Genomic DNA, 54229 nt, shown 5'->3' on the forward strand with positions numbered 1-54229 from the left:
CGACCGCTGCGCCGCCGGCCATCGCGGCCGCGCCGCCGGCCGCGGCACCGCCGGCGCCGGAGGCCGCCGTCGAGCCGGCCGCGGCACCGCCGCCGCCGAAGCCGAGCAGCTTCGCCAGCAGCGCCATCGGGCCGAGCGCGGGCGTCAGCGCGGCGAACCGCTCGCGCATCGACTTCAGCTCTCTCTTGTACGCGCGGCAGCCGGCGCAGTCGTGCAGGTGCCGGCGGGCGAGGCCGCTGGCGCGGACGCCGCGGTCATGCGCCTCCATCAGCTCCTCGCGGATCTCGACGCAGGCGGTGTCGCGCGCCTCGGCCGCCTGCGCGAGGCCCATGCGGGCGCGCACGAGCAGCGACTTGACGGCGGGCACGGTCACGTCGAGCGCGGCGGCGAGGTCGGCGTAGGACATGCCCACGATCTCGCGCATCAGCAGCGCCGAGCGCTGCTGCTCGGGCAGCCGTCTGACGTCCTCGACCAGCCGCCGCAGCGACTCGCGCTGCTCGGTCTCCGCGATCGGGTCGACCGACGGCGGCGACAGCCGCTCGAGCACCTCCGGCGGCGGCGGCGCGGGCCGGCGCAGCTCGTCGATGCAGCGGTTGTGCGCGACGCGGTAGAGCCAGGCGCGCAGCGAGACCTCGCGGTCGTTGGCGCGCAGCGCGGCGTAGGCGCGCACGAAGACGTCCTGCAGCGCGTCCTCGGCATCCTGTCTGGAGCCGTGGAGCATCTGCCGGGTGTACGCGAAGAGACGAGCCCGGTAGCGGTCGTGGATCACGCGGAAGGCGTCCTCGTTGCCCTGCCGGAAAAGCTTCACCAGCTGCTCGTCCGACCGCAGCCGCAGGAGTGGGCCGACGGAGGGACGCGCCTTGCCGCTGCGCGTCACACCTGCCGTGGCTGGGATCGAAGAGGCTTCCATGTTCGCTCCTACCCACCAACGGGGCCTGTGGCGCAAAGTTGCTCACAAGCCCCGCCGGATCGGGTTGGTAGGTGGGAAACGTACTCGATCTCGAAGACGCTTCCCGTCGCTCCCATCGGTTTTTAACTAGCCGCAGGCGCGAACTTGTGACAGCAAGACAAGTTTTCTCTGACATTCCCGGAAACAGCCGGTCTGGCGGGGCGACGGCCGGTCGCGGCCGGGGCGCGCGCCCGCAGGTACTCTTGGACGCGATGGTTGATCCCGCCTCCGGAGTCGGCATTCCCCTCGCGGTGGCGGCCGGCCTCGTCTCGTTCCTGTCGCCGTGCGTGCTGCCGCTCGTGCCCGGCTACATCTCCGCGGTCGCCGGCGTCACGCCCGACCAGGCGCGCGAGCAGAGAGGCGGGACGCTGCGCGTGCTCGGCCCGAGCCTGCTGTTCGTGCTGAGCTTCTCGACGATCTTCATCCTGCTCGGCCTCGGCGCGACCGCCGTCGGCGCGACGCTGCAGGACCACCGCGAGCTGCTGGAGAAGATCTCCGCCGCGACGATCATCGTGATGGGCGTCTTCTTCCTGGCGGCGCCGTTCGTGACCCAGCTCAACCGCGAGTTCCACGTCGGCGGGCTGATGGCGCGCGCCGGCCGCGGCGGACCGGTGATCGCCGGCGCCGCCTTCGCGATCGCCTGGACGCCCTGCATCGGCCCGACGCTCGGCGCGATCCTGTCGGCGGCGGCGCTGTCGGACTCGGCCGGCCGCGGCGCGCTGCTGCTCGCGTTCTACTCGGCCGGGCTGGCGATCCCGTTCCTGCTGACCTCGATCGCCTTCGGCCGCATGACGACCGCGTTCGCCTTCGTCAAGCGCCACTACGGCGCGGTCATCGGGATCGGCGGTGTCGTGCTGATCGCGATGGGGATCCTGATCTGGACCGGCGAGTTCTTCCGCCTCAACGCCGAGGCGCAGAACCTGCTGAACAACCTCGGCCTCGACTTCTGGAACAGCGTATGAGCGAAACGCAGGACGGCGCGGGCACGCGCCCGCGCACCACGCGCGCGAGTACTGGTGGACAGAGCACGCCGCGCAGGAGGCCGCGTGCGAACGCGAGGAGAGAACGGGGCCACGAGCCGGCCAGCTCGCCGTTCCCGCCGATCGGCTACTACGCCTTCCTGTCGGACTGCCACACCGGCGCGCTGGTCGCGCCCGACGGCACGATCGAGTGGCTGTGCGCGCCGCGCTTCGACTCGCCGAGCGTCTTCGGCTCGCTGCTGGACCGCGGCGCCGGCGCCTTCCGGCTCGGCCCCTACGGCACGACCGTCCCGGGCGCGCGCCGCTACGAGCCCGGCACCAACATCGTCGAGACGACCTGGATGACGCAGTCGGGCTGGGTCGTCGTGCGCGACGCGCTCGCGATCGGCCCGTGGGGGCCGCACAACGGCGTCGACGGCACGCGCACGCGCCCGCCGACCGACGACGACGCCGAGCACCTGATCGTCCGCACGATCGAGTGCATCCAGGGCAGCGTCCAGATCGAGATGGTCTGCGAGCCGATGTTCGACTACGCGCGCGAGCCGGCCTCGTGGACGACCGTCGGCTCCGGCTACGACGCCGTCGACGCGCACCACCACACCGGCTCGCTGCGGCTGATGAGCGACCTGCGGATCGGGATCGAGGGCAACCGCGCCCGTGCCCGCCACACGCTCAAGGAGGGCGAGAAGAGGTACGTCGCGCTGTCGTGGGCGAACGACCTGCACGGCCCGCAGACGGCCGACGAGGCGACCGCGATGCTCGACTACACGTCGCACTTCTGGCGCGACTGGCTCGACGACGGCCGCTTCCCCGACCATCCCTGGCGGATCTACCTGCAGCGCTCGGCGCTCGTGCTGAAGGGCCTGACGTACGCGCCGACCGGCGCGATGGTCGCGGCGCTGACGACCTCGCTGCCGGAGACCCCGGGCGGCGAGCGCAACTGGGACTACCGCTACACGTGGATGCGCGACGCGACCTTCACGCTCTGGGGCCTGCACGCGCTCGGCCTCGACTGGGAGGCCGACGACTTCATGCAGTTCGTCGCCGACGTGCCGCGCAACGAGGACGGCTCGCTGCAGATCATGTACGGCGTCGGCGGCGAGAAGCAGCTGACCGAGTCCGAGCTGGACCACCTCACCGGCTACGAGGGCGCCAAGCCGGTGCGGATCGGCAACGGCGCCTTCGACCAGCGGCAGAACGACGTCTACGGCGCGGTGCTCGACTCCGTCTACCTGCACACGAAGGTCGGCGGTCACCTGCCGCAGCGGCTGTGGCCGGTGCTGGAGGCGCAGGTGCGCTGCGCGATCGAGGTCTGGGAGCAGCCCGACCAGGGGATCTGGGAGGCGCGCGGGGCGCCGCAGCACTACGTCTCCTCGAAGCTGATGTGCTGGGTCGCGCTCGACCGCGGCGCGCGGCTGGCGGAGATCCACGGCGAGCGCGAGCTGGCGGCGCAGTGGCAGCAGGTCGCCGAGCAGATCCGCGAGGACATCCTCACGCGCGGCGTGCGCGACGGCGTCTTCCGCCAGCACTACGACACCGACGCGCTCGACGCCTCGGTGCTGCTGATCCCGCTCGTGCGCTTCCTGCCGCCGGACGACGAGCGCGTCTGCGCGACCGTGAAGGCGATCTCGCGCGACCTGACCGACCACGGCTTCGTGCTGCGGTACAAGGTCGAGGAGACCGACGACGGCCTCAGCGGGGAGGAGGGGACCTTCCTGATCTGCTCCTTCTGGCTCGTCGCCGCGCTGGAGGAGATCGGCGAGCACAGAAAGGCGAAGGCGCTGCTGGAGCGGCTGCTGGGCCACTCCTCGCCGCTCTACCTCTACGCCGAGGAGCTGGACCCGAAGTCAGGCCGCCAGCTCGGCAACTACCCGCAGGCGTTCACCCATCTCGCGCTGATCAACGCGGTCATGCACGTGATCGAGGGCGAGGAAGGCGGCAGGTACTGAGCTGAGGCTCACTGCACGACGGTGCTGAGCGCGGCTCCTCAGGGGGTGCGCTTGCGCAGCGGGACGGCGATGTCTCGCGGCGGGAGCCACCTGCGCAAGACCGTGCTCACTCGCGCCACGATCGCCGTCGCGTGATGCGAGAGCGGGTTCTGAGCAGGGTGCGCGGCTGCGATCCTTGCCAGCTCATCGTCAGAGAGGCGACGCGGACTTCCGTCGTCGCCTCTATCGATCACGACAGGACTGTGATCGATATCGACACGCCCGGCGTACCACGTCGGAGACGGCGCATCGCCGGCCTTGCCGGCGCGGGCGCGCACCTCGGCGGGGATCGTGCCGCGCTTGGAAGAGTGGCGCTTGAGTGAAGTGCTCATGAGGTCAACGAGAAAGAAGATCTACAAACTGGGATATCTTGCCTGAGTGAATGCGCGCACGTCAACCGTGGCAGCATCATGTGCAGCATCGACGCCAAGATGAAGGTCCCGGACATCATCCTGGCTACCGATGGACGCGTATCTGAGTAGGTCAGCGGGGGACAACGTCGGCTATCAGGGTAGCGCTCTCGTCGTTGCGGCCTGTCCGCTCCGGCTTGTCCCGAGTGCCTCGGCGAGCAGAGAGTGAAGTCATGTTCGCCTGTCGATGGCGGAGGCACGATGATCGTGATCTCTTTCGCAGCGCGCAAGACGACAAGAAGTAGATCATCAGGGGAGGACGGAACGGCCGGGCTCGGACCTACGAATCAACCGGACCTCTGTCTACGACTTCGCTTCTTGCGAACCCGTCTGCGAGATCACAGAGCAGGTCGGCGACCGTGCCCTTCGTTCGGCGGACGATCAACCAACGGAACGGTGTCATCCACCGGCGCGTCTTCAGGAGAGCGGTCACCGAGGCCTGGCTGCCACCAGAGGCGGCGTCTGCGGCGAGGACGAACAGCCAGTTGCCGTACCAGCGCCAGCGTGTTACGTAGCGTTGCATTCTGAACGGCACGCTGTCGATCACAGTGTCTCGCGGCCGCTCGGGGACGGGTGTGCCGGGCGCATCCCCGTACAGCGCCTTGAGCGTGTCGCTCGGGGTCGCACGCAGCGTCTCCACGAGGTCGAAGCGGTGCTGTCCGACCAACGTCCCCAGGTGTCGCCAGGCGGCTCTCGTGAAGACACGACGAAGGAACCGGTGGCTTCGCAGCAACGCGACCCCGAGCAGACCCCAGACGACGACTGACATCAGGAACAGCGGCCAGAGGATCGTGGACAACGCCGCTGTGCGTTCGTCAACGACGGCAGCGACCTTGGTGTCGCCGCCACCGGTGAAGACGACGCCACCCGCCGCCGCATACGCGAGCAGTGCCAGGACGACGAGCAGCACGCGCGTGAGTGACAGCAGTCGTGAAGTCAGCGCATGCTGGTCGGGCCGCCCGACGTACGACGCCAACAAGCCCGGGAGCAGAAGCAGCAGTGCCGGTGCGCTGGTGGGATTGACGGCGATCTTGTGCGCCCAGATCGCACACGCGGCCAGCGCGGCGACGACGAACGAGGCGACGGCGAACGCCCCGGTCGGAAAGCTGCTCCCGCCGGTGCGCAGTTCCAGTGTTCCCGCCCCGGCGCCTGCAGCGACAGCGTCGGGTCGATACAGATGGACACGCCGGGTCAGGTCGCCTGCGCGCACCGCGTCGGGGTGCTCGTCGTCGGCGAGCCACGCCCGTTCGATCCGCAGCCCCTTCGGGGCAGCCGCCTCGAAATGGTAAGTGCGGGCCTCGATCCACGGCGCGTCGATCAGGATCGAGTACGGCACCCATCCGAGTCGGAGCGTGAAGTTGGTGTCCGCGACGATGATGCCTGCCTCGTACGACAACTTGATGCGCTTGCGAGCACCGGGCACGGCGCGGTACAGCACGACGACGATCGACGCCTCGGCTGCGGTCCGAAACCACCAAGCGAACCGAGGGTGCTTTGCCAGCCTTGACCACGTCGCACTGTGTGAGTCGCCATCGAGCGGCTGCAGACACCGTCGTGCCAGCAGCTTGCTGGTGACGGCATCCGCTTCGGCCACCATGCGAATCGTTCTTTCGATCTCCGGATCGAGGGCGCCGGCGACCTGACGGGCCATCACGACCAGCGTCTCGCCGGTGATGCGAGCGTTGTCGGTGCGGCCGATCAGCGAGAGCGCGCGGCCGCTTTCGTCAACGAGATCGAACGCCATGTAGTTCGAGGGCGCCTTCGGCAGGACGAACAATGGCGCTCCGAAAAGGCGCTCTCTGCCGATGTCGTGAGGGACGGTGTCGTCGAGCGGTCCCTCCGCGGCGTCCGGATACTCGAAGTCGACGCTCGTCTGCCAGCGCAGCGCGGTGTCGTCGATTACTTCGACGCTGTCCTTGCGGCGGTCGATCCACTGCACCGGCTTGATCAGCAGCCTGGCGCAGCGCCGCCCGATCTTCTCAACGAGCTCGGGTGAGCACCAGGCTTCCGGAGCCTGAGCGGGGGCGGGCGATGTGAACGGATCTTCAGACGCCATCGGCTTGACTGGTCGATCGATTTCACGGCCATGAGATCCGGAACGAGAGCTGCCCAGTCCCTGCCAACAGCGATCGGCTTACTAAGGGTAGATCGTAAGGCGGACGTACGGTACATCACGCGCAGAGGTCGATAGCGCGTCGACTCCCCGGACGCGTGGGATCTAAGCCGAGCGTCTAGCTGTAAGTCCTCAGCAGGCTGTTCAGGTGTTTGGCTGGGGTTTGTCGGCCGATGGCTTGGTGGGATGAAGCGGTGGCGGATCCCGAGCGTGCGGCAGGCGATCGCGTGCGGCGAAGAGCGGTAGGGCGAGCCGTTGTCGGTGATGAGCCGCTCGACGGTGATGCCATGGCTGCGGTAGAACGCGACAGCCCGTTGCAGGAGCGACCGCAACAGCTCCTCAGTTCCGGGATCGGTGCGGTGCGAACCCGCCTGCAGCTAGCGCACCCGCGCGCTCAGCACGTCGCCACTGCGGACGTCAGCGCGCTGGCGCGAGGTCAGCCTGAACAAGAGTGTCCGTCGCTCGCCAGGCGCCAGGTGCGCGAAGGAGCGCGCCGCCAGTAGGCGCGGCGTGCTGCCGCTGGTGCCCGTGCCACCGCCACGCGAGGTGAGGTGCACGAGCATGCGGCCGCCGCAGGCGCGCGCGGCGCGCTCCGGGCAGGCGAGCCGCACGCGCACCGTGCCGCCGACGCGACGCGGTCTGGCGGCGAGCCGGGCTCTGCCGGCCGCGTGCGCCGGCGCAGAGTGGGCGATCACGCCCTGGACCATGATCTCGCCGCCGTGCTCGCGCGTGATCGCGACGCGGTCGCCGGCGGGGGCGAGGAAGGCGCGCAGGGCGCGCTCGTCGGCGGCGGTCGTCGGGTCGTAGATCGTCACCAGCAGCCGCATCGCGCCGTCGGGCGCGCAGCCGATCCCGTAGGCGCCGAAGTACGGCGAGCCGGGCGCGTTCATGAACGCGGCGAGGCCGGCCTCGGCCGTCGCCAGCTCCTCGTAGGGGTACGGCTGCTGCGCGCAGCTGACGGTCGTCGCCGGCGCGGCGGCCTCGTCAGCGACGGCGGCGGCCGGCAGCAGGAGGGCGCCGGCGAGCGCGGCGACGGTGGCGGCGAGGGCGGAGCGGCGCATGCGCGCCAGTCTCACCCCCTCCCGAGCGCCCGCACAAGCGCTCGCCACCGGCCGTTCACGACAATCGCCGCACGTTGCGGGATATCGTGAATGCGCCTGGACGCAGGGATTTTTGAAGGTCCTGCGTCCAGTGCCGATCACTGGACGCAGCCGCCGTCAGGGGCGCTGCGTCCAGGGCTGCTCAGGCGTGCTTGACGAGGTCGCGCGCGGGGTCGATCGACCAGCGCGCGGCAAGTGCGGCGAGCGACTCACCGAGCGGCCAGGCGTCGGCCCGCTCCGGGCCCTCGTGCGTGACGGCGGCGCCCTTCAGCGCCATCGAGCCGGTGTTGTCGCCGATCGCGCGGATCTCCTGCACCTCGGCGGCGGTCAGGCGGATGTCGGCCGGCAGCGCGGCCAGCTCGGCGCGCTTGTCCTCGACCGGCTTGGCGTCCGCGCCGGCCTCCTGCACGAGCGTCGGCGCGACGCACGCGACCGGCTCGTGCGCCAGGTTCCACTGGCAGGCGAGCTGCAGCGGCGTGAGCGCGTGGCGGGCGGCGATCGCCTCCATCCGCGCGATCCGCTCCAGCCCGCGCTGGACCCAGCCGTCGGGGCGGAACTTGCGGTGGTCGCGCTCGCCGAGCGTGCCGGGGTCGCGCAGGTCGCCGCCGAACAGGCCGCCGTAGTCGACGACGCGCGTGATCAGCTTGACGTCGTGCCTGACGGCGGCCGGCAGCACCAGCTCGCCGGGCCACGGCTCGAGCGGGTTGAGGATCACCATCGCCCAGTCGATCCGCTCGCCGAAGCGCTCGAAGCAGTCGATCAGGTCGAGCGTGAAGCCGTTGGCGGGGCCGGGCGCGACGCCGATCAGATCGGTCAGGCCGGCGTCGCGCAGCGCCGCCATCCCGTTCCAGACGGCCTCGCTCGTGTAGCCGATGCGGTCGGGGTTGTGCAGCAGCAGCAGGTCGAAGCGGTCGACCCCGCAGCGCTCCAGCGACGCCTCGGTCGCGCGGCGCAGGTAGGAGGCGTAGTCCCCGGCGCCGCGCAGGCGCGGGTCGGTGAAGCGCGGGAAGCCCTTCGCGCCCTCGCGCTCGCCCTCGTAGAAGTCGTGGCCGACGGCGCCGACGAGCACGTAGTCGTCGCGCTCCAGCCCGCGCAGCGCGCGGCCGAGCAGGCGGTCGGCGTCGCCGGCGCCGTAGGCGTCGGCGGTCAGGACGGTGCGGATCGCGGCGTCGGGCCGCAGCAGCGCCAGCAGCCGCTCGTCGTCGAGCGGCTCGCCGAAGTGCATGAAGCGCCCGCCGCTCCAGGTGCCGACGGCGGTGCGGGTCGGTTCAGCCATGCCTCAGACGCTAGCGCAGCAGCTGCGAAGCCCGAGCTTCGGCGATCGTGCTCGGCAATTGCCGCCTCAGCGCAAGAGCTGCGAAGCCCGAGCCTCGGCAATTGTCGCTCGCAGCGTCTCGCGCACGCCGTATCTCGGCTTCCATCTCAGCTCGCGCTCGGCCTTCGCGACGTCCATCAGCATCGGCACGCGCAGCGCGTTGAGCCACTGCGCGTCCTCGGGCACGAACGGCAGCCGCGTCGCCGCCTCGGCGGCCAGGTCGACCGCCAGCTCCGGCACCGGGATCGTGTACCAGCCGAGGTCGTCGGCGAGGTCGCGCATCGTCAGCGTGCCGTGCGCGGCGAGGTTGTAGACGCCCGGCTTGCCTCTGCCGAGCGTCGCGGCGCGCAACGCCGCGGCGACGTCGTCGTGGTGCACGAGCTGGAACGAGATGCCGTTGTCCGGGATCACCGGCTTCAGCACCGGCACCGCGTCGAGCAGCTTCCAGATCGCCGCCGGCATCTTGTCGCCGAGCTGGACGTAGGGGATGTTGCCGATGAACATCAGCGCGTCCGGGCCGGCGACGATGCAGGGACGGAAGACGTAGACCTCGGTGCCGCTGCCGACGGTCGCCTCCGACAGCGCCCGCTCGACCGCCGCCTTCGCCTTCGAGTAGGCGTGCGCGTCGGTGCCGCGCGGCGGCTGCTCCTCTCTCAGCAGCGGCGGGTTGTCGTCGTGGAAGCCGTAGGCGGCGACCGAGGAGGTGTAGACGAGCCGTCTGACGCCGGCGCGGACGGCGGCGCCGAAGACGTTGCGCGAGCCGGTCAGGTTGACCTCGCGGCCGCTCTCGCCCGGCGCGCCCATGATCGCGAAGGCGAGGTGGACGACGACGTCGGCGCCCTCGACCAGCGCGGTGACCGCGTCGCGGTCGAGCACGTCGCCGCGCGTGTAGTCGGTCTTCTTCCAGCCCTCGGCGGCGGGATCGACGTCGCGGCGGCCGAACGCCCGGATCCGCCCGACCTCTCTGCTGCGCTCCAGCGACCGCACGAAGGCGCGCCCGACGTCCCCGGTCGGACCGGTCACGGCGACGGTGAGACCCGCGGCGGCAGCGGCCATCGTGCGCTCCCTACCTCCGGCCGACCTGCTCGTAGCCGGGATCGCCCGGCAGCAGCACGCGCAGCTCGTCTCTGACCGTGACGATGCGCGGCTCGACCGCCTCGATCACCAGCTCGTAGCTGTACTCCAGCAGCTGGTTGGCGCTGCTGAAGGCGCGCAGCTGCTCGAGGTGCTTGATCGTCGGGAAGACGAGCGGCAGCTGCCCGGCCTGGTGGGCGGCGAGCGCCTCGGTCGGCGTCAGCCACTTGAAGTCGACGCACTCCTCGCCGTCGACCCTCGGCTCGGCGTCGCGCGGCGCGGCCGCGACGAAGAACCAGGTGTCGAAGCGGGTCTTCAGATGGGCCGGCGTGATCCAGCGCGAGAAGGGCGTCAGCAGGTCGTTGTCGAGCCGCACCCCGGCCTCCTCGGCGACCTCGCGCAGCGCGGCGACGCGGAGCGCGTACTGGAGGTCCTCCGGGTGGTCGATCGGGCCGTCCTCGGGATCGACGGAGCCGCCGGGGAAGACCCACACGCCGCCCATGAATCTGGCGTTGGGGGTGCGCTGGACGAGCAGCAGCTCGAGCGCTGCGGTGCCGCCGCGCACGACGATCACGCTGGCTGCGGTGCGGGGCGGGGTGACCGGACCGGCGTTGACCTCCTCGCCGGGTCCGAGACCGGGGTGCGGCTCCATGGGTCGCACCCTACCGAAGGCGCGGTACCGTGTGAGCCCATGAGCACGACCCAGACCGAGCAGAAGTGGATCTGCGAGTCCTGCGGGTTCATCTACGACCCCCAGGACGGCGACCCCGACGGCGGCATCCCGCCCGGAACGGCCTTCGAGGACATCCCGGAGACGTGGTTCTGTCCCGTCTGCGGCGCACGCAAGCGCGACTTCGTCCCGTACGAGGACTGACAGGCCGCCGTCGTCGCGCCGCCGGGCGCTCAAGCTCCGGCGGCGTGCGGCCGACTCCCAGGGCATGTGCACGCGCGTCTTCTGGAACGACAACGGCGTCGCCATGGTCACCGGGCGCACGCTCGACTGGGAGGTCAGCGACCGCCCGCGACTGTGGGTCACGCCGCGCGGGACCGCGCGCCACGGCGACGCCGGCGAGGGTTCGCTGGAGTGGGTCTCCCGCTACGGCGCGGTCGCGCTGCAGGGATGGGGGGTGGTGACGCCGGAGGCGCTCAACGAGCGCGGCCTGGCGGTCCACACGCTCTACCTCGGCGCCGCCGGCTGGGAGCGGCGCGACGATCGCCCCGCCGTCTCCAACCGCCTCTGGTCGCAGTACGTCGCCGACAACTTCGCGACCGTCTCCGAGGCGCTCGACGGGCTCGAGCGGGTGCGGATCGTCTCGGTGCCGCTCAACGGCCAGCACGTCGGCGCCCATCTCGCGATCGAGGACCCGTCGGGGGACGCCGCGATCGTCGAGATCGTCGACGGCCGCGTGACGGTGCGCCGCGGCGCGGAGTACAGAGTGATGACCAACGACCCGCCGTACGAGCAGCAGGTCGAGAACCTCGGCCGCTACCGCCCGTGGGGCGGCGAGCTGCCGCTGCCGGGTGACATCGTCTCCGAGGAGCGGTTCGTGCGCGCCACGTACTTCCTCTCGCATCTGCCGAGACCGGCCGACCACGGCGAGGCGGTCGCGGGCGTGCTTGGCGTCGTGCGCAACTGCTCGGTGCCGTTCGGCGCCCCCGACAGCCGCTTCGACACCTTCCCGACGTGGTGGTGCTGCGCCCAGGACCTGAGCGAGCGCGTGCTCTACTTCGCCGCCACGCGCGCGCCGAACGTCGTCTGGCTGTCGCTCGACGGGCTCGACCTCTCCGCCGGCAGCGGCACGCGCACGCTCGACCCGTCCGATCCGACGCTCGCCGGCGAGCTGGCCGGCGCGCTCGTCGCCGCGCCGCTCGACTACGGCGTCGCCGCGAGCGCGGAGCCTGCCGGCGCGAACCGCTGAGCGGGACCCGCGCCGCGGCAGCGGGCGATCGGGCCGGCCGCCCGCGGCAGCGCTCCACTACGCTGTGGGCGGGATGCCCCTCCGACGGATCTACGCGCTCACCTTCGTCGGCGGAGCGGCCTCCCTCGGCGGCGAGATCGCCGCCGCGCGCCTGATGGCGCCGTGGTTCGGCGACTCGACGCTGATCTGGGCCAACACGATCGGGGTCGTGCTCGTCGCGCTCTCGATCGGCTACTGGCTCGGCGGCAGATTCGCCGACCGCGACCCGTCGATCCGGCCGCTGGCGCTGATCATCCTCGCCGCCGCTGCCGTCTTCGCCGCGCTGCCGTTCTTCGCGCGGCCGTTCCTGCGCGTCTCGGTCGACGCGCTCAGCTCCGTCTCGGCCGGCGCCTTCGTCGGCTCGCTGATCGCCGTGCTGGTGCTGCTGGCGGTGCCGATGGTGCTGCTCGGGATGATCTCGCCGTTCGTCGTCAAGCTGGCGATCAAGTCGGTCGACGAGGCCGGCAGAATCACCGGCCGCCTCTACGCCGTCTCGACGCTCGGCTCGCTCGCCGGCACCTTCCTCAGCTCGCTGCTGCTGATCCCCTTCCTCGGCACGCGCCGCACCTTCCTGATCTACGCGCTCGCGCTCGCGCTGGTCGCGACCGCCGCGCTCGGACGCCGCTTCGCGCCCGCGCCGATCGTGATCGCGATCCTGCTGGCGCTGCCGGTCGGGACCGTCAAGGCGGTCGGCGACGGCAAGGTGATCTGGGAGAAGGAGACGCTCTACCAGTACGCCGTCGTCATAGAGAAGAGAGACGGCGAGCGGCGGCTGGAGCTGAACGAGGGCCAGGCGGTCCACTCGATCTACGAGCCGGGCCGCTGGCTGACGGGCAACTACTGGGACGAGTTCCTGACGCTGCCGTTCGCGGCCCGCACGGACGGCAGCCCGCCGAGATCGGTCGCGATCCTCGGCAACGCCGCCGGCACGGTCGCGCGCCAGTACGGCCACTACTTCCCCGACACGCGCGTCGACGGCGTCGAGATCGACGGCGAGCTGAACAAGCTGGCGCGCTCGCTCTTCGACCTGAACGAGCGCGACGCGCCCAACGTCCACCTCCACACCGCCGACGGGCGGCCGTGGCTGCGGGCGCAGAGACGCAGATTCGACGCGATCTTCGTCGACGCCTACCGCCAGCCGTACGTGCCGTTCCACCTCGCGACGAAGGAGTTCTTCGAGGAGGTCCAGGACCACCTCAACCCGGGCGGCGTCGTGCTCGTCAACATCGGCCACCCGGAGCGGTCGCACGCGCTGGAGGAGGTGCTGACGGCGACGATGGCCGACGTCTTCACGACCGTCGTGCGCGACCCCAGCCAGCGCGTCAACACGATCGCGATCGCCGGCGACGGGACGATCTCGGCCGACGTGCTGCGCCAGGCGGCGCCGGGTCTGCCGGTCGACCTGCGCCCGGTCGCGGAGGCGACCGCGGCGCGGCTGGAGCCGCGGCTGCAGGGCGGCAGGGTCTACACCGACGACGTCGCGCCGGTCGAGTGGCTGATCGATTCCTCGATCGTGCAGGTCGCCGCCTCCGGCGAGCGCTGAGCGCTCAGCCGTCGCCGTCGAGCGCCGCCAGCGCGGCCGCGACGGCGTGCTCGTGGCCGTCGACCAGCTCCAGCACCTCGTCGCGCCGGCCGACGCCGATCGCCGCCAGCTGACCCAGCAGCCGCGAGCGGCGGACGGTCTCGTCGAGCTGCTCGGAGACCTCGTCGCGGAAGAGCGCGGCGCCCGCGGCGGTCGGGCGGTAGCGGACCTTCGGCTGGCGCCCGGAGTCGTCGGCCGGGAGCGGCTCGATCAGCCCGTCGCGCTGGAGGCTGTTGAGCGCGCTGTAGACGTGCGAGCGGCTGACTCTCGCGAGCTGGTCGAAGCGGCGCTCGTAGCGCTTGCACAGCTCGTATCCGTAGCTCGGGTGCTCGAGCAGCAGCCCGAGCACCACGAGATCGACCGTCGACCGCACGCGTTCCCTGCCCCGATGACGCTGCGGCGTGCCTCCGCGACACGCCTGGAAGTCCGTCCAGGGAACGCTAGTGCACGGACCTGACAGAGCGCAAGCGCGCCCGCTTGCGCGCTCCTACCGCGCCGCCACGGTGAACGTGGTCGTCACGTCCGCGTCGCCGTCGGTCGGCGATGCGGTCAGCTTGTAGCTGCCGGGCTTGAGGCTGCGGGACTTCCACTGCGCGACGGTGAAGGCGTTGGCGCCGCTGTCGCCGTCGACGAAGGCGGTGCCGCCTATCGGCGCGGTGCGCGAGCAGCGCTTGCCCTTCTTGCCGCCCTTGGCCTTCGCCTTGCCCTTTGCGGCCTGCTTGCCCTTGGCGCCCTTCTTGGTCTTGGTCGCGGCGGCGGTGACGCAGCGCTTGCCGCTGGTCGTGCCGGCCTCGGTGCGCGCGAGCGACAGCGCGACCTCGCCGGGCTGGTCGAGCGTGAAGGTCACGCGGACCTTCGCGGCGCGGCCTCTGCCGGCGACCTTGCCGGTCAGCTTCGTCAGCAGCGGCGCGGCGACCGTGTCGTCGCAGTCGTCGGCGGTGGCGATCGCGGCGTCGTCGCCGGAGTCGTCGCTCCAGTCGTCGGAGCTGTCGTCGCCGGTGTCGTCGTCGCAGAGCGCGGAGACGTCGCCGTCGGAGCCGTCGTCGACGACCACGTCGGAGGTGCACTCGATCGTGCCGTCGTCGCTTTCGACGGCCAGCTCGCCGTCGCCGCAGATCGAGTCGTCGTCAGCAGCGGCGTGAGCGGTGGGGGAGGCCGCGGGGGCGGCGAAGGTGGCGGGCGCCGCGACCAGCAGCAGCGCGAGCGCGGAGAGGAGAGGAAGCAGCAGGCGTCGGGACATGCCCCTCAGATCGACGTGCCAGAACCGCCGCTTGAGTGCACTGGACCATCCTCCTAGACGGCGGTGCGCCGACTAAAGGCTCGCCTTCTCAGCTTTCTCCCAGGTCGCTCTTAGGGGTTGTTCAGCTTGCGCAGGGATGGTGGCCCGATGCGCATCCTCGTGGTGGACGACGAGCCGGCGGTGCGCAGCTCGCTCGAACGCGCGCTGCGGATCGACGGCTACGAGGTCGCGCTCGCGGCCGACGGCCAGGAGGCGCTCGACGCGCTCAGCGGCGTCGCGCCCGACGCGGTCGTGCTCGACCTCGCGATGCCGGAGGTCGGCGGGCTGGAGGTCTGCCGCCGCCTGCGCGCCGCGGGCGACCGCACGCCGGTCCTGATGCTGACCGCGCGCGACACCGTCGCCGACCGCGTCAGCGGGCTCGACGCCGGCGCCGACGACTACCTCGTCAAGCCGTTCGCGCTGGAGGAGCTGAGCGCGCGCCTGCGGGCGCTGCTGCGGCGGACCGGCGCCGACGGGCGCGAGCTGCTGCGCTTCGGCGACCTGCAGCTGGACCCGAGCGCCCACGAGGTCCGTCGCGGCGAGCGCGAGATCGAGCTGACGCGGACCGAGTTCCTGCTGCTGGAGCTGCTGCTGCGCCACCCGCGCCAGGTGCTCCCGCGCAGCGTCATCTTCGAGCACGTGTGGGGCTACGACTTCGGCTCGACGTCGAACTCGCTGGAGGTCTACGTCGGCTACCTGCGGCGCAAGACCGAGGCCGACGGCGAGTCGCGCGTGATCCACACGGTCCGCGGCGTCGGCTACGTGCTGCGCGAGAGATGACGCTGCGGCGCCGGCTGGCGCTGGTCGCCGCGGCGGCCGTCGCGGTCTCGATCGCGCTCGCCTCGGGGATCGTCTACGTCGTCGTGCGCGGCGAGCTGCGCGGCCAGCTCGACAGCGAGCTGCGGCAGGTCGCCGAGCGGCGCAACCTCGACTTCGTGCTGCGGCCGCCGCCCGGTCTGCCCGGGGCCGGCCAGATGGCGCCGCTGAGAGCGCCGGGCGCGCCGAGAGACGCGCTCGGGCTGCAGACGACCTACGTCGGCGCGGTGCTGGAGGACGGCACGCGGCTGCGGCCGCCGGGCGCCGCCGGGCAGCCGAGGCTGCCGGTCGACGCCGACACGAAGGCGGTCGCGGCCGGCACTCACGGCGCGTTCCTCAGCGACGCCGACGTCGACGGCACCGCGGTGCGGATCCTGACCGTCCCGGCGCGGACGGGGATCGCGATCCAGATCGCGCGGCCGCTGACCGACGTCAACCGCACGCTCGACCGGCTCGCGCTCGTGCTGCTGCTCGTCAGCGCCGGCGGGATCGCGCTGGCGGCGGGGCTCGGGCGGCTCGTCGCGCGAACCGCGCTGCGGCCGGTCGGCCAGCTGACGGCGGCGGTCGAGCACGTCGGCGAGACCGGTGACCTGACGCGGCGGATCGACGTGCCCGAGCCCGCGAGCGGCGCCGTCAGCGGCGGTGTGCGGCGGCTGCTCGACGCCGACGCCAGTCCCGACGGCGACGAGATCGCGCGGCTGGCGCGCTCCTTCAACGCGATGCTGGGAGCGTTGGAGGCGTCGGTCGGGCGCCAGCGCCAGCTCGTCGCCGACGCCTCGCACGAGCTGCGCACGCCGCTGACGAGCCTGCGCACGAACATCGAGGTGCTGGCGCTGCCGGCCGGGCTGCCCGAGGACGAGCGGCGGCGGCTGCTCGGCGACGTCGTCGAGCAGCTGGAGGAGCTGAGCGGGCTCGTCGGCGACCTGGTCGAGCTGGCGCGCGAGCAGGAGCCCTCCGACGCCGTCGAGGACGTGCGGCTCGACCTGTTGGTGGAGGAGGCGGTGACGCGCGCGCGGCGGCGGCCGGGCGCGCCGGTGTTCGCCGTCAGACTGGCGCCGACGCTCGTGCGCGGGGTGCCGGCGCGGCTGGAGCGGGCGGTCACGAACCTGCTCGACAACGCCGCCAAGTGGAGTCCGCTCGATGCCGAGGTGACGGTCGCGCTGAGCGACGCCGGCGAGCTGACGGTGCGCGACCGCGGGCCGGGGATCGCGCCGAGCGACCTGCCGCACGTGTTCGAGCGCTTCTACCGCGCGCCGAGCGCGCGCGGGATGCCGGGCTCGGGCCTCGGGCTGGCGATCGTGCGGCAGGTGGCCGAGCTGCACGGCGGCCGCGCGAGCGCCGAGGCGGCGGCGGGCGGCGGCGCGCTGATGCGGCTGACGCTGCCGGGCGAGCCGCTGGAGCCCGGCGAGCTCGCTACGCCGAGACCGACCGCAGCGCCCGCCGCGTCACCGCCGCGGCCGCCCGCTCCGGCGGCCAGTGGTGGCCGAGACGGAGATGGCGGTACGTCCACGAGAGCAGGTTGAAGAGGACGGTCGCGGCCTCGGCGACGGTCTCGTCCGGGTCGAGCCTGAGCGAGCCGTCGGCGATCCCGTCCTGGAGCAGCTGCTGGAGCGGGGCGGTGAAGGCGGGCTGGGTCAGGACGCCGTCGCCGCTGGCCGCGGCCGCGCCGCGCTCGGGCTCGGCGGCGGCGTCCGCTGCCGGGGCGTGGAAGATCTCGTCGCGCTCGGCGGCGTCGAGCGCGGCCAGCAGCGCGAGGTTCTGCTCGGTCACGCCGCAGAGCGCGGTCAGCGCCAGCGCGAGCCGCGCGCGGCCGTCGCCGGAGGCCGTCAGCGGCGGCTCCAGCGCACGCCGGTAGTCGCCCTCCAGCAGCGTCCCGAGGGCGCCCAGCACGTGCTCGCGGCGGACGCCGCGGCGGTGCAGCGTCATCCGCGAGACGCCGAGCGCGCCGGCGAGCCGCTCCATCGTCGCCGCCTCCCAGCCGTCGCGCTCGATCGCGTCGCGGGCGCGCCGCAGCGCCTCCTCGTCGCCGATCACCAATGCGCCTCGGCGCGCGCCAGCCAGCGGCCGCCGACGCGGTCGACGCGGACCGGCGTGTCGAACGTCGCGGTCAGGTTCGCGCCGCTGATCGTCTGCTCGGCGGCCCCGGCCGCGACGACCGCGCCGTCGCGCAGCAGCAGCGCGTGGGTCGTCGACGGCGCCAGCTCCTCGACGTGGTGGGTGACGGTGACGGTCGCCGTCTCCGGCTCCTCGCGGGCGATCGTCGCGACCGCCTGCAGCAGCGCCTCGCGGCCGGGCAGGTCGAGGCCGGTGGCGGGCTCGTCGAGCAGCAGCAGCGCGGGGCGGCGCATCAGCGCCCGCGCCAGCAGCACGCGCTGGCGCTCGCCCTGGCTGCAGGCGTCGTAGGGGCGGTCGGCCAGCTCGCCGCAGCCGAACCGCGCCAGCAGCCCGCTCGCGCGCTCGCGCTCGTCGTCGCCGAGCGCGCCGGGCCGCAGCGCGATCGTCGCGGTCGCGCCGGTCAGCACGACCTGTTCGGCGGTCAGCCGCTGGCGGAAGGAGCGGCTCGTTCTCGCCTCGACGAGCCCGATCCGCCCGCGCAGCGCGCGCAGGTCGACGCGGCCGAGCCGCTCGCCGAGCACGTCGGCGGTGCCGTCGCTGGGGTGGTGGACGGCGGCGGCGACGTTCATCAGCGTCGTCTTGCCGGCGCCGTTGGCGCCCAGCAGCGCCCAGTGCTCGCCGGGGTTGACGGTCCAGTGGACGTCGCGCAGCAGGTGGCGCTCACGCTGCTGCTCCGCGTCCCAGCGCCACAGCGAGACGCCGGTGAGGTCGAGAGCTCGTGTCATACGAGCAACGATGTTACATGGGTGTAACAGCAGTTGGCGGCATGCCGCGTCCTTAGCCAGCGCTTATGCAGCGCTGAGCTTTCACTGATGGCCGGATGAGTGGATGCAGGGCACGGGGTGGGCTAAGCCGCACGGCCGAACCCGCTCCGTCCAACTTCCCCCAGGAGCCTTCGAACGCCCGGTCAACGCCGGGCGTTCGTGCGTCAGGCGGCGTGCTCGACGAGCGAGCCGGATGCTTCCGCGTCGAAGACGCCCGGCTGCTGCGCCTGCGAGCGGGCGGCGGCGCGCGGTGCGGGCGGGCCGTCCAGCTCGGCGTCGAAGGGGCGGCCGGCGGCGCTGCGGGCGTCGGCGTCGAACGGGCGCCCGCCGCCGGTCGCGCTGCGGGCGGGGCGGCGGCTCTGCTCGACCCAGCCGTCGCCGTCGTCCCACAGCTCGGCGCGGCGCTCGCGGCCGCGCAGGCCGGGCGTCGGCTCGGCGAGGCGCGCGCCCGCGCGGACGCTCGGCGTCGCGATCTGGTCGCCGCCGAGCGGCAGGCCGCCGTTGGCGGTGACCGGCAGCTCGCGCTCGTCGCTGTCGAACGGCTCCGGCTCGGCGGGCAGCCGGGCCGGGCGCGCGGCCGGGTCGGCGCCCGCGGCCTTCGCCGCCTGCGCGAGCGCGCGGGCGGCGTCTCTCAGCTCGCTCTTGGAGTGCGACGCCATCACCGCCAGGCGCAGGCCGGTCTCCGCGGCCGGCACGGCCGGCGGCAGCAGCGGCTGCGCGAAGACGCCGCGGTCGAGCGCCTTCTCGATCGTCCGCAGCGTCGCGGCGGCGTCGCCGAGCGGCAGCGTGACGATCGGCGTGTGCGGGCTGTGGGCGACGGCGAAGCCGGCCGCGAGCAGCTCGTCGCGCAGCAGCGCGGCGTTCGCCTGCAGCTTCTCGACCCGTCGCGGCTGCTGCTCCAGCAGCGACAGCGCGGCGAGCGCGCCGGCGACCGCCGGCGGGCCGGGCGCGGTCGAGTGCAGCAGCGTGCGGGCCGCGCAGGCGAGGTACTTCGCCATCTGCTGGTCGCAGGCGACGTAGGCGCCGTAGGAGCCGAGCGCCTTGCCGAGCGAGCCGACGATCGCATCGACGCCGTCCTCGACGCCGGCTTCGGCGACGGCGCCGCGGCCGCCCGGGCCGAGCGTGCCGACGCCGTGCGCCTCGCCGACGACCAGGCGCACGTCCCAGCGGGCGGCGAGGTCGACCAGCTCGTGCAGCGGCGCGACGTCGCCGTCGCGACCGAAGACGCCGTCGGTGACGATCAGGCTGCCGCGGCCGTCGGCCTCGCGCAGGCCCCATTCGAGGTGCTCGGCGTCGCCGTGCTCGTAGACGAAGACGTCGGCGCGCGAGAGGCGGCAGCCGTCGATCACGGCGGGGTGGCTCAGCTCGTCGCAGAAGACGACGTCGCCGGCGCGCGCGAGCGCCGAGACGACGCCGACGTTGGCGAGGTAGCCGGAGCCGAACAGCAGCGCGGCCTGGCGCTGCTGGAAGGCGGCGAGGCGCTCCTCGAGGCGGCGGTGGATCGTCATCGTGCCCGAGACGGCGCGCGAGCCGCCGGCGCCGACGCCCCAGCGCATCGCGGCGTCGGCCGCGGCCTCGCGGACGGCGGGATGGTCGGCGAGACCGAGGTAGTTGCTGGAGCACAGCAGCAGGACGGGCTTGCCGTCGAGCACGACCCGCGGTCCCTGCGGGCCACTGACCATCCGCGTGCGGCGGGCAAGCCCAAGCTGTTCCAGCTCGTCCAGTCGCGCCTCGATCTCGATCATGGTGAGAGGCACGTTATGTGCACCGTCGGACGGCACTTTTCCCGCACGTAGCGGGAAAGTTCGTGACGGGCGCCGCATCCCGAACGGTTGTTCGACACAATTCGACCCTCAGGCTCGACCTGACCGTGAGGAATCGGCGGTTTTGGCCGGATGTTCGGCCGGCTTGCGCGCCAGGAGCGGCATGCGCCCCTATCGCCGTGAGGGATCGAGTGGGACCATCGATTTACCTGGAACTGGCAGGAGGTCCGAGTTGGCACAGGCCGAGGGAACGGCCGCGCCCGCGGCGCAGGTCATCCCGATACATCGAGCACGCGAGCGCGACGAGCTGGACTGGGTCCGGCGCTACGACCGTGCCGCGCAGCGGATCGTCGACGGCGAGGTGCTCGCGGCCGCCCGCTTCCTGCGCCCGCGCGGCTGGCGCGCCTTCGCCTGCGCGCTGACCGGCCGGCCGGCCTCCGTCGCGCGGCGGGCGGCGCGGCGCCCGCGCCGGCTGCGGCTGCCGGAGGCGCTGCTGGTCGCCGTCACCTCCGATCGCGTGCTGCTGCTGCAGGCGCGCAGCGCGCCCGGCGGCGGCCCGGTGCCGGTCGCGGCCGCGGTGCTCGCGAGCTGGGAGCGAGCGCGAACCGAGATCACGGTCACGCCCGACGTGCACGGCACGCGGCTGACGCTGCGGCCGCGCGGCGGCGGACGCGTCGAGCTGCTCGGGCCGCCCGACGCGCTCAGCGCGCGTGTCGTGACGGCGTTGCGGCAGCCGGAGCTGGTTCCGAGCGTCTAAGAGACGCGGCGCGGCCGGCGCTGCGCCGGCTCAGCGCCGCGCGCCGCGCGCGCTCAGCGCCCGCGCCACTGCGGCGGGCGCTTCTCGGCGAAGGCGGCGAGGCCCTCGCGCAGGTCCTCGGACAGGAACGCTTCGCGGCGGGCGGTGTCGAGGACGGCGGCGGTCTGGTCGTCGAGGTCGCCGGCGGCGGCGCAGACGGCGGCGATCGCGGCCTTGTTGCCGCGCAGCGACAGCGGCGCGTTGGCGGCGATCTCGACCGCCAGCGCGAGCGACGCGGACTCCAGCTCCTGCGCCGGCACGACCTCGTTGACGAGGCTCCAGCGCTCGGCCGTCTCGGCGTCGACGCGGCGGCCGGTGAGGAACAGCTCGCGCGTGCGGGCGGCGCCGATCGCGGTCACGAAGCGGTTGATGCCGCCGTGGTTGTAGACGACGCCGAGCTTCGCCGGCGGCATCCCCAGCTGCACGCCCGCGGCGGCGATCCGCAGGTCGCAGGTGATCGCCAGCTCCAGCCCGCCGCCGATCGCGTAGCCGTTGAGCGCCGCGACGACCGGATACGGGTAGTCGGCGACGGCCGCCAGCGCGGCCTGGAAGGGATGGCCGTCGCTGTCGTCGTAGCCCTCGCTCTCCAGCGCGCCGATGTCGTAGCCGGCGCAGAAGGCGCGGCCCTCGCCGGTCAGCAGCACGCAGCGGGCGTCGATCCGCCCGAGCGTCGCGGCCAGCGCGTCGAGCAGCGGCGCGTCGAGCGCGCCCCGCTTGGCGGGGTTGGAGATCGTCAGCCGCGCGACGCCGGGCGCCGGCTCGTCGATCAGCAGGCGCCCGCCGGCGGGCTCGTCGTCGGGGGCGGCCATCGGAGCGGCTACTCCAGCACGATCAGCGTGTCGCCCTCGGAGACCGCCTGGCCCTCGGCGCAGCGGATCTCCTTGACGGTGCCCGGATCCTCCGCCTCGACGGGCATCTCCATCTTCATCGACTCCAGGATCACGACCGTGTCGCCCTCGTCGATCGTGTCGCCGACCTCGACCTCGACTCTCCAGACGGTGCCGGTGATGTGAGCCTCGACGTCAGCCATGGGGGACCTCCTGGAAGTGCGCGGATGGGGACGGCGCCGCGGTCCGGCCCGCCGGAGCGGCACAATAGCCGCCGGAGCCGATGTCCGCCGACGCTTCCCCCCACTCGCAGGAGCCCGCCCCGACGGCCGTCGGGAGCCCGCCCGTCGTGCTGATCGCCGCCTACGAGGAGGCCGACCGCCTGCCGGCGACGCTCGCCGCGCTGTGGGAGGTCTTCCCGGGGGCGCGGATCGTCGTCGCCGACGACGGCTCCTCCGACGGCACCGCCGACGTCGCCGAGGCGCACGGCGCCGAGGTCGCGCGCTCGCCGGTCAACGTCGGCAAGGGCGGCGCGGCGACGCTCGGCGCGCAGCGGCTGCTGGCGCTGGCGCAGGAGCCGCAGCCGCCGGTCGTGCTGCTGTGCGACGGCGACCTCGCGACCAGCGCGAGCGCGCTGAGGCAGCTTGTCGAGACGGTCCAGCGGGGTGAGGCGGACCTCGCCGTCGCCGCCTTCGCGCGCCGCGTCGGCGGCGGCTTCGGGCTCGCGGTCGGCTTCGCGCGCTGGGCGATCAGACGCCGCTGCGGGCTGGAGACGGTCGCGCCGATCTCCGGCCAGCGGGCGCTGCGGGCCGACCTGCTGCCGGCGGTGGTGCCGTTCGCGCCGCGCTTCGGGATGGAGATCGGGATGACGGTCGACGCCGTCCGCGCCGGCTACCGCGTCGCCGAGGTCGAGCTGCCGCTGACGCACCGCGCGACCGGCAAGACGCTCAAGGGCTTCCTGCACCGCGGCCGTCAGCTGAAGGACTTCGTCGCGGTCTACCTCGCGCGCGGCCGCGCCGCCTGAGCGCGCCGCCGCGTCGCGCTGTCCGCGCGCCGCGCCACCCGCCGCCTCACCGCTTGCAGCGCTTCAGCGCCCGCGCGTAGAAGCGCAGGTAGTCGGCCATGTGGGCGCGCCAGTAGCCGCCCTCGTGCGCGCCCGGCCAGGTCTTCCTCGTGACCTGCGCGCCGCCGGCTCTGAGCGCGCTCGCGAAGGCGTCGTCGCCGGCGTGGAAGGGATCGTCGGCGCCGCCGTCGAGCCACAGCGGGATCCCGCGCCACGGCGACGGATCGGCCTGCGCCGCCGCGATCAGGTCGTGGGCGGCGAAGTCGTCGGCGTCGTCGAAGGCGCCGGCGGCGCTGTCGCCGGCCTGCTGCCAGATCGCGGCCGAGTGGCCGCCGACGGCGCAGAAGCGGCCGGGGGCGAGGCGGGCGAGGTCGTAGGCGCCGAAGCCGCCCATCGAGATGCCGCCGATCGCGATCCGGCGCGGGTCGGCGTGGAGTCGTCTGACGGCAGCCGGGATCGCCTCGTCCAACACGTATCTGGCCCACGCGCCGTCGTCGCGGTCGTGCCAGTAGGAGGCCTCGCCGCCGTCGGGGAAGACGACCGCGGGCGCGTCGTCGCCGAGTCGCTGCAGTCCCGCGAACAGCTCGTCGGAGAGGTTCGAGTCGGCGCCGTCGTCGCCGCGGCCGTGCAGGAAGACGAGCAGCGGCCGCCCGCGCGCGCCGCCGGGCGGGACGACGTAGGTCTGCTTCAGGGTCGTGTCGGCGACCGCCTCGCTGTGCAGCTCGGCGTGGCTGACGGCGAACCCCTGCGGGTCGTAGCCGCGCGCGACGTCGCGCACCGCCTGCAGGCCGAGCACGACGCCGACGACGACCACCGCGAGCGCCGCCAGCGCCACCAGGCGCCGGCGGGCGACGGTGCTCACGCGCCGGGCGCTGCGTCGGCGAGCGAGGGGGAGGTGGCGTGGAAGATGCCGCGGCCGGCCTCGTGCTCGGCGACGAGCGCGGCGATCCCGCGCAGCTGCACGTCGAGCGCGAACTCGAACCGCTCGTCCTCGATCGCGCCGATCCGCGTCAGGTCGGCGACCATGCTGACGAGCGTCGGGAAGCGCTCGCGCGGCAGCGTCGCGAAGTAGGCGCCGACCTGCTGGTGGTAGAGGTGGGCGTCCTCGTCGGCGCCGATCCGCTGCTGCTCGATCGCCTCCTCGTAGGCGACCGCGCCGACGAACAGCGAGAGCATGTCGATCGCGTAGGAGGCGATCGGGCCGGGAACGCCGCCGGCGCGCATGATCGACAGCAGCCGCTCGGCGCCGGCGAGCCCGTTGGGGCCGGTCGGGACTCTGCCGAGCGTCACGTAGGCGATGTCCCTGTGGGCGGCGAGCGCTCTGCGGATCGCCCGCAGCGCCTGTTTCAGCGGGGTCTGCCAGTCGTCGGGGTCGGGGCTGGGGAACGCGACCTCGCCGAGAACCCGGTCGAGCAGCTCGTCGAGCAGCTCCTCCTTGTCCGCGACGTGCTGGTAGAGCGAGGCGGGGCCGGTGTCGAGCCGCTCGGCGATCCGCCGCATCGAGATGCCCGCGAGGCCCTCTCGGTCGAGGATCTCCAGCGCGGCGTCTATGACGGCTTCGCGCGAGAGCGGCGCCTTCTGCGCGGGGCGTCTGGCTCTGCGGCGCTTCCAGGGCGGATCGGGGAGCGGTGCGGTTGACACGAACACTGATTGTACGCTAGAACAGTGTTCGTACTAAAGAACAGTGTTCGACCGCGAGGCCCCCGCCGTGACCACCGAAGCCGCTCTCACCGCTGCCGAAGCACCGCCAGACGCCGACGCCGGCCATCCGAAGCGCTGGTGGATCCTCGTCGTCGTCCTGCTGGTCGAGTGCATGGACCTGCTCGACGGCACGATCGTCAACGTCGCCGCGCCCTCGATCAGCTCCGAGCTGCACGCCTCCTCGACCGCGCTGCAGTGGATCGTCGGCGGCTACGCGCTCGCGCTCGCCGTCGGGCTCGTGCTCGGCGGCCGGCTCGGCGACCTCTACGGCCGCCGGCACCTCTTCATCGCCGGCACGATCGGCTTCACCGTCTGCTCGCTGCTGTGCGGGATCGCGCCGAGCACCGGCGTGCTGATCGCCTTCCGCCTGCTGCAGGGCCTCGCCGCCGCGATGATGATCCCGCAGGGCTTCGGCATCATCCGCTCGGCCTTCTCGACCGCGGAGCTGCCGAAGGCGTTCGGCCTCTTCGGCCCCGTCATCGGCCTCTCCGCCGTGCTCGGCCCGATCGTCGGCGGCGTGCTCGTCGACGCCGACCTGTTCGGCACCGGCTGGCGGCTGATCTTCCTCGTCAACCTGCCGCTCGGGATCGCAGCCGTCGCCGGCGCGATCGCGCTGCTGCCGGAGTCGCGCACGCCCGGCGTGAGCAGACTGGACGGCGTCGGCGCGGTGCTCGTCGCGGCCGCCGTCGGGCTGCTGATCTACCCGCTGATCCAGGGCCGCGAGCTCGACTGGCCGGCGTGGACGTTCGTGATGATGGCCGCCGGCGGCGTGCTGTTCGCCGTCTTCGGCTGGCACGAGCGCGCGCGTGAGCGCGCCGGCCGCGACCCGCTCGTCACGACGAGCATCTTCTCCAAGCGCGCCTACGTCAGCGGCGCCTTCGTGCTGCTGCTGTTCTTCGCCGGGATGATGGGCCTGATGCTCGTGCTGACGCTCTACCTGCAGCTCGGGCTCGGCTTCAGCGCGATCCACGCCGGCCTCACGCTCGTGCCGCAGTCGCTCGGGATGGCGGTCGGCGCCGGCCTCGGCGGCGCGCTGCTGGCACCGCGCTTCGGCCGTCACACGCTCCACCTCGGCCTGCTCGTGATGGCGATCGGGATGGTCGCGCTGCTGCTGGTCGTCAACCACAACGGGCTCGACGTCACGACGTTCCAGCTGGCCGGCCCGCAGCTGGTCGCCGGCCTCGGCATCGGCCTCGTCGTCGCGCCGCTCTTCAGCCTCGTGCTCGCCGCCGTCGGCGACGAGGAGGTCGGCTCGGCCTCGGGCGTGCTGAACGCGACCCAGCAGCTCGGCGCGGCCGTCGGCATCGCCGTGATCGGCACCGTCTTCTTCACCGTGCTCGGCGATCGCGGCTTCACCGCCGCCTTCGAGCGGGTCGTCTGGTGGGTGCTGGCGCTGACCGCGGCCGCCGCCGTGCTCGCGCTGTTCCTGCCGATGGAGCCGCGCGAGGAGGAGGTCCACTGAGGCACGCGCGGCGATAGGCTGCTGGCATGGCCGAGGAGCAGCAGAGACTGTCGAGCATGAAGGCGCAGGTCTACAAGGACTCGCGCGAGAAGGACTACTTCGACAAGTTCCACCAGCGCGCCCGCACGACCGACCCGAACTGGGTCTACGAGGTCGTGCGGATGCTGACCGTGATGTGGGGGCTGAGCGCCTTCCGCATGCGCGGCTACCACTCCGAGCGGGTGCCGAACGAGGGCGCGGTGATCCTCGCCCCCAATCACGCCTCGTTCATGGACCACTTCTTCGTCGGCGCCTTCATCCGCCGCCGCGTCCGCTTCATGGCCAAGTCGCAGCTGTTCAAGCCGCCGGGCCAGTGGGTCTTCTCGCCGGGCGGCGTCTTCCCGGTCCGCCGCGGCGCCTTCGACGAGGACGCGTTCGAGACGACGTACTCGATCCTCGAGCGCAGAGGCACGCTCGTGATGTACTGCGAGGGCGGCCGCTCGCGCGACGGCAAGGTCAGCGACCGCGCCCGCCCCGGCATCGGGCGGATCGCGCTGCAGTCGGGCGCGCCGGTCGTGCCGGCCGCGATCTACGGCTCGGTGCGGGTGCGCAACTGGAAGAAGCTGCAGTTCCCGAAGGTGCTGGTGCTGTACGGCGAGCCGATCCGCTGGGAGGTCGTCGAGAGACCGACGCGCGAGCAGCAGCAGGAGGTCGCCGACGCGATCCTCGTGGAGATCAAGGCGCTCTACGCGGAGCTGGAGCAGCTGGGGCCCAAGGGCGTCAACGCGAAGGCGAAGTCCGAGCGCCGCGCCGCCGCGGTGCGGACGGTCAAGCCGGCGCTCTGAAGCACCAGCCTCACTCGTAGACGGGGTCGAGCGCCTGCCACGCCGGCCCGTCGTGGCCCGGGATCACGAGCGCGCCGGGCGTCTGCTCGAGGAAGCGCTCGATCTCGCGCAGCGAACGGCGGAAGCGGTGCTCGTCCTCCCACGCCAGCGGCAGATCGCCGTCGAGCGTGCCGCGCGTGTAGAGCGCGTCGCCGGCCAGCAGCGCCTCGCGCTCGCGCAGCCGCAGCAGCACCGACTGGTGGCCGCGCGTGTGGCCGGGCGTCGACAGCAGCCGCACCGACCCGTCGCCGAACAGGTCGAAGCTCGCGCCGAAGCTGGCGAACGAGTCGACCGAGGCGGCCTCGTAGTCGATCGTGCGCCAGTCGAAGGCGTGATCGAACTGGCGCGAGTGGTAGCCCTCGCGCCAGCCGCCCTCGCAGGCGGCGCTCCACTCGCGCGCGTCGACGACGAAGGTCGCCGCCGGCAGCTGCTCGACCCCGCTGGCGTGGTCGACGTGGAGGTGCGTCATCACGACCGTGCGGACGTCGGCAGGCGCGATCCCGCGCCGCTCGAGCTGCTCCGTGACCGCCTGCTCGCGTGTCACTCTGGGGCGGTAGAGCAGCTTCGCGTTGCGGCCCATGTTCGGCGCCGGCCCGTCGACGAGCGCGGGGTGGAGGCCGGTGTCGACCAGCAGCGGCCCGGCGCTCGGATGCTCGACGAGGAAGGCGGGGACCGGCAGCCAGATCCAGTCGCCGCGGCCGCCGAGCGTCGCGCCGAGCAGGCCGAGCAACCCGCCGCGGCGGCGTCTGACCCACTCCGGCGGCGCGAGCAGCTCGCCGGTCAGCAGCGGCGTCAGCCGCACGCTCGCGCCTTCGCGCCCGCCCGGCAGCGCGTGCGTCAGCGGCTTGCACTCGGTCATCACGGCCATCTGGCGCGAGCCTACCCGCCGACGCACTACTCTCGCGCGGGATGGAGCTGCTTCGTCCCGGCCTGCTCGACGGCTACGTGATCGCGCTCGGCGCCGGCCCGTTCGCGCCGCCGCTGGCCGCGCTCGGCGCGATCCCCGAGACGCTGCCCGACAGCTGTGCCGAGGACGAGGCCGACGCGCACGCGCGCGCCGCGCTGGTCGCCCACGGCGAGCTGCACACGCTCGTGCTCGACCTGCGGCCGGCCTTCGGCAGCGGCGGCCACGAGGGGTTGCGGCGGGCGCTCGACGGCGCCTGGGTGACGATCCGCGCCGTCGCCGTCGCCGCCTGGATCGAGCCGGGCAGGCCGGGCCGCGTGCTGCTGGTCGCGCCGCCGCCGAGCGCCGAGGATCCCGCCGCCGAGGGCCTCCGCGCCGCCGCCGAGAACGTCGCCCGCACGCTCTCGATCGAGTGGGCGCGCCACGGCGTCACGACGGTCGCGATCACCCCCGGCGCGCGCACCGGCGACGGCGAGCTGGCGACGCTGGTCGCCTACCTCGCCTCGCCGGCCGGCGACTACTTCTCGGGCGCGCGGCTGTCGCTGGGCGAGTCGGGCGCGGTCGCCGAGACGCCCTCGGCCGGCTGACCGGCGCCGAGCGGGGCGATCTGCAGCGGCCCCTGCTCGTGGTCGAGCTGGAGCGTCGTGTGGTGGAGGCCGAACTGCTCGTCCAGCTCCGCGGCGAGCGCGAGCCGCAGCTCGTGCAGGTCGAGGCCCTTCTTGGCGACGACGTGGGCCGACAGCGCCGGGAAGCCCGAGGTGACCTCCCAGACGTGCAGGTCGTGGACCTCGACGACGCCCTCGTGCCTGGCCAGCGTCATCCCGATCTGCTCGGGGTCGAAGCCCTCCGGCGCCGCTTCGAGGAAGACGCGCGCGCTCGCCTTCACGAGCCCGTAGCCGGCGATGAACATGGAGCCGGCGACGAGCAGCGAGGCGATCGGGTCGGCCCGCTCGAAGCCGGTCAGCAGGATGACCGCGCCGGCGATCGCGGTCGCGATGAAGGCGTAGAGGTCGGTCAGGATGTGCTGGAAGGAGCCCTCGACGTTGAGGCTCTCGCGGTTGGCGCGCGCCAGCACCCAGGTCGCGGCGAGGTTGACGAAGATGCCGAGCACGGCGACGGCGAGCACCAGCCCGCCCTCGACCTCGGGCGGGTCGACCAGCCGCCGGATCGCCTCGAAGGTGATCCAGGAGCCGAGCAGCAGCAGCGTGACGCCGTTGGCCTGCGCGCTGAGGATCTCGACGCGGCCGAAGCCATACGTCATCGATCCTCTCGCCGGCCGTCTGGCGATCCGCAGCGCCAGCAGCGAGAGCGCGAGCGCGGCCGCGTCGGTCAGCATGTGGGCTGCGTCCGACAGCAGCGCGAGCGACGACGCGATCACGCCGACGGTCACCTCGACGCACATGAACGCGAGGATCAGGGTGAGCGCCGTCTTGAGCGCGCGGGCGTCCGTGACGCCGCTTCCGTGCGCATGGCCGTGGCCGTGCGAATGTCCGTTGTCGTGGGCCATCGGCGCACATCGTACGCGTCCGCGCGTAGCGCACGAGAGCGCGTTCTGCGCCCTCGCCCCGTATCGTTGGGGTGAATGAACGAGAACCTGCTCCACTGCCTTGTCGAGATTCCGAAAGGCAGCCGAAACAAGTACGAGTGGGACGAAGAGCTGGGCGCGATCAAGTTCGACCGCTTCCTCTTCTCCTCCGTGGTCTACCCGACCGACTACGGCTTCGTGCCGGAGACGCTCGGCGAGGACGGCGATCCGCTCGACGCGATGGTGTGCGTCTCGGAGCCGACCTTCCCGGGTTGCGTCATTCCCGTCAAGCCGATCGCGCTGTTCAAGATGCGCGACGACAAGGGCATCGACGACAAGGTGCTGTGCGTTCCGCTCGACGATCCAAACTGGAACTGGATGAACGAGCTGGACGACCTCTCGCTGCCGCTGCGCGACGAGATCTCGCACTTCTTCTCGATCTACAAGACGCCCGAGGGCAAGGTCGTCAAGGTCGACGGCTGGTTCCCGAAGGACGCCGCGATCGAGGTCATCCGCGAGTCGCACGAGCGGTGGAGAAAGCAGCAGGACAAGCGCGCCAAGGCGCTCGAGAAGGGTTGATCCCCCGGTGACGACGGGGAACGACACGCTCGCGGAGCTGCGAGCCCAGTTCCCCGTCGTGCAGCGTCTCGCCTACCTGAACGCCGGCACGAACGGGCCGATCGCGACCGCCGCCGCCGACGCGGTGGCAGCGCAGCAGCAGCGCGAGACGGAGGAGGGCCGCGGCGGGATGCCGTTCTTCCTCGCCTACCAGGAGCAGGCCGACCGGCTCCGCGCCGGCTATGCCGCCTACCTCCACGCGACGCCGGAGGAGGTCGCGCTGACGACCTCGACGACCGACGGCGTCAGCCGCATCCTGCTGGCGCTCAACCTCGGCGCCGGCGACGAGATCCTCACCAGCGACGAGGAGCACCCGGGCGTCTACGGGCCGCTCGTCGCCCAGCGCGCCCGCGGCGTCAGCGTCCGCACGGCGCCGTTCGCCTCGCTCGCGGAGGCGATCGCGCCCGCGACGAAGCTCGTCGTCGCCTCCCACGTCAGCTGGCGCTCCGGCGCCTACGCGCCGATCGCGGCGCTGGCGGCGGCCGAGCCGCTGCTGCTGCTCGACGGCGCCCAGGGCGTCGGCGCGGTGCCGACCGACGTGCACGCGCTCGGCGCCGACTTCTACGCCGGCGCCGGCCAGAAGTGGCTCTGCGGCCCGACCGGCACCGGGATGCTGTGGATCCACCCGCGCGTGCGCGAGCGGCTGGCGGTCCCGAGCCCCGGCTACCTCAACCTCGCCGACGCGGGCGCCGGCCTCGACGCCGTCCCGCGCGAGGACGCGCAGGCGTTCGACACGCCGTCGCTCTCCTCGACCGGCATCGTCCACGCCGTCGCGATGCTCGACCTGTTCGCCGCAAGCGGCTGGGACGCGATCCACGCGCGCGCCCACGACCTCGCCGAGCTGGCGGTCGCGCAGCTGCGCGAGCGCGGCCGCGAGGTGCTCGCGCGCGATCGCACGACGCTCGTCACCTGGCGCGAGGCGGGCGCGCCGGAGCAGACGGAGAAGCTGCTGGAGGCGGGCGTCGTCGTCCGCCACCTGCCCGACGAGGACGTCCTGCGGGCGTCGTTCGGCGGCTGGAGCAGCGAGCAGGACCTCGAGCGGCTGCTCGACGCCCTGCCCGCCTGAGCGGGAGACGGCAGCAGCCGATCTCCCGCCGCGGTCGGCGTCCGCCGATCGCGCGCTCAGCTCGCCGCGCGCAGCTTCGCCGTGACGGTCCGCACGAGCCGCTGTCTGTCGACGCGGACGACGATCCGCAGCCTGACGCGCACCGACCTGCCGTCGCCGAGCCGTCGCAGCGCGCGGGCGGCGGTGCCGGTCGCGCGGACTCGCACCGGCACGACGCCGGCCTTCGAGCGGCTGCCGACGCGCACCTGCAGCAGATGGCGGCGATCGCCGATCCGGACCGCGACCGTGCGCGCGGCGGCGACCGCGCAGGTGCCGGCTCCGGCGGCGCAGCGCACGCGCGCGACGATCGCCGTGCCATCGCGACCGAGCCGCGCCCTGGCGACCGCCGCGACCGTCGTCTGCCGCACGTCCGGTCTCCCGCTCGGCGCCGGGGCGGCGACGGGCGGAAGCGGCGCCGGCTGGTCGAGCGCCGGCGGGTCGACCGCCGGCGGGGTGACGACGGGCGGATCGAGCGGCGGGTCGACCGGCGGCTCCACGGCAACGATCGCGATCGCCGCGACCGCGCTGTCGTCGCTCGCGTCGCCGTCTCGGTGCCAGGCGGTCGGGAGGCTCTCGAGCGTCGCCTCAAGCCGCCCCGCGCCAGGCGCCCCGGCGCGCACCGGGAGCCGGCGCTCGACCTGCTCGCCGGGAGCGAGCGGCGCGATCTCCCAGCCGCCGGGACCGTCGTCGGCGAGCGCGAGCCCGCCGATCGCGGCCAGCGTGACGCGCGCCGGGCCGGCGCGATCGGGGCCGTGGTTGACGATCGTGACGGTCGCGGTCGCCTGCTCGCCGGCGGTCAGCTGCGCGCGGTCGCTCGTGACCGTCAGCGCGAGGTTCGCGCGCGCCCACGTGACGACGTCGCCGAGCCCGGCGAGCGGCCCCTCGGAGGCCGGCTCGTCGTCGCCGACCTTGATCGTGTCGGCGGTGCCGAGACGGCCGTCGTCGCCGGTGCCCCAGCAGCGCACGCCGCCGTCGTCGAGCACGGCGCAGGTGTGACCGGAGCCGGGCGTCACGGCGACGGCGGTGCGGCCGGCGCCGAGCGCGACCGCGGGCGCGCTGGAGGGCAGCTCGTCGTCGCCGAGGTTGGCGACCGTGCCGAGACCCAGCTGACCGTCGTTGTTGCGGCCCCAGCAGCGCATTTCGCCGTTCTCCAGCAGCGCGCAGACGTGGTAGCGGCCGCTGTTGACCGCGACCGCTCTGCCCCCGAGCGCGACCGCCGGCAGCGAGCCCGGCGCCTCTCTCGCGCCGCGCGTGACCTTGTCGCCGAGCCCGAGCTGCCCGTAGGCGTTGGAGCCCCAGCAGCGCACGTCGCCGTTCTCGATCAGCGCGCAGGTGAAGAAGTTGCTGGCGGAGACGGCGGTCGCTCTGGCGCCGCCGAGGTCGACCGGCAGCGGCACCTCACCGGCCTGGTCGCCGATGCGGACGTCGTCGCCGCTGTTGCGGCCGATGCCGAGCTGGCCGGAGTCGTTGGCGCCCCAGCACCGCACCTCGCCGTCGTCGAGCAGCGCGCAGGCGTGCGTGATGCCGGCCGAGACGGCGACTGCGGGCCGCGGCAGCGGGACCGGCGGCACGTCGGCCGGCGCCTCGTCGTCGCCGACGTGAGCGGTGCCGCCCTGGCCGGTGGCGCCCTGCGTGCCGGCGCCGAAGCAGCGGACCGCGCCGTCGGCGGCCATGATCGCGCACGTCACCTGGGTCCCGCTCGAGATCGCGCGCGCGGGACCGCCGAGCAGCGCGGGCCCGGCTGCGGCGGGCGTCTGCTCGACGCCGAACGTCGCCGCCGCGCTGCCGCGCCCGGTCAGCCCCCACTGGTTGTTGCCGAAGCAGTTGACGTCGCCGTTCTCCAGCAGCGCGCAGGTCGTCGTGCCGCCGGCCGAGACCGACGCGACGGGGCCGCCGACGTCGACGGCGGGAACCGACGACGGCAGCTCGTCGTCGCCGAGCGCGGAGGCGCCGCCGGGGCCGAGCCCGAGCGCGCCGGTCGGGCCGGCGGCGGTCGCGTTGGCGCCCCAGCAGCGCAGCGCGCCGCCGCGCACGATCGCGCAGGTGTGGTTGGTGCCGGCGTCGATCAGGCCGGCGGCGGCGCTGCCGCTGCCCGATCCGCCGCTGCTCGCGGGAGCGCTGGAGCTCTCCGCGAGCGCGCCGGCCGGTGCAGCGAGCGCCGTGGCCGCGCAGGCGAGGACGAGGGCGCCGAGACGGCGGCCCGAGATGCGATGCACTGGCTTCTCCTGGTTCTAGTTGGGGGCGTGCACGCGCTGATCGGCGGGCAGCCCGCGGCGGTCTCGGCCGAAGACCTTCTGCTTCAGCTCGGGACGGTCGCTGTTGTCGGTTCTGCTGACGAGCTGGCAGAGCGCGCCGGGAAAGGCGGTCGCCGAGCCGTTGCCGCCGTACGGGTCGGTGAACCAGCGCGTCGGTCCGTCTGCGTTCTCGACGGTGCTGTCGCGCACGAAGAACTCGCGCCAGTCGCCCTTGTAGGGCGAGCGCAGGTCGTCCCACGGGAAGGGGGCGAGCTGGCCGAGCAGCGTCGCGTCGTCGCACGGGTAGCCCTGGAAGCGGTCGCCGTTCTCCTCGACCTCCCAGCAGGCGTCGACGGTGCGGCCGATGCGGCCGCCCTCGCCGGGGTAGGCGTAGCGGCTCGGGTTCCAGATCGCGAAGTCGGCGTCGAAGGCGGCGATGCGGCGGCCGCCGCTGTCGCGCAGCTCGTTCTGCGACCGCCATGTCTCGTAGACGGCGCCGAAGGTCGAGCTGCGGCCGGCTCTCACGAGCAGGTCGTCGACGACGCACTGGCGGTCGGGGATCGAGCGGCCGCCTGCGCCTCCCGGGTAGGGGTGGGCGGTGCCGGCGGAGAGCAGCGGACGGGTGGCGGCGCTGCCGCAGGCGCGCTGATACTCGTTGGGGTTGCCGAAGCGGGCGAGCGTCTGCGTGATCAGCTCGGTGCCGTCGGTGCAGCGGACGGCGTAGATCAGCTCGTGGACGTTGTTGCCGATCGCGTCGGCGGAGTGGCTGCCCTGGTGGAGCTTGAAGAGGACGTCGCAGGTCACCGACCTGCCGTCGGCGTCCTTGATCGGCGTCCCGCCGACGTCGTCGAGCCGGACGTTGTTCTGGTAGTCGATCTTGTTGCCGACGTGGTCCTCGCGGCGCGTGGCGACGCCGGGGTTGGCGGTTGCGTACGCCTCCAGCGACTCGTTGACGACGCCGAACGGCAGGCCGGCGTAGGCACGTCGCCCCTCGGCGGCGAGGTGGCCGGAGACCCAGTCGAACAGCTCCGAGCCGCGCGGGTCGCGGCCGTGCTCGTGGCCGAAGGAGCAGCGCAGACCGGTCGCCGGGTCGATCACGGTCGGCGGGTGCCAGGTCGGGTAGCGCTTGCCGTCGGCGCCGATCACGGCGAAGCGGTCGTGGACGGCTCTCGGGCAGGAGTCCTGCGCGGCCGGCGTCCAGTCGGCCGCGGCAGCGGCGCGCGGCACGTCAGGCAGCGGCGCGGGAAGCCCGTCGTCGGCGGGCTCGGGCTCAGGTTCGCCGGGCGTGCCGGGAAGGCCGTCGCCGGGCGGATCGGCCGGTCCGGCATCCGGCGGGGCAGGGCCGGCCGGCGGCGCGGACGGCTGCTGCGCGGCCGGCGGCGCGGGCGTGCTCGGCCCCCTGCCGCTGACGCGGATCGTCTCGCAGTTGCGCACGACCGCTCGATCGGCGGCGTCGACCAGGCAGAGGTCGCGGCCGCGGCCGCCGTCGACGACGAGGTCGCGGCGCCCATCCCGGGCATCGAGCACGTCGTTTCCGGCGCCGCCGCGGAGACGATCGCGCCCGCCGCCGCCGACAAGCCGGTCGTTCCCGGCGCCGCCCCAGAGCTGGTCGTTCCCCGGTCCGCCCCAGAGCCGGTCGTCGCCGGCGCCGCCCCAGACGCGGTCGTCGCCTCCGCGCGCGCGGAGGCGGTCGTCGCCGGCGCCGAGCCGCACGACGTCGGCCCGCTCGGTGACGCGGGGGCGGCCGTCGGCAGGCGACGTGCTCGCCAGCGGCGAGAGCAGCAGCAGCGCGCAGGGAAGAGCGGCGCGCCGGGCGGCGCGAAACGCGGGGTGGAGCATCGGACGGCCTCGGGAGAGCAGGGGCGGCCACGCGGGCCGCCGAGGGGAGCAGACAGTTATTAGGTTACCCTAACAACTGTCTGCAAGGCTCCCAGACCGCCTGCCTTCAGCCGGTCATCCCGCCGAAGAGGCCGCCGGTCACGTGCAGCGTCTGCCCGTGGACGTAGTTGGACCACGGCGAGCAGAGGAAGAAGATGCCGCCGGCAGCCTCCTCCGGCTTCGCCGGGCGGCCGAGCGGGATCAGCATCTGCGACATGCCGCGCAGCTGGTCGGGGATGCCGAGCTGCACCTCCTCGCCGTCGATCGTCATCTTGTTGGCGTCGTCCTTGGAGGCCGTCAGGCGCGTGTCGATGAAGCCGAACGCGACCGCGTTGCAGTTGATCTTGAACTGGCCCCACTCCTTCGCCAGCGTCTTCGTGAGGCCGACGACGGCCGACTTCGCGGCCGAGTAGTTGGCCTGGCCGGCGTTGCCGAACGTGCCCGAGGTGGAGGAGACGTTGACGATCTTGCGGAAGTACTCGACGCCCTGCTCGCGCTCGGCCTTGGCCGGCTCGCGCAGGTGCGGCGCGGCGGCGCGCACGACTCTGAACGGGACCGTGACGTGGATGTCGATCATCCGCTGCCACCAGTCGTCGGTCAGCTTGTGGACCGGCCCGTCGAGCGTGTAGCCGGCGTTGTTGACGATGATGTCGAGTCTGCCCCAGGCGTCGATCGCCGTCTGGACCAGTCTGTCGGGCGCGTCGCCCTTCGTCAGGTCCCCGGCGAAGACGGTCGTCTCGCCCGCGATCTCCGAGGCCGTCTGCTGCGCGACGTCACCGTCGAGGTCGTTGATCAGCACCTTCGCGCCCTGCTCGGAGAGCAGCTCCGCGGTCGCGCGCCCGATCCCGCGCGCGCTGCCGGTGACGATCGCGACCTTGCCGTCGAGAACTCCCATGCACATCTCCTTGGTGTCACATGTGGGTGGTGCAAGCTGCTGCGGCGGCGGACTCTATGTTCGCGGCAACGTCTGCCGCGCCAGTTCGCCGGCCTGGTAAACGTTGTCTCGAAGCGCCTGTTTGCTGCGAGGACAAACGCTTTGATCTGGGTAACGTTTCCTGAAATAATCTGTTTGCTTTGATGGCGAACGCAGAATCTGAGGAAACGCTGCTGCTTGAGGCCGCAGTCGAGCGGTTGCGAGAGATGCTGCCCGACAGCTGGCGCGTTGCGGTCGAAGGATCGCCCGTCCGCAGCGTCGTCCTCACCGCACCCAATGGCGTCTTCGCCTCGTTCGCGATCGACGTCCGGGCCGCGCTCGCGCCGCGCGACGTGCCGTTGATGCTGACCACACTCGGTCGTTCGATCCGCGACTTCGCGAGACACGTCCCCGCGCTCGTCATCGCCCCCTGGATCAGCCCCCGCACGCAGCAGCTGCTCGACGTCGAGCAGATCAGTTACGTCGATCTCACCGGCAACGCGCGCGTCCAGCTCGACTCCCCACCGCTCTTCCTCTCCTCGGTCGGTGCCGGCAGAGACCCGCGGCCCGCGAGCCGCGGCTCCGCGCGCGTACGCGGACCGAAGTCGGGACGGCTGTTCCGCACGTTGGTGGAGGTCCCCGCGCCGCTCGGCGTGCGCGAGCTGGCGGCGCACGCCGACCTCGCGCCCGGATACGTCTCGCGGATGCTCGACACGCTCGATCGCGAAGCGCTGGTGACGCGGTCTCCGCGGGGGGCGGTCGTTGCCGTCGACGTGCCCGGACTGCTGCGGCGCTGGGCCGAGAATTACGACGTGCTGAGAGCCAATCGCGCACAGCGGTTCGTCGCGCCGCGCGGGCTGGCGGAGACGCAAGAACTGCTCGCGGAACGCGTGGGCGACGAGGCCGCGATCACGGGGTCGTTTGCTGCAATCCGACTGGTGCGCGTCTCCGCTCCCGCGCTGCTGCTCGTCTACTGCGACGATGGCGCCGAGGTGGCGGGGCGTCTGGACCTGCTGGCTGTCGACGAAGGCGCCGACGTCGCGTTGCTGACGCCGTTCGACGATGTCGTGTGGAGGAACACCGAGCGGCGGGACGGGCTGCGTTTCGTCGCGCCTGCCCAGGTCGCGGTCGACTGCCTGACGGGCACCGGACGAATGCCCTCGGAAGGGGAGGCAATCCTGTCCTGGATCGCCTCTGGACAGGCGGGCGACGCGACGACATGAGCGCGAGCTCGCTCGATCCGCTTTACGTCGAGGCGCGACGGGCGCTGCTGGACGCGCTCGACGGGCTTGCGTCACATCTCCCCGCGATCGTGGTCGTCGGGGCGCAGGCGATCTACCTGCACACGGGCAGCGGGCTGCGCGGGATCGCGCCCTTCACCTCCGATGGCGATCTCGTGCTGGCTCCCGCGCTGCTCGGCGATGCCCCCGCGCTGGAGGCCGCTATGAGAGGAGCGGGCTTCCGGCTGCGCGAGGTCGATGGCCATGTCGAGCCGGGCATTTGGCTGCGATCGAGCCGCGTCGAGGGCGAGCGGGTCGACATACCGGTTGATCTCATCGTCCCTGACGACGCGGCGCCGGCAGGCGGTCGCCGCGGCGCTCGCCTTGGTGTCCACGGCAGACGTGCCGCCCGCCGCATTCCCGGGCTCGAGGCGGCGCTGTTCGATCACACGCCGATGCGGGTCGAGGCACTCGATCCCGCGGACGCGCGCGTTCGCACGGTCGCGGTCGCCGGTCCTGCGGCACTGCTCGTCGCGAAGGTGCACAAGCTCGCGGACCGCGCGTCGAACGAGCGCAACGACCGGCTGCGGGACAAGGACGCCGTGGATGTGTTGCGGCTGGTGCTTGGGACCAAGCCGGCCGAGGTTGCCGCGACCTTGCACACGCTCGGCACACACCCGGTGGCGGGAGCATCGGTCCAGTCCGGGATCGGCCGACTCGAGATGCTCTTCGGCCGCCGCGGTGCCGCCGGCGTCGAGATGGCGGTGCGAGGGGCGCGGTTGACGATGCCGAGCGCGCGTGTCGAGACGCTCTGCGTCGCGTACTTCGGCACGCTGCTGGCCGCACTGTAGACGACCGCTCACAGCCCCAGCGTCTTGCCGAGGATCTCCTTCATCACCTCGTCGGTGCCGCCGCCGATCGGGCCGAGGCGGAGGTCGCGGACGGCGCACTCGATCAGCGGCTCGGCCTCGACGCCCGCGTCGTAGTGGAGCTGGAGGCAGCGGTCGGCGGCGTCGTAGGCGGCTCGCTGGGTCGCCAGCTTCGCCATCGTGACCTCTCTGACGCAGTCGGCGCCGGCGAGGTGAAGGCGCAGCGCGTGGTAGGTCAGCGCGCGGCCTACCTCCAGCACGGTCGCGACCTCGGCGAGCTGGTGGCGGGCGCGCTGCGAGGGGCGGCGCGGGCGCGTGCGCAGGAGCTCCGCGGTCCGCTCCAGCACCAGCTCGACGGCGCCGAGCGCGCCGAGCGACATCATCAGCCGCTCCCAGGCGAAGTTGACCATGATCAGCTTGAAGCCGCCGTGCAGCTCGCCGAGCAGGTTCTCGCGCGGCACGAAGACGTCGTCGAAGCCGATCTCGGCGGTGTCGGAGGCGTGCCAGCCGAGCTTCTCGATCGGCGCCGAGGTGACGCCCTCGCCGCGCTCGATCACGAGGAAGGAGATGCCGCCGTGGCCGCCCTCGGCGGTCGTCTTGACCGCCGTCACGATGAAGTCGGCGCGCATCCCGTTGGTGATGAAGAGCTTGGAGCCGTTGACGAGGAAGCCGCCGTCGACCTCCTCCGCGCGCGTCCGCAGCGCGGCGACGTCGGAGCCGGCGCCGGGCTCGGTGATGCCGAGCGCGGCGATCTTGTCGCCGCGGATGCCGGGGACGAGGAAGCGCTCGTGCTGGTCGGGCGTGCCGAACTTCCAGACCGGCGGCAGCGCGATCCCGGCGTGCGCGCCGATGCCGGCGCCGAGGCCGCCGGAGCCGCTGCGCGCCAGCTCCTCGGCGAAGACCGCGGCGCCGACGGGGTCCTCGCCGCCGCCGAGCGACGCCGGGAACTTCAGCCCGACGTAGCCGCGCTCGCAGCAGGCGCGCAGCGCGCTGTCGGGGAACGAGCGCTCCTCCTCCCAGGCTGCCGCGTGCGGCGCCAGCTCAGCCTCGACCCACGCGCGGATCTCCGCCCGCAGCGCGACGTGACGCGCCTCCAGCGGCGGCAGCGGACGAGCGCCCGCCGCCGTCGCGGCGAGCCAGCCCGTCACCGGCATCTCCCGCCGGCGCCGGCCCCGCCCCGCGCCGTCGTGGAGATGCCTGAGGCGGAGCCCCTCACCGCCGCGTCTCGCTGCCGTCGTCCTCGACCTTGACGCCGTCGCGCGCGACGTAGCCGTCCTTGCCGCCGACGCAGACGTAGACCGCGTCGCCCTCGCCGACGTTTCTCAGCCGCCGCACCGTGTGCGGCGCGACCCGCGCGAGGCCGCCCGGCCCCAGCTCGTGGGTCGTGCCGTCGCCGAAGCTGATCGCGATCCGCCCGCTGTGGACGAAGTACGTCTCCTCCTGGTGCTCGTGGTAGTGGTTGTTGGTGTCGTAGCCCGGCGGCAGCACGATCGCGTTGATGCCGAAGGCGGTGACGCCGAGCGGCGAGCGGATCTTGCGGAAGCCCCAGCCCTCGCCGAGCGCGTCGAGGCTGCCGACCGAGTAGCCGTCGGTGGAGACGATCTGATCGCTCATCAGCGGAACCCCCTAGAGCCCGTAGGAGCGGCCGATCACGTCGAGCATGATCTCGTCGGTGCCGGCGCCGATGCGGTTGAGGCGCATGTCGCGCCAGACGCGCTCGATCCCGTACTCCTGCATGTAGCCGGCGCCGCCGTGGATCTGGATGCACTCGTCGGCGACCTCGACCGCGACGCGCGCGGCGTGCAGCTTCGCCATCGAGATCTCGCGCACCGGGTACTCGCCGTTGTTGAAGCGCCAGGCGGTCGTGTAGACCATCTGCCGCGCCGACTCGATCTTCGTCGCCATCTCGGCGAACTTGTGGCGCGTCACCTGGAACTTGCCGATCTGGCGGCCGAAGGCGGTCCGCTCGAGCGCGTACTGGAGCGTGCGGTCGAAGGCGAGCTGGGCGCCCGCGACGCAGCCGGCGGCGCCGATCAGCCGCTCGCCCTGGAGCTCCCACATGATGTGGTAGAAGCCCTTGCCGACCTCGCCGAGCACGGCGCTGTCGGGCACGCGCACGTCCTGGAAGGCGAGCAGCGCGGTGTCGGAGGCGTGCATGCCGAGCTTTCTGAGGCTCTTCTCGCGGATCACGCCCGGCAGGTTCATGTCGACGATGAAGACCGTGTAGCCGTCGTAGCCGGCCTCTCTGTCGCCGGTCTTCGTCATCAGCACGATGAAGTCGGCGCGGATGCCGTTGGTGATGTAGGTCTTGGAGCCGTTGATGACCCACTCGTCGCCGTCGCGCACGGCGCGCGTCTTGATGCCGGCGACGTCGGAGCCGGCGTCGGGCTCCGTTATGCCGATCGAGGCGATCTTCTCGCCGCGCATCGCCGGCGCGAGGTACTGCTGCTTCTGCTCCTCGGTGCCGAACGCGAGGATCGGCGGCGTCGCCATGTCGGTGTGGACGGCGACGCCCATCGCGAGGCCGCCGGAGTGAGCGCCGGCCATCTCCTCGGCGAGCACGAGGTTGGCGTAGTAGTCGCCGCCCTGGCCGCCGTACTGCTCCGGCACGGAGAGGCCGAGGAAGCCCAGCTCGCCCATCCGCGCGATCACCGAGTCGGGGAAGGTCGTCTCCTCCCACTCCTCGGCATGCGGCGCCAGCTCCTTCGCGACGAAGCGGGAGATCGACTCGCGCAGGCGGTCGTGCTCCTCGGTGAAGATGAAGTGCTTGCGCTGCGCGTTGAAGTCGGGCTTCAGCACGTTCTCCGCAGTGGCCATGCGACGTCTCCTCGGGTGCGCGGTGGCAAAGTGAGCAGTAGGACTTCCTACTTTCGATCCTTCCGCACCGCGCCCGGAAACGCAAGCGGCCCAGTCGTCATGGGACGACCGGGCCGCTGAAGGCTGCCTGTCAGCGCGCGCTCAGCGCACGACGAAGCGGCGGATCTTCGAGTAGACGTTGCAGTTCCGCACCTCGCAGTTGATGTGGTACGCCTGCCAGTAGTAGGTGCCCGGACGCTGCATGAACCAGGTGTCGAACGTGTACGCCGGCGGCTTGTACGAGTAGTTGTGGTTCTTGCCGCGCTTCATGTTCGTGAAGGTGCCGAATCTCGTCTGCTTCAGTCTGCCGCGGTTGTCGCGCGCCTTCGAGCTGGAGATCGTCAGCCAGACTCTGCCGTTGTAGGCCTTGCCGACGTCGCGCGCCTTGAAGAGCGGCTGCGTGCCTCTCGCGAGGACCTTGCCGTTGCCGGGGGCGAGCAGCTTCGGGCCGACGTCGGCGCTGGCGGCGCCGGCCGTGGCGGTGAGCGCGAGCGATGCGGTGACGAGCGCGAGCGCAGCGCGGCGCGGGCGCACGAGAGTACGTGCCTCCAAGGAGACCTCCTGGTGAGTCGAGGGTGGGACGAGAAAGAGCCGTTCCCGCGCGCCAAAGGTGGAAAACCCTCGCTGTCCGCGCGCCCGCGCGGCACTGCCCGCCGCCGCAACTCGGCAACCCGCGGCGTGATGCGTCGCGCCGCCGCGCCGCGTCTCGCGACCTCGCGCTTGACGCTCCGCCCCGCACCCGCAAGAGTTGGAAGTGAAACGTCCTACTTCTCACAGGAAAGGGCCGCGTGGACTACACGACCCTCCGCTGCGACGTCGCCGACGGCGTCGCGACGATCGCGCTCGACCAGCCGGACTCACGCAACGCCCTCTCCGACGAGCTGCTCGACGACCTGCTCGCGGCCTTCGCCGCCGCCCGCGACGACGACGCCGTCCGCTGCGTCGTCCTGACCTCGACGCACGACAGAGTCTTCTCCGCCGGCGGCAACCTCGGCGGCTTCGCGGCCGAGCTTCCGCTCGCCCACAAGCATGCCGCGATCGACCGCTTCCCGCGCCTCTTCACGCTGATCGGGCAGCTCGGCAAGCCGACGATCTGCGCCGCCAACGGCCACGTGCTGGCCGGCGCGCTCGGGCTCGCGCTCGCCTGCGACCTGATCGTCGCGAAGGAGGGCGTCACGTTCGGGACGCCCGAGATCAACGTCGGCGTCTTCCCGTTCATGATCATGGCGCTGATCTACCGCAACGTCGGCCGCAAGAAGACGAACGAGCTGCTGCTGCTGGGCGAGCGGATCGACGCGCACGAGGCGGAGCGGATCGGGATCGTCAACACGGTCGTGCCGGCCGATGAGTACGACGCCGCCGTCGCAGACTGGGCCGGCAGACTGGCGAGAAAGTCGCCGCTGCTGATGAAGCTCGGCAAGGACGCGATGTTCCGCCAGCAGGACATGGCCTTCGCGGAGGCGCTCGACTTCCTGCGCGCGCAGCTCGCGCTCGCCTTCGCGACCGACGACATCCAGGAGGGCGTCAGAGCCTTCTTCGAGAGACGGGAGCCGCAGTGGACCGGTCGGTGACCAATCCGCCGAGCATCCTCCGGCCGCTGGTCGAGGAGCTGCACGCGCGCCGCGCCAGAGCGGCCCTCGGCGGCGGCGAGGAGAAGATCGCCAGGCAGCACGAGCAGGGCAAGCTGACCGCGCGCGAGCGGCTGGCGCTCCTGATCGACGCGGGCACGTTCACGGAGCTCGGCATCAACGCCGGCATCCACTACTCGGTCCGCGGGCTGGACGGCAAGGAGGCGCCGGCCGACGGCGTCATCACCGGCTACGGCAAGGTCGACGGCCGCCTGGTCGCCGTCTGCGCCTACGACTTCACCGTGATGGCCGGCTCGATGGGGATGAGCGGTGAGATCAAGGTGACGCGCCTGCGCGAGCTGGCGCTGAGCAAGCGGATCCCGTTCGTGTGGCTGCTCGACTCGGCCGGCGCGCGGATCCAGGAGGCGGTCGGCTCGCTGTTCGCCGGCTCCGGCCACCTCTTCCGCGAAGAGGTCGTGATGAGCGGCGTGATCCCGCAGGTCGCGGCGCTGATGGGGCCGTGCGCCGCCGGCACCGCCTACATCCCCGGCCTCGCCGACTTCGTGCCGATGGTCAAGGGCCGCGGCTCGATGGCGCTCGCCGGCCCGCACCTCGTGCGCGCGGCGGTGGGGGAGGACGTGACGCAGGAGGAGCTGGGCGGCTCGCGCGTGCACTGCCGCAAGTCGGGCGTGGGCGACCTCGAGGTCGCCGACGACGAGGAGTGCGTCCTGCGGATCAAGCAGTACCTCTCCTACATGCCGCAGCACTGCGAGGCGCCCGTCCCGCGGCGGGAGGTCTCCGACCCGGTCGACCGGATGGACGACGAGCTGCTCGACGTGCTGCCGGAGTCCAACCGCAAGCCGTACGACATGTACGAGGTGATCCGGCGGATCGTCGACGACGGCGAGTGGTTCGACATGAAGCCGCAGTGGGCGAAGACGATCATCACCTGCTTCGCGCGCTTCGGCGGGCGGCCGGTCGGGATCGTCGCCAACCAGCCCAAGCAGCTCGGCGGCATCCTCGACATCGACTCGGCCGACAAGGCCGCGCGCTTCGTCAACCTCTGCAACGCGTACGGGATCCCGCTGCTGTTCCTGCAGGACGTGCCGGGCTTCATGGTCGGCACGAAGGTCGAGGCGGCCGGCATCATCCGCCACGGCGCGAAGATGCTCTACGCGGTCGCCAACGCGACCGTGCCGAAGATCACCGTCGTCGTCCGCAAGGCCTACGGCGCCGGCTACTACGTGATGAACGGCAAGGCCTACGAGCCGGACCTGATCGTCGCCTGGCCGAGCGCCGAGATCAGCGTGATGGGGGCCGAGGGCGCGGTCGAGATCGTGATGCGCAGAGCGGTCGAGGCGGCCGACGATCCGGCCGCCAAGAGAGCCGAGCTGGTCGCCGCCTACCGCAGAATCATCGACGTCTACATCGCCGCCAAGAACGGCATGATCGACGACGTGATCGACCCGCGCGAGACGCGCCCGGTGATCGTCAGAGCGCTGGAGATGGCCGAGGGCAAGCGCGTCGAGCGGCCCTGGAAACGACATGGAGTGGTGCCGGTATGAGCCTCGCAGACCCCGTCATCGTCACCTGCTCGATCTCCGGCGCGATCGCCAATCGAGACCAGTGCGCGGCGATCCCCTACACGCCGGCCGAGTACGCCGCCGAGGCGCGGCGGGCGGTCGACGAGGGCGCCTCGATGATCCACATCCACGCGCGCACGCCTGACGGCACGCCGTCGTACGAGATCGAGGACTTCCGCGCGATCACCGACGCGATCCTCGCCGAGGTCGGCGACGTCGTGGTCAACTTCTCGACCGGCGCGCTCGGCGTCTCGTTGGAGAAGCGGATCGCCTACCTGCGCGCGCTGAAGCCCGACGTCGCGGCGCTGAACATGGGCTCGATGAACTACGCGAAGTACTCGAGGAGACGCAGAGACTTCGTCTTCCACACCGTCTTCGAGAACAGCTTCGAGTCGATCATCACGCTGCTGAAGGCGATGAACGAGGAGGGGATCAAGCCCGAGCACGAGTGCTTCGACACCGGCCACATCGCCAACCTCGACCCGCTGATCGACATGGGGATCCTCAGACAGCCGCTGCAGATCTCGTGCGTGATGGGCGTCACCGGCGGCATCCGCCCGAGCGCGCGCAACCTCGCGCACATGGCCGAGAACGTGCCCGGCGGACCCGACGGCGAGAACGAGTGGGGCGTGATCGGCATCTCGCGCGACCAGTGGATGCTGATCGCGACGGCGCTGACGCTGGGCGGCAACGTCCGCGCCGGCCTGGAGGACAACTTCTACCTGCCGGACGGCACGATGGCGCGCTCCAACGGCGACCTGATCGCGCAGGCGGTGCGGATGGCGCGCGACGTCGGCCGGCGCGTGGCGACGGTCGAGGAGACGCGGGCGATGCTCGGGGTCCCCAAGCGCGAGCGGGCGACGGCATGAGCGGGCCGCTGACGGGGCTCAGAGTCCTCGACCTCTCGCGGTTGCTGCCGGGGCCGTTCTGCTCGCTGCTGCTGGCCGACCTCGGCGCCGACGTGCTGAAGGTCGAGGACACCGGCATGGGCGACTACGTGCGCTGGTCGCCGCCGTACGTCGAGGGCGTCGAGGACTCCGCCAGATCTGCGCTCTTCCTCGCGCTCAACCGCAACAAGCGCTCGCTCCGGCTCGACCTCAAGTCCGACGAGGGTAAGGCGGTGCTGCTGCGGCTCGTGCGCGAATACGACGTGCTGCTGGAGTCGTTCCGCCCCGGCGTGCTCGACCGCCTCGGCGTCGGCTACGAACGGCTCAAGCAGGAGAATCCGGGGATCGTGTACTGCGCCATCAGCGGCTACGGGCAGGACGGTCCGTACCGGGATCGCGCCGGCCACGACATGAACTACCTCGGCCTCGGCGGGATGCTGGCGCTGACCGGCGCGGCCGGCGGCCCGCCGGTCCAGAACGCCGGCCAGGTCGCCGACGTCGGCGGCGGCGCGCTGATGGCGGCGGTCGGGATCCTCGCCGCGCTGCGCGAGCGCGAGCAGTCGGGTGAGGGCCAGCTCGTCGACGTCTCGATGACCGACGGCGCGCTGTCGTGGCTGGCGATGCTCGCCGCTCAGCAGCTCAACGACCCGGCCGGCAGACCGCTGCGCCGCGGCGAGCTGCCGTTGAGCGGCTCGCTGCTCTGCTACCGCCCGTACGCCTGCGCCGACGGCTGGGTGACGCTCGGCGCGCTGGAGCCGAAATTCTGGCTGGCATGGTGCCGCGGCGTCGGTCGCGAGGACCTCGTCGAGCGCCAGTTCGATCCGCCCGGCAGCGAGGCGCACGCGCAGGTCGAGGCGATCTTCGCCGCCCGCACGCGCGACCAGTGGGGCGAGTTCGCGGCCGCGCACGACTGCTGCATGGAGCCGCTGCTGGAGCTGGACGAGGCGCTCGAATCCGATCTGGTGCGCGCGCGTGAGATGGTGGTCGAGCTGGACCAGCCGGGCGCGACCGAGCCGGTCCGCCTGCTGGGGCTGCCGATCAAGCTCAGCCGCACGCCGGGCGACCCGGCGCGCGCGCCGGGCCCGGCGCTCGGCGGCGACACCGACGCGGTGCTGGAGGCGGCCGGCTACGGCGCCGAGGAGATCGCGGCGCTGAAGCAGGCCGGCGTGGTCGCGGGCCCGCCCGTCTCGTCGAGCGGCGCACAGGGGTCGTTCCTTGGCTGAGGCGGCGCCCAGCCCGCGCGAGCCCGCCGCGCCCGGCTCCCCTCGCGAGGAGGGGCTGCTGAAGATGTCGCAGCTGGCCGAGCGCTCCGGCGTCTCGGCCGGCACGATCAAGCACTACCTGCGCGAGGGGCTGCTCGGCGACCAGGAGGGCGTCGTGCGCACGAGCCGCAACATGGCCTACTACCCGCCCGACTTCGTCGATCGGATCAGGCTGATCAAGCGGCTGCAGGAAGAGCGCTTCATGCCGCTGAGAGTGATCCGCGACGCGCTGCGCGACGATCCCGAGCGGCTGGAGGCGCTGGTCGAGCTGGAGGACCGCATCCTCGAGCGCGCGGTCGCGGCCGGCGATCGCACGCGCACCTCGCGCAGCGCGGTGCAGGAGCGCTACGACGTGCCGCGCAACGTGCTGGCGCGGATGGAGCAGATCGGCGTGCTGACGCCGACCGGCCGCGGCTACGACGCCGACGACGTGCAGATCATCGAGGCGATCTCGCGCTTCCGCGCCGGCGGCTTCGAGGAGGCGATCGGCTTCACCGTCTACGACACGATCCGCTACCGCGAGGCGCTCCAGCCGCTGGTCGAGGAGGAGGTCGGCACGCTGCTGCACCGCCTCGCCGCCCGCGTCGACCCCGACCGCGCCGTCGAGATCGTCCAATCCGGCACCGAGCCGCTGCGCGAGCTGATCGGCGCGATCCACTCGAAGCTGCTGATCGAGGAGCTGCAGCGCCAGCGCGACGATCGCCGCCGCGAGCCGTGACTCACCAGCGGGCGGTGTGCCGCTCCATCACGCCGTAGCCGCTGGCGAGTCGGGCGCCGCCTGGGAGGGTGCCGTCGAAGGTGCCGAACGGCTGGCGGTAGGAGCTGCGCACGAGCAGCAGGTTCTCGTTGCGCTCGCGCGTCGCCTCGGCGGCGAAGCGGAGGTCGCCGCCGTCGCCGGTCGTGACGGCGGAGAGGTCGTCGGCGAAGCGCGCCGGCGCCGCCTCCTGCGGGACGCCGTCGAGCCAGACGGTGCGCTCGCTGGCGTGCGCGGGGTCGTTGATCCCCTCGACCAGGTTCCAGGCGGCGGCGCGGCCGTCGGCGGTCGTGCCGACCCCGGCCGACCAGCGCCAGGCGGTGCTGCGGGCGTGGTAGCCGGCGCTGTCGTCGACGACGGCGCAGGCGTCGAGCGCGTGCGCGACGCCGTCGAGCACGACGGTGCCGTGCGCGCGCACGCCGCCCTGCTTGCGCGTCCAGGCATAGGCGGCGCCGTGCGGGCAGATCGTCTCGACGCCGTCGACCTCGTCGAGCAGCAGGTCGATCGCGACGCCGTCGTCGTCGACGCGCACGACGCCGGGCCGGTCGAGCCCGAGCGTGACGCCGCCCTTCGAGAGCCGCGTGCGCTCGCGCAGCCGGCCCTCGCAGGCGCGGCTCCAGACGGCCCAGAACGACTGGTGCGCGAGCCCGACCCGCACCGCCCCGACGCACAGCATCAGCTGCTCGCCGAAGACGCCGACGTAGCGCCACTGCTTCAGCGGCCGCGTCCCGCGCAGCGGCGCCATCCGCGCCGGCGGCAGCGCCAGCGCGTCCAGCGGCGCCGGCCGCATCGCGCCGTAGCGGCCGCGGTAGGGGCCGAACGGGCCTGGGGGCAGCAGCACGCCCGCTGTCGCGTCGCGCGCCGTGTCAGGCGCGCCGGCGCTCGCGTCGCCCGCGGACGTCGCCGGTTCGGAGATCCCGCCCGGAACGACTTCTGGATCGTCGGTCGATGACGCCATGCGGCTGCGGTATCCTCATCTCTCCGGGATTGACTGACCAGTCAATCTGTTCCGTCTTGGAGGATCACCACACCGTGCGCGCCGCGGCGATCCAGCTGAACTCTACTGACGATCGCGACCGCAGCCCCGCAGTCGCGGGCTCGTGCGAGGCGGGCGTCTGATGGCCCGCGCCCAGCCGGCCGTCGACAAGCGGCGCCTGATCCTCGACGCGGCCGTGCGCGTCTTCGCGCGCCAGGGCTTCCACACCTGCCGCGTCTCCGACATCGCCGACGAGGCGAGAGTCGCCTACGGCCTCGTCTACCACTACTTCAAGAGCAAGGACGAGATCCTCGACACGCTCTTCCTCGAGCGCTGGGACGTGCTCCTGAGGGCGATCGCGGAGGTCGACACGCAGGAGATCCCGGCGAGGCAGAAGCTCTACGCGATAGCGGGCTTCATCGTCGACTCCTACCGCCACGACCCCGACCTGATGAAGGTCATCATCGTCGAGGTGACGCGCGCCGCCAACACCTTCGGCCGTACGCACCTGCCGCAGATCCGCCAGGCGTACGAGCAGATCGCGGCGATCGTCGACCGCGCTCAGAGAGACGGCAGCTTCCGCGACACGGTCACTCCGGACTTCGCCGCGTTGGCCTTCTATGGCGCCGTCGAGCAGGTTCTGACAGGCTGGATCTTCTCGTTGCTGCCGGTCGGTGATCGGGAATACGAGGATGCCAAGACCCTCATCGTCGAAACGATCTGCGGTGGCCTGGAACGCGTCGAGGGTGCGCAGTAGCCGCCGGGAGAGCTGATTGAATGCCCGAACTGATGAAGGAAAGCGATCTCGTCAAGCGACTGATCTGGTCCGGCCTGCTGGCCGGCATCGGCGCGCTCGCCAGCATCGCGACCCAGCGGCTCGCGACGTTCGTCTGGCTGCGCGCCTTCGGCGAGGAGCCGCCGGAGTGAGCGCAAGCGACCCCGGCGTGCCGCTCGGCGGCGCGCGCGAGGAGGCTGCGGCTGACGCCGAGCCGACCGTGAGCGTGCCGCTCGGCGCGCCCGCCGGCCCCGCTGCCGCCGCGCAGCCCCTCGCCATCCCTGGCCTGCCCCTCGACAGACCCGAGCTGCACATCGGCGCCGCCTTCGTCGGCGGCCTCGTGCTCGCGCGGGTCCTCAAGCGCCTTGCCGGCTGAAGATCCGACACCCAAGAACATCGCGCAGGCGATCACCGAGGTCTCCGAGAAGGCCTCGCTGCTGGTGCGCGAGGAGATCGAGCTGGCGAAGGCCGAGATCAGCGCCAGAGTGACGAAGCTCGTCAAGGGCGCGATCGTCGGGATCGCCGCCGGCATCTTCATCGTCGTCGGCCTGCTCTACCTCATAGAGTCGGCCGCCTGGGGCATCTGGGATCTCAGCGGCTGGGGCGACAACTACTGGTTCGGCTTCCTCGTCGTCGCGCTGCTGCTGTTCCTGCTCGGCGGTCTCGCCGGCGCGCTCGCCTACAAGGCGGTCAAGGCCGGTTCGCCGCCGTCGCCTGAGATGGCGATCGAAGAGGCGAAGAAGATCAAGGAGACGGTGCAGTCGTCAGGTGACGACACCCCGTCCGTCAGAGGGGTGTCCTGATGGCCGCGCGCACGCCGGAAGAGATCCGCGCCTCGATCGAGGCCAACCGCAAGGACCTCGGCGCCTCGCTGGAGCTGCTGCGAGGTCACGTCGAGGAGCTGACCGACTGGCGCAAGCAGCTGGCCGGCAAGCAGACGGAGGCGATCATCGCCGCGGCCGCCGTCGGCTTCGTGCTCGGCGGCGGGATCGCCGCCGTCAGCGGCATCGTCACGCTGCGGCGGGTTCGCAACCGTCGCAAGCGCCGCCGCTGGTAGCGAGTAGCACGCCAACGGCGGCGCCCGAGCGCGCCGCCGTCATGCGTTGCTCAAGCTGTCATGAAGGGCTTGCGCCGCCGCGAGGCGTGGCGCTTGCTCGGCGCCGCCGTCGCCGAGGCTGAGCGCCCCATTCGCCGACGACGGCGGCTGCCGAGGTGGTGTCGCGCTCAGCGGATCGCGGCGCGCACGCCCGGCGGCACCGACTGATGCTCGGCGACGGCGGCTGCACGCTGCGAGCCGCGCACGAAGCGCGTGCGGGCGCGCGCGCTGCGCACCTCTGGGATCTCGTTCGCGAGCGAAGCGCGCGCCGTCAGGCGCAGGCTGCGATCGCAGTTGTCGGCTCGGCCGGCCGCGGCCGCGACGGCCACGACGAGCGCCGAGACGGCGATCCAGACAAGTCCGACGATCCCGATGAGCTGGAACAAAGCCATTCCCCGGTCTCCCTGTGTCTCCGGTTCTCCCGACAGACGTGCCATGGCACCCCTGCCGGGACGCCTGTACGGACTCCCACGATCATCACTCCCCGATTCAAACCTTTGAGAAACGCAGAGGTTCCGCATAGGTTTGCGCAAGGTCTGGTTCGCGCAGCCGGAAGCTGGTGCAATCGCTCGGACAGCGGCGTTTCGACGCGCCGGAGGCGGGTAACCGCTGCGGCTTCAAGAGAGGTGGCGCAGCGGCAGTCCGCCGGCGCCCAGCAGACCGGGTCCGACGTGCGTCCCGATCACCGGGCCGACCTCGGAGACGAAGACCGGGTCGGTGCCGAATATCTCGCGCCCGCGCTCGACCATCCGCGCGCACGCCTCGGGTGCCTGGATGTGCTGGATCACCCAGCCGTCGGCGCCCTCGTCCTTGCGCGAGCGCAGGTAGTCGACCAGCCGCTCGAAGGCGCGGCCGGAGGTGCGCACCCGCTCGACCGGCGTGATCTCCGCCTCCAGCGTCAGGATCGGCTTGATCTTCAGCGCCGAGCCGAGCCACGCCTGCGCCGTGCCGATGCGGCCGCCGCGGCGCAGGTACTCGAGCGTGTCGATCGCGAACCACATCTTCAGCGCCGCGCGGGCCTCGCGCGCGTGCGCGAGCACCTCGGCCGCGCCGATCCCGCGCGCCGCCGCGGCATGCGCGGCGAGCACGACGAGCCCCTCGCCGCCGCAGGCGCTGACGGAGTCGAGCACGTGCACGCGCTCGGCCCGCTCACCGAGCGTCTCGCGCGCCTGCTGGGCGGCGCCGACCGTCCCGGAGATCCCGCCCGCGAGGTGGATCGAGACGATCTCGCGGCCCGCGTCGAGCAGCGGCTCCCAGACGGCGAGGAAGTCGCCGATCGACGGCTGCGAGGTCGTCGGCAGGGAGGGGGCGCCGGCGAGGTGGCGGTAGTAGCCGTCGAAGTCGGGCAGCTGCGACTCGCGGTCCTCGCGCCCGTCCCAGTGGACGTAGAGGCTGACCTCGTGGATGCCACGCGCGGCGACCAGCTGTCGCGGCAGGTAATGACAGGTGTCGGTGACGATCGCGACGGGCGCCATGGCGGCGCACCCTAGTCGATCGCAGCGCGGCAGCGTGCGGTTCGTCACAATTCCGCACATGAGCGCGCAGGGCAGGGCGACGCTGCACCGTTGCAGGACCCCGACCGACTGGCTCTGCCCGTGCGGTCGCGTCGCGCGGGCGCTGCGCCGCGCCGGCGTCGACCACGACGAGCTGCGGGTGCCGCAGCGGCGCGCCGCGCGCGCCGAGGTGAAGGCGCTCAGCGGCCAGACGCGCGTGCCGCTGCTGCTGATCGACGGCGAGGCGATCTGCGACTCGCGCCGGATCGTCGAGCACCTGCGCTGGCGCGCCGCCGGCACATCCTCGCTTCAGGAACGGTGACTACAGTGCCGCGCATGTTCGTCCGAGCACTCACCGTGACAGCCGTCGCGGCCGCCGTCGGCGCGCCTGCCGCCGCCGCCAGAGACCCGATCGTGCCGCTGTCCGACGTCCACCGCGGCATGACGTGCACCGCCCGCACGGTCGTGCAGGGGACGACGATCACCGACTTCGGCGTCGAGGTCCTCGACGTCGTCGACGACGTCGACGGCAGCGGGCCGAGAATCCTCGTGCGCGTCAGCGGCGACGCGGTCGCCGGCAGCGGCATCGCCTCCGGCTTCTCCGGCTCGCCGGTCTACTGCGCCCGCCCCGACGGCTCGATCGGCAACGCCGGCGCCGTCTCGGCGACGGTCGGCCAGTACGGCAACGACGTCGGCCTGGTGACGCCGATCGAGTCGATGCTGAAGCTGCCGCTGAAGCCGCCGTCAGGCGCGCGCACGCTGTCGAGGGCGGCCGCCGCGAGCGTCAGAGCGGTCGACTCGCCGCTGACGATCGGCGGCCTCTCGCCGGCGCTGGGGAAGCTCGTCGAGCGCTCCGCGCGCGCCGCCGGGCGGACGATCGTCGCCACACCGGCCGGGCCGCTGGGGACGTTCGCGCCGCAGCCGCTGGTGCCGGGCGCCTCGATGGGCGCCGCCTACGCGACCGGCGCGCTGGCGCTGAGCGCGATCGGCACCGTCACCTACCGCGACGGCGACACGATCTGGGGCTTCGGCCACCAGTTCGACGGCGTCGGCCGGCGCGCGCTGCCGCTCCAGGACGCCTACGTCTACACGGTCGTCGACAACCCGCTCGACACGAGCGAGTCGACCTCCTACAAGCTCGCCTCGCCCGGTCACACGCTCGGCGTGCTGTCCAACGACGCCGCCTCGGCGGTCGTCGGCGGCATCGGCGCCAGAGCGCCGACGACCCCGGTCACCGTCAACGTGCGCGACAAAGACCGCAAGACGAAGCTGACGCAGACGACGCTCGTCGCGGACGAGTCGGCCGTCGGCGACCCGCTCGGCCACGGACTGCTGCCGACGGTCGCGCCGATCTCGCTGATGCAGGCGATCACGAAGGCGTTCGAGGGCGCGCCCGCGCGCGAGACCGGCTCGCTCTGCCTGACCGTGCGCGTGCGCGGCGTCAAGAAGCCGCTGCGCTTCTGCGACCGCTACGTCGTCAACGGCTCCGACACCAGCGGCGTGCCGGCGCTGGCGACCGCGATGGGCAACGACGTCACGAACGCGCTCGGCGCGATCGACGGCGCCCGCTACGCGGCCCTGCACGTCGACAGCGTGAGAGCCGACGTGACAATCGAGCGCGGCCTGCGGCTGGCGACGATCCGCTCGCTGAGCGGTCCGGCGACCGTCAAGCGCGGTCAGCGCGTGCGGCTGCGGATGCAGGTGCGCGAGGACCGCGGCCCCATGAAGACGATCCCGCTGACGCTGACGATCCCGCGCGACGCGAAGCTCGGCCAGCAGATGCTGACGCTGTCGGGCACGGCGCTGGACCAGGGCGGCAGCGACGGCGACACGATCACGATCGTGCTCGACGCCGGCGGGGGCGAGAGCGCGGGCAGCTCCGGCGGCGCGCAGACGTTCGCGCAGGTGAAGACCGGCTTCGGCTCCGCCCAGCGCTGGGACGGCGTCAAGGCGAAGCTCGGCAAGCTGCGCTGGAGAGCGACGCGGGATCCGCAGATGCGGATCGACGGGCGCGGCCAGCTGGCGCTGCGCGTCGTCAGAGGCGGCTGAGCGGCGGGCGGCGGGCGGCGGCGCGGCGGACTCCCCGCCGCGCGCCGCCACCGCGCGAAGGCTCAGCTGAGGCGGTTCTCGATCGACAGCGGCGCGGAGCCGCCGGCCTCGGCGGCCGGCTCCGGCTGCGCGGCCGGCTCGACGCCGAGCAGCTCGGCCAGCTCGCCGCTCTCGTACATCTCGGCGACGATGTCGGCGCCGCCGACCAGCTCGCCTCTGACGAACAGCTGCGGGATCGTCGGCCACTGCGACAGCGCCGACAGCTCCTGGCGGATGCGCGGGTCGGGCAGGATGTCGACGGCCGCGAACGGCGCGTCGAGCGACTGCAGCGCCGCCGCGGTGCGCGCCGAGAAGCCGCACATCGGCTGCTCCGGCGTGCCCTTCATGAACAGGATGACCGGGTTCTCGGCGATCGCCTCGCTGATCGCGTCCCGGAGCGGGTTGGTCTCTTCGCTCACGATGAAGTCCTCACTTGGCGGCCGCGGCCACCTTCGTCTGCAGGGAGAGGGCGTGGATCGAGCCGCCCAGTTCGCCGGCGAACACGTCCATGACGAGCCGGTGCTGCGCGATCCGGCTCAGCCCTTCGAACTGCGGGGCGGCGACGACGGCGGCGAAATGCTGCCCGTCGTCGCCCGAGACCTGCGCGGACGCGCCCGGCAGTGCGGCCTCGATCCGCTGCTTCAGCTCTTCGCTCGTCGCCATGAGCCCTAGAGTAGCGATGCTCGCCGCCGCCCCGAGGGGTCGCT

Annotated in this window: 58 protein-coding genes; 28 read left to right on the forward strand and 30 right to left on the reverse strand. The window is 72.6% G+C overall.

The annotated features are described in order from the left end of the window. The coding region (locus Q7L73_RS15565; RefSeq protein ID WP_304715585.1) for an RNA polymerase sigma factor at positions 1–910 on the reverse strand (910 nt) is incomplete at its 3' end. A 251-nt stretch (positions 911–1161) separates the two neighbouring features. On the opposite strand from Q7L73_RS15565, the gene Q7L73_RS15570 reads away from it, so the two are divergent. Both Q7L73_RS15570 and Q7L73_RS15575 read left to right on the forward strand, forming a co-directional pair. Beyond that, entirely contained in the window at positions 1162–1911 is a 750-nt protein-coding gene (locus tag Q7L73_RS15570) for a cytochrome c biogenesis CcdA family protein (protein ID WP_304690654.1), read from the forward strand. Continuing rightward, entirely contained in the window at positions 1908–3878 is a 1971-nt protein-coding gene (locus tag Q7L73_RS15575) for a glycoside hydrolase family 15 protein (protein ID WP_304690655.1), read from the forward strand. The genes Q7L73_RS15570 and Q7L73_RS15575 overlap by 4 nt, the downstream gene beginning before the upstream one ends. 38 nt (positions 3879–3916) lie before the next feature. Here Q7L73_RS15575 and Q7L73_RS15580 read toward each other — a convergent pair whose 3' ends face one another. The 6 genes from Q7L73_RS15580 to Q7L73_RS15605 all read right to left on the reverse strand — a co-directional run bounded on the left by Q7L73_RS15580 (position 3917) and on the right by Q7L73_RS15605 (position 10581). Beyond that, positions 3917–4249: a hypothetical protein gene (locus Q7L73_RS15580; RefSeq protein ID WP_304690656.1), complete on the reverse strand. Its 333-nt coding sequence runs from the start codon at positions 4247–4249 to the stop codon at positions 3917–3919. A 358-nt stretch (positions 4250–4607) separates the two neighbouring features. After that, positions 4608–6383: a hypothetical protein gene (locus tag Q7L73_RS15585; RefSeq protein ID WP_304690657.1), complete on the reverse strand. Its 1776-nt coding sequence runs from the start codon at positions 6381–6383 to the stop codon at positions 4608–4610. A 434-nt stretch (positions 6384–6817) separates the two neighbouring features. Further along, positions 6818–7501: a hypothetical protein gene (locus Q7L73_RS15590; RefSeq protein WP_304690658.1), complete on the reverse strand. Its 684-nt coding sequence runs from the start codon at positions 7499–7501 to the stop codon at positions 6818–6820. A gap of 181 nt (positions 7502–7682) precedes the next feature. After that, complete coding sequence (locus Q7L73_RS15595) at positions 7683–8816, reverse strand: aldo/keto reductase (RefSeq protein ID WP_304690659.1); 1134 nt, start codon at positions 8814–8816, stop codon at positions 7683–7685. A gap of 66 nt (positions 8817–8882) precedes the next feature. After that, positions 8883–9911 carry an NAD-dependent epimerase/dehydratase family protein gene (locus Q7L73_RS15600; protein ID WP_304690660.1) on the reverse strand — a complete coding sequence of 343 codons (1029 nt, stop codon included), beginning with the start codon at positions 9909–9911 and terminating at the stop codon, positions 8883–8885. 10 nt (positions 9912–9921) lie between these two features. Beyond that, the gene (locus tag Q7L73_RS15605) at positions 9922–10581 is read right to left on the reverse strand and encodes an NUDIX hydrolase (protein WP_304690662.1); all 660 of its coding nucleotides are present in this window, start codon (positions 10579–10581) and stop codon (positions 9922–9924) included. Between the two features lie 39 nt (positions 10582–10620). On the opposite strand from Q7L73_RS15605, the gene rd reads away from it, so the two are divergent. The 3 genes from rd to Q7L73_RS15620 all read left to right on the forward strand — a co-directional run bounded on the left by rd (position 10621) and on the right by Q7L73_RS15620 (position 13430). Continuing rightward, on the forward strand, positions 10621–10803 hold the full coding sequence (rd, locus tag Q7L73_RS15610) for a rubredoxin (protein WP_304690663.1): 183 nt from the start codon (positions 10621–10623) through the stop codon (positions 10801–10803). A 64-nt stretch (positions 10804–10867) separates the two neighbouring features. After that, positions 10868–11848: a linear amide C-N hydrolase gene (locus tag Q7L73_RS15615; RefSeq protein WP_304690664.1), complete on the forward strand. Its 981-nt coding sequence runs from the start codon at positions 10868–10870 to the stop codon at positions 11846–11848. Positions 11849–11921: 73 nt separating this feature from the next. After that, on the forward strand, positions 11922–13430 hold the full coding sequence (locus Q7L73_RS15620; RefSeq protein WP_304690665.1) for a spermidine synthase: 1509 nt from the start codon (positions 11922–11924) through the stop codon (positions 13428–13430). 4 nt (positions 13431–13434) lie between these two features. Here Q7L73_RS15620 and Q7L73_RS15625 read toward each other — a convergent pair whose 3' ends face one another. Together Q7L73_RS15625 and Q7L73_RS15630 are read right to left on the reverse strand one after the other, a co-directional pair. Beyond that, positions 13435–13842, reverse strand: a complete 408-nt coding sequence (locus Q7L73_RS15625) for a PadR family transcriptional regulator (RefSeq protein WP_304690666.1) — start codon at positions 13840–13842, stop codon at positions 13435–13437. Positions 13843–13956: 114 nt separating this feature from the next. Continuing rightward, the gene (locus Q7L73_RS15630) at positions 13957–14709 is read right to left on the reverse strand and encodes a hypothetical protein (protein WP_304690667.1); all 753 of its coding nucleotides are present in this window, start codon (positions 14707–14709) and stop codon (positions 13957–13959) included. 147 nt (positions 14710–14856) lie between these two features. On the opposite strand from Q7L73_RS15630, the gene Q7L73_RS15635 reads away from it, so the two are divergent. Next, a complete protein-coding gene (locus Q7L73_RS15635) occupies positions 14857–15528 on the forward strand; it encodes a response regulator transcription factor (protein ID WP_304690668.1) in 672 nt (223 codons plus the stop codon). Next, the gene (locus Q7L73_RS15640; protein ID WP_304690669.1) at positions 15525–17087 is read left to right on the forward strand and encodes a cell wall metabolism sensor histidine kinase WalK; all 1563 of its coding nucleotides are present in this window, start codon (positions 15525–15527) and stop codon (positions 17085–17087) included. The genes Q7L73_RS15635 and Q7L73_RS15640 overlap by 4 nt, the downstream gene beginning before the upstream one ends. On the opposite strand, the gene Q7L73_RS15645 is transcribed toward Q7L73_RS15640, so the two are convergent. The 3 genes from Q7L73_RS15645 to Q7L73_RS15655 form a co-directional block, all read right to left on the reverse strand. Continuing rightward, a complete protein-coding gene (locus Q7L73_RS15645) occupies positions 16978–17598 on the reverse strand; it encodes a hypothetical protein (protein WP_304690670.1) in 621 nt (206 codons plus the stop codon). The two genes, Q7L73_RS15640 and Q7L73_RS15645, sit on opposite strands and share 110 nt — an antisense overlap. Continuing rightward, positions 17595–18404, reverse strand: a complete 810-nt coding sequence (locus Q7L73_RS15650) for an ABC transporter ATP-binding protein (RefSeq protein WP_304690671.1) — start codon at positions 18402–18404, stop codon at positions 17595–17597. The genes Q7L73_RS15645 and Q7L73_RS15650 overlap by 4 nt, the downstream gene beginning before the upstream one ends. Positions 18405–18607: 203 nt before the next feature. Beyond that, positions 18608–20188: an aminotransferase class I/II-fold pyridoxal phosphate-dependent enzyme gene (locus Q7L73_RS15655; protein ID WP_304690672.1), complete on the reverse strand. Its 1581-nt coding sequence runs from the start codon at positions 20186–20188 to the stop codon at positions 18608–18610. A gap of 250 nt (positions 20189–20438) precedes the next feature. Between Q7L73_RS15655 and Q7L73_RS15660 the strand changes: the two genes are divergently transcribed. Further along, positions 20439–20963, forward strand: a complete 525-nt coding sequence (locus Q7L73_RS15660; protein WP_304690673.1) for a hypothetical protein — start codon at positions 20439–20441, stop codon at positions 20961–20963. A 53-nt stretch (positions 20964–21016) separates the two neighbouring features. Here Q7L73_RS15660 and Q7L73_RS15665 read toward each other — a convergent pair whose 3' ends face one another. Together Q7L73_RS15665 and Q7L73_RS15670 are read right to left on the reverse strand one after the other, a co-directional pair. Continuing rightward, the gene (locus Q7L73_RS15665; protein ID WP_304690674.1) at positions 21017–21811 is read right to left on the reverse strand and encodes an enoyl-CoA hydratase/isomerase family protein; all 795 of its coding nucleotides are present in this window, start codon (positions 21809–21811) and stop codon (positions 21017–21019) included. Positions 21812–21819: 8 nt separating this feature from the next. Beyond that, positions 21820–22032, reverse strand: a complete 213-nt coding sequence (locus tag Q7L73_RS15670) for a biotin/lipoyl-binding carrier protein (protein WP_304690675.1) — start codon at positions 22030–22032, stop codon at positions 21820–21822. Between the two features lie 80 nt (positions 22033–22112). Between Q7L73_RS15670 and Q7L73_RS15675 the strand changes: the two genes are divergently transcribed. After that, positions 22113–22853 carry a glycosyltransferase family 2 protein gene (locus tag Q7L73_RS15675; protein WP_304690676.1) on the forward strand — a complete coding sequence of 247 codons (741 nt, stop codon included), beginning with the start codon at positions 22113–22115 and terminating at the stop codon, positions 22851–22853. 46 nt (positions 22854–22899) lie between these two features. On the opposite strand, the gene Q7L73_RS15680 is transcribed toward Q7L73_RS15675, so the two are convergent. Next, positions 22900–23754, reverse strand: coding sequence for an alpha/beta hydrolase family protein (locus Q7L73_RS15680; RefSeq protein WP_304690677.1), 855 nt, complete (start codon positions 23752–23754; stop codon positions 22900–22902). Next, positions 23751–24533: a TetR/AcrR family transcriptional regulator gene (locus Q7L73_RS15685; RefSeq protein ID WP_304690678.1), complete on the reverse strand. Its 783-nt coding sequence runs from the start codon at positions 24531–24533 to the stop codon at positions 23751–23753. The genes Q7L73_RS15680 and Q7L73_RS15685 overlap by 4 nt, the downstream gene beginning before the upstream one ends. A gap of 67 nt (positions 24534–24600) precedes the next feature. On the opposite strand from Q7L73_RS15685, the gene Q7L73_RS15690 reads away from it, so the two are divergent. Together Q7L73_RS15690 and Q7L73_RS15695 are read left to right on the forward strand one after the other, a co-directional pair. Beyond that, entirely contained in the window at positions 24601–26055 is a 1455-nt protein-coding gene (locus tag Q7L73_RS15690; protein WP_304690679.1) for an MFS transporter, read from the forward strand. A 26-nt stretch (positions 26056–26081) separates the two neighbouring features. After that, positions 26082–26879, forward strand: coding sequence for a 1-acyl-sn-glycerol-3-phosphate acyltransferase (locus tag Q7L73_RS15695; protein ID WP_304690680.1), 798 nt, complete (start codon positions 26082–26084; stop codon positions 26877–26879). A gap of 10 nt (positions 26880–26889) precedes the next feature. Here Q7L73_RS15695 and Q7L73_RS15700 read toward each other — a convergent pair whose 3' ends face one another. Beyond that, positions 26890–27786, reverse strand: a complete 897-nt coding sequence (locus tag Q7L73_RS15700; RefSeq protein WP_304690681.1) for an N-acyl homoserine lactonase family protein — start codon at positions 27784–27786, stop codon at positions 26890–26892. Positions 27787–27827: 41 nt separating this feature from the next. Here Q7L73_RS15700 and Q7L73_RS15705 point away from each other — a divergent pair, with 41 nt between their 5' ends. Then, complete coding sequence (locus Q7L73_RS15705) at positions 27828–28409, forward strand: hypothetical protein (RefSeq protein WP_304690682.1); 582 nt, start codon at positions 27828–27830, stop codon at positions 28407–28409. On the opposite strand, the gene Q7L73_RS15710 is transcribed toward Q7L73_RS15705, so the two are convergent. Continuing rightward, the gene (locus tag Q7L73_RS15710) at positions 28340–29329 is read right to left on the reverse strand and encodes a cation diffusion facilitator family transporter (protein WP_304690683.1); all 990 of its coding nucleotides are present in this window, start codon (positions 29327–29329) and stop codon (positions 28340–28342) included. The two genes, Q7L73_RS15705 and Q7L73_RS15710, sit on opposite strands and share 70 nt — an antisense overlap. A gap of 75 nt (positions 29330–29404) precedes the next feature. On the opposite strand from Q7L73_RS15710, the gene Q7L73_RS15715 reads away from it, so the two are divergent. Together Q7L73_RS15715 and Q7L73_RS15720 are read left to right on the forward strand one after the other, a co-directional pair. After that, positions 29405–29926: an inorganic diphosphatase gene (locus Q7L73_RS15715; RefSeq protein WP_304690684.1), complete on the forward strand. Its 522-nt coding sequence runs from the start codon at positions 29405–29407 to the stop codon at positions 29924–29926. Between the two features lie 7 nt (positions 29927–29933). Beyond that, the gene (locus tag Q7L73_RS15720) at positions 29934–31031 is read left to right on the forward strand and encodes an aminotransferase class V-fold PLP-dependent enzyme (protein WP_304690685.1); all 1098 of its coding nucleotides are present in this window, start codon (positions 29934–29936) and stop codon (positions 31029–31031) included. 56 nt (positions 31032–31087) lie between these two features. On the opposite strand, the gene Q7L73_RS15725 is transcribed toward Q7L73_RS15720, so the two are convergent. The 3 genes from Q7L73_RS15725 to Q7L73_RS15735 form a co-directional block, all read right to left on the reverse strand. Continuing rightward, entirely contained in the window at positions 31088–33286 is a 2199-nt protein-coding gene (locus Q7L73_RS15725) for a hypothetical protein (RefSeq protein WP_304690686.1), read from the reverse strand. Positions 33287–33301: 15 nt separating this feature from the next. After that, positions 33302–35143 (reverse strand): calcium-binding protein, encoded by a 1842-nt coding sequence (locus Q7L73_RS15730; RefSeq protein ID WP_304690687.1) that lies wholly within the window; start codon positions 35141–35143, stop codon positions 33302–33304. Between the two features lie 106 nt (positions 35144–35249). Beyond that, positions 35250–36077 carry an SDR family NAD(P)-dependent oxidoreductase gene (locus Q7L73_RS15735; protein WP_304690688.1) on the reverse strand — a complete coding sequence of 276 codons (828 nt, stop codon included), beginning with the start codon at positions 36075–36077 and terminating at the stop codon, positions 35250–35252. Positions 36078–36259: 182 nt separating this feature from the next. Here Q7L73_RS15735 and Q7L73_RS15740 point away from each other — a divergent pair, with 182 nt between their 5' ends. Next, positions 36260–37318: a type IV toxin-antitoxin system AbiEi family antitoxin gene (locus tag Q7L73_RS15740; protein ID WP_304690689.1), complete on the forward strand. Its 1059-nt coding sequence runs from the start codon at positions 36260–36262 to the stop codon at positions 37316–37318. Then, positions 37315–38166 (forward strand): hypothetical protein, encoded by an 852-nt coding sequence (locus tag Q7L73_RS15745; RefSeq protein ID WP_304690690.1) that lies wholly within the window; start codon positions 37315–37317, stop codon positions 38164–38166. The genes Q7L73_RS15740 and Q7L73_RS15745 overlap by 4 nt, the downstream gene beginning before the upstream one ends. Positions 38167–38174: 8 nt before the next feature. On the opposite strand, the gene Q7L73_RS15750 is transcribed toward Q7L73_RS15745, so the two are convergent. The 4 genes from Q7L73_RS15750 to Q7L73_RS15765 form a co-directional block, all read right to left on the reverse strand. Continuing rightward, positions 38175–39338, reverse strand: a complete 1164-nt coding sequence (locus tag Q7L73_RS15750) for an acyl-CoA dehydrogenase family protein (protein ID WP_304690691.1) — start codon at positions 39336–39338, stop codon at positions 38175–38177. Between the two features lie 58 nt (positions 39339–39396). Then, entirely contained in the window at positions 39397–39798 is a 402-nt protein-coding gene (locus Q7L73_RS15755) for a cupin domain-containing protein (RefSeq protein ID WP_304690692.1), read from the reverse strand. Between the two features lie 12 nt (positions 39799–39810). After that, complete coding sequence (locus Q7L73_RS15760) at positions 39811–41001, reverse strand: acyl-CoA dehydrogenase family protein (protein ID WP_304690693.1); 1191 nt, start codon at positions 40999–41001, stop codon at positions 39811–39813. Between the two features lie 141 nt (positions 41002–41142). Then, a complete protein-coding gene (locus Q7L73_RS15765) occupies positions 41143–41592 on the reverse strand; it encodes a hypothetical protein (RefSeq protein WP_304690694.1) in 450 nt (149 codons plus the stop codon). A 236-nt stretch (positions 41593–41828) separates the two neighbouring features. Between Q7L73_RS15765 and Q7L73_RS15770 the strand changes: the two genes are divergently transcribed. From Q7L73_RS15770 to Q7L73_RS15790, 5 genes are read left to right on the forward strand one after another with little or no spacing between them, the layout of a single operon-like run. Continuing rightward, the gene (locus tag Q7L73_RS15770) at positions 41829–42611 is read left to right on the forward strand and encodes an enoyl-CoA hydratase/isomerase family protein (protein ID WP_304690695.1); all 783 of its coding nucleotides are present in this window, start codon (positions 41829–41831) and stop codon (positions 42609–42611) included. Further along, complete coding sequence (locus tag Q7L73_RS15775) at positions 42608–44173, forward strand: acyl-CoA carboxylase subunit beta (protein ID WP_304715586.1); 1566 nt, start codon at positions 42608–42610, stop codon at positions 44171–44173. The genes Q7L73_RS15770 and Q7L73_RS15775 overlap by 4 nt, the downstream gene beginning before the upstream one ends. Further along, positions 44170–45060 carry a 3-keto-5-aminohexanoate cleavage protein gene (locus Q7L73_RS15780; RefSeq protein WP_304690697.1) on the forward strand — a complete coding sequence of 297 codons (891 nt, stop codon included), beginning with the start codon at positions 44170–44172 and terminating at the stop codon, positions 45058–45060. The genes Q7L73_RS15775 and Q7L73_RS15780 overlap by 4 nt, the downstream gene beginning before the upstream one ends. Continuing rightward, complete coding sequence (locus Q7L73_RS15785) at positions 45057–46301, forward strand: CaiB/BaiF CoA-transferase family protein (RefSeq protein ID WP_304690698.1); 1245 nt, start codon at positions 45057–45059, stop codon at positions 46299–46301. Before Q7L73_RS15780 ends, Q7L73_RS15785 begins: the two co-directional genes overlap by 4 nt. Further along, a complete protein-coding gene (locus Q7L73_RS15790; protein WP_304690699.1) occupies positions 46294–47058 on the forward strand; it encodes a MerR family transcriptional regulator in 765 nt (254 codons plus the stop codon). Before Q7L73_RS15785 ends, Q7L73_RS15790 begins: the two co-directional genes overlap by 8 nt. Before the next feature lies 1 nt (position 47059). Here the strand turns inward: Q7L73_RS15790 and Q7L73_RS15795 are convergent, their stop codons facing one another. Next, the gene (locus Q7L73_RS15795; RefSeq protein ID WP_304690700.1) at positions 47060–48052 is read right to left on the reverse strand and encodes a DUF2804 family protein; all 993 of its coding nucleotides are present in this window, start codon (positions 48050–48052) and stop codon (positions 47060–47062) included. Between the two features lie 160 nt (positions 48053–48212). On the opposite strand from Q7L73_RS15795, the gene Q7L73_RS15800 reads away from it, so the two are divergent. The 5 genes from Q7L73_RS15800 to Q7L73_RS15820 are packed head-to-tail and all read left to right on the forward strand — an operon-like array spanning position 48213 to position 49902. After that, the gene (locus Q7L73_RS15800; protein WP_304690701.1) at positions 48213–48827 is read left to right on the forward strand and encodes a TetR/AcrR family transcriptional regulator; all 615 of its coding nucleotides are present in this window, start codon (positions 48213–48215) and stop codon (positions 48825–48827) included. A 32-nt stretch (positions 48828–48859) separates the two neighbouring features. After that, positions 48860–48997 carry a hypothetical protein gene (locus Q7L73_RS15805; RefSeq protein WP_304690702.1) on the forward strand — a complete coding sequence of 46 codons (138 nt, stop codon included), beginning with the start codon at positions 48860–48862 and terminating at the stop codon, positions 48995–48997. Beyond that, complete coding sequence (locus Q7L73_RS15810; RefSeq protein ID WP_304690703.1) at positions 48994–49221, forward strand: hypothetical protein; 228 nt, start codon at positions 48994–48996, stop codon at positions 49219–49221. Before Q7L73_RS15805 ends, Q7L73_RS15810 begins: the two co-directional genes overlap by 4 nt. After that, complete coding sequence (locus Q7L73_RS15815) at positions 49211–49648, forward strand: phage holin family protein (protein WP_304690704.1); 438 nt, start codon at positions 49211–49213, stop codon at positions 49646–49648. Before Q7L73_RS15810 ends, Q7L73_RS15815 begins: the two co-directional genes overlap by 11 nt. Beyond that, a complete protein-coding gene (locus Q7L73_RS15820; RefSeq protein ID WP_304690705.1) occupies positions 49648–49902 on the forward strand; it encodes a DUF3618 domain-containing protein in 255 nt (84 codons plus the stop codon). The genes Q7L73_RS15815 and Q7L73_RS15820 overlap by 1 nt, the downstream gene beginning before the upstream one ends. A gap of 167 nt (positions 49903–50069) precedes the next feature. Here the strand turns inward: Q7L73_RS15820 and Q7L73_RS15825 are convergent, their stop codons facing one another. Further along, positions 50070–50378: a hypothetical protein gene (locus Q7L73_RS15825; RefSeq protein ID WP_304690706.1), complete on the reverse strand. Its 309-nt coding sequence runs from the start codon at positions 50376–50378 to the stop codon at positions 50070–50072. A gap of 180 nt (positions 50379–50558) precedes the next feature. After that, a complete protein-coding gene (locus Q7L73_RS15830; RefSeq protein ID WP_304690707.1) occupies positions 50559–51416 on the reverse strand; it encodes a DegV family protein in 858 nt (285 codons plus the stop codon). A gap of 58 nt (positions 51417–51474) precedes the next feature. Here Q7L73_RS15830 and Q7L73_RS15835 point away from each other — a divergent pair, with 58 nt between their 5' ends. Then, positions 51475–51756 (forward strand): glutathione S-transferase N-terminal domain-containing protein, encoded by a 282-nt coding sequence (locus tag Q7L73_RS15835; RefSeq protein WP_304690708.1) that lies wholly within the window; start codon positions 51475–51477, stop codon positions 51754–51756. A gap of 14 nt (positions 51757–51770) precedes the next feature. Further along, positions 51771–53483 (forward strand): hypothetical protein, encoded by a 1713-nt coding sequence (locus tag Q7L73_RS15840; RefSeq protein ID WP_304690709.1) that lies wholly within the window; start codon positions 51771–51773, stop codon positions 53481–53483. A 62-nt stretch (positions 53484–53545) separates the two neighbouring features. Here Q7L73_RS15840 and grxD read toward each other — a convergent pair whose 3' ends face one another. Both grxD and Q7L73_RS15850 read right to left on the reverse strand, forming a co-directional pair. After that, the gene (gene grxD / locus Q7L73_RS15845) at positions 53546–53941 is read right to left on the reverse strand and encodes a Grx4 family monothiol glutaredoxin (RefSeq protein ID WP_304690710.1); all 396 of its coding nucleotides are present in this window, start codon (positions 53939–53941) and stop codon (positions 53546–53548) included. A 10-nt stretch (positions 53942–53951) separates the two neighbouring features. Continuing rightward, positions 53952–54185 carry a BolA/IbaG family iron-sulfur metabolism protein gene (locus Q7L73_RS15850; protein WP_304690711.1) on the reverse strand — a complete coding sequence of 78 codons (234 nt, stop codon included), beginning with the start codon at positions 54183–54185 and terminating at the stop codon, positions 53952–53954. Positions 54186–54229: the final 44 nt, after the last annotated feature.

The organism is Conexibacter sp. CPCC 205762 (genome assembly GCF_030646155.1).
In the GTDB taxonomy this organism is placed as follows: domain Bacteria; phylum Actinomycetota; class Thermoleophilia; order Solirubrobacterales; family Solirubrobacteraceae; genus Conexibacter.

Coding starts and splice junctions, on each gene's coding strand:
- Q7L73_RS15570 (WP_304690654.1), top strand. CDS start 1,162: ATGGTTGATCCCGCCTCCGGAGTCGGCATTCCCCTCGCGGTGGCGGCC.
- Q7L73_RS15575 (WP_304690655.1), top strand. CDS start 1,908: ATGAGCGAAACGCAGGACGGCGCGGGCACGCGCCCGCGCACCACGCGC.
- Q7L73_RS15580 (WP_304690656.1), bottom strand. CDS start 4,249: ATGAGCACTTCACTCAAGCGCCACTCTTCCAAGCGCGGCACGATCCCC.
- Q7L73_RS15585 (WP_304690657.1), bottom strand. CDS start 6,383: ATGGCGTCTGAAGATCCGTTCACATCGCCCGCCCCCGCTCAGGCTCCG.
- Q7L73_RS15590 (WP_304690658.1), bottom strand. CDS start 7,501: ATGCGCCGCTCCGCCCTCGCCGCCACCGTCGCCGCGCTCGCCGGCGCC.
- Q7L73_RS15595 (WP_304690659.1), bottom strand. CDS start 8,816: ATGGCTGAACCGACCCGCACCGCCGTCGGCACCTGGAGCGGCGGGCGC.
- Q7L73_RS15600 (WP_304690660.1), bottom strand. CDS start 9,911: ATGGCCGCTGCCGCCGCGGGTCTCACCGTCGCCGTGACCGGTCCGACC.
- Q7L73_RS15605 (WP_304690662.1), bottom strand. CDS start 10,581: ATGGAGCCGCACCCCGGTCTCGGACCCGGCGAGGAGGTCAACGCCGGT.
- rd (WP_304690663.1), top strand. CDS start 10,621: ATGAGCACGACCCAGACCGAGCAGAAGTGGATCTGCGAGTCCTGCGGG.
- Q7L73_RS15615 (WP_304690664.1), top strand. CDS start 10,868: ATGTGCACGCGCGTCTTCTGGAACGACAACGGCGTCGCCATGGTCACC.
- Q7L73_RS15620 (WP_304690665.1), top strand. CDS start 11,922: ATGCCCCTCCGACGGATCTACGCGCTCACCTTCGTCGGCGGAGCGGCC.
- Q7L73_RS15630 (WP_304690667.1), bottom strand. CDS start 14,709: ATGTCCCGACGCCTGCTGCTTCCTCTCCTCTCCGCGCTCGCGCTGCTG.
- Q7L73_RS15635 (WP_304690668.1), top strand. CDS start 14,857: ATGCGCATCCTCGTGGTGGACGACGAGCCGGCGGTGCGCAGCTCGCTC.
- Q7L73_RS15640 (WP_304690669.1), top strand. CDS start 15,525: ATGACGCTGCGGCGCCGGCTGGCGCTGGTCGCCGCGGCGGCCGTCGCG.
- Q7L73_RS15650 (WP_304690671.1), bottom strand. CDS start 18,404: ATGACACGAGCTCTCGACCTCACCGGCGTCTCGCTGTGGCGCTGGGAC.
- Q7L73_RS15655 (WP_304690672.1), bottom strand. CDS start 20,188: ATGATCGAGATCGAGGCGCGACTGGACGAGCTGGAACAGCTTGGGCTT.
- Q7L73_RS15665 (WP_304690674.1), bottom strand. CDS start 21,811: ATGGCCGCCCCCGACGACGAGCCCGCCGGCGGGCGCCTGCTGATCGAC.
- Q7L73_RS15670 (WP_304690675.1), bottom strand. CDS start 22,032: ATGGCTGACGTCGAGGCTCACATCACCGGCACCGTCTGGAGAGTCGAG.
- Q7L73_RS15675 (WP_304690676.1), top strand. CDS start 22,113: ATGTCCGCCGACGCTTCCCCCCACTCGCAGGAGCCCGCCCCGACGGCC.
- Q7L73_RS15695 (WP_304690680.1), top strand. CDS start 26,082: ATGGCCGAGGAGCAGCAGAGACTGTCGAGCATGAAGGCGCAGGTCTAC.
- Q7L73_RS15700 (WP_304690681.1), bottom strand. CDS start 27,786: ATGGCCGTGATGACCGAGTGCAAGCCGCTGACGCACGCGCTGCCGGGC.
- Q7L73_RS15705 (WP_304690682.1), top strand. CDS start 27,828: ATGGAGCTGCTTCGTCCCGGCCTGCTCGACGGCTACGTGATCGCGCTC.
- Q7L73_RS15710 (WP_304690683.1), bottom strand. CDS start 29,329: ATGGCCCACGACAACGGACATTCGCACGGCCACGGCCATGCGCACGGA.
- Q7L73_RS15715 (WP_304690684.1), top strand. CDS start 29,405: ATGAACGAGAACCTGCTCCACTGCCTTGTCGAGATTCCGAAAGGCAGC.
- Q7L73_RS15730 (WP_304690687.1), bottom strand. CDS start 35,143: ATGCTCCACCCCGCGTTTCGCGCCGCCCGGCGCGCCGCTCTTCCCTGC.
- Q7L73_RS15735 (WP_304690688.1), bottom strand. CDS start 36,077: ATGGGAGTTCTCGACGGCAAGGTCGCGATCGTCACCGGCAGCGCGCGC.
- Q7L73_RS15740 (WP_304690689.1), top strand. CDS start 36,260: ATGGCGAACGCAGAATCTGAGGAAACGCTGCTGCTTGAGGCCGCAGTC.
- Q7L73_RS15745 (WP_304690690.1), top strand. CDS start 37,315: ATGAGCGCGAGCTCGCTCGATCCGCTTTACGTCGAGGCGCGACGGGCG.
- Q7L73_RS15750 (WP_304690691.1), bottom strand. CDS start 39,338: ATGCCGGTGACGGGCTGGCTCGCCGCGACGGCGGCGGGCGCTCGTCCG.
- Q7L73_RS15755 (WP_304690692.1), bottom strand. CDS start 39,798: ATGAGCGATCAGATCGTCTCCACCGACGGCTACTCGGTCGGCAGCCTC.
- Q7L73_RS15760 (WP_304690693.1), bottom strand. CDS start 41,001: ATGGCCACTGCGGAGAACGTGCTGAAGCCCGACTTCAACGCGCAGCGC.
- Q7L73_RS15780 (WP_304690697.1), top strand. CDS start 44,170: ATGAGCCTCGCAGACCCCGTCATCGTCACCTGCTCGATCTCCGGCGCG.
- Q7L73_RS15785 (WP_304690698.1), top strand. CDS start 45,057: ATGAGCGGGCCGCTGACGGGGCTCAGAGTCCTCGACCTCTCGCGGTTG.
- Q7L73_RS15795 (WP_304690700.1), bottom strand. CDS start 48,052: ATGGCGTCATCGACCGACGATCCAGAAGTCGTTCCGGGCGGGATCTCC.
- Q7L73_RS15800 (WP_304690701.1), top strand. CDS start 48,213: ATGGCCCGCGCCCAGCCGGCCGTCGACAAGCGGCGCCTGATCCTCGAC.
- Q7L73_RS15805 (WP_304690702.1), top strand. CDS start 48,860: ATGAAGGAAAGCGATCTCGTCAAGCGACTGATCTGGTCCGGCCTGCTG.
- Q7L73_RS15820 (WP_304690705.1), top strand. CDS start 49,648: ATGGCCGCGCGCACGCCGGAAGAGATCCGCGCCTCGATCGAGGCCAAC.
- Q7L73_RS15825 (WP_304690706.1), bottom strand. CDS start 50,378: ATGGCACGTCTGTCGGGAGAACCGGAGACACAGGGAGACCGGGGAATG.
- Q7L73_RS15830 (WP_304690707.1), bottom strand. CDS start 51,416: ATGGCGCCCGTCGCGATCGTCACCGACACCTGTCATTACCTGCCGCGA.
- Q7L73_RS15835 (WP_304690708.1), top strand. CDS start 51,475: ATGAGCGCGCAGGGCAGGGCGACGCTGCACCGTTGCAGGACCCCGACC.
- Q7L73_RS15840 (WP_304690709.1), top strand. CDS start 51,771: ATGTTCGTCCGAGCACTCACCGTGACAGCCGTCGCGGCCGCCGTCGGC.
- Q7L73_RS15850 (WP_304690711.1), bottom strand. CDS start 54,185: ATGGCGACGAGCGAAGAGCTGAAGCAGCGGATCGAGGCCGCACTGCCG.